Source organism: Kaistella rhinocerotis, from assembly GCF_030243905.1.
Taxonomy (GTDB): Bacteria; Bacteroidota; Bacteroidia; order Flavobacteriales; family Weeksellaceae; genus Kaistella; species Kaistella rhinocerotis.
Map to the genome: position 1 here is coordinate 346,029 of NZ_JASSYY010000001.1, position 57,671 is coordinate 403,699.

Annotated in this window: 52 protein-coding genes (2 of these 52 cut by a window edge); 29 read left to right on the forward strand and 23 right to left on the reverse strand. The window is 42.6% G+C overall.

Annotated features, from left to right (window positions below):
• From QEP06_RS01590 to QEP06_RS01600, 3 genes are all read right to left on the reverse strand, one after another.
• On the reverse strand, positions 1 to 641 hold the 5' portion of the coding sequence (locus QEP06_RS01590) for a tetratricopeptide repeat-containing sensor histidine kinase (protein WP_285268779.1). It extends 1,114 nt beyond the left edge of the window; the window shows 641 of its 1,755 coding nt (coding positions 1-641); the start codon lies at positions 639 to 641; its stop codon lies off the left edge, out of view.
• Positions 642 to 760: 119 nt separating this feature from the next.
• Positions 761 to 2,287, reverse strand: coding sequence for a 2,3-bisphosphoglycerate-independent phosphoglycerate mutase (gene gpmI / locus QEP06_RS01595; RefSeq protein ID WP_285268780.1), 1,527 nt, complete (start codon positions 2,285 to 2,287; stop codon positions 761 to 763).
• A 70-nt stretch (positions 2,288 to 2,357) separates the two neighbouring features.
• The gene (locus tag QEP06_RS01600; protein ID WP_285268781.1) at positions 2,358 to 2,882 is read right to left on the reverse strand and encodes a GNAT family N-acetyltransferase; all 525 of its coding nucleotides are present in this window, start codon (positions 2,880 to 2,882) and stop codon (positions 2,358 to 2,360) included.
• Positions 2,883 to 2,996: 114 nt separating this feature from the next.
• Between QEP06_RS01600 and QEP06_RS01605 the strand changes: the two genes are divergently transcribed.
• The gene (locus QEP06_RS01605) at positions 2,997 to 3,707 is read left to right on the forward strand and encodes an SIR2 family NAD-dependent protein deacylase (RefSeq protein WP_285268782.1); all 711 of its coding nucleotides are present in this window, start codon (positions 2,997 to 2,999) and stop codon (positions 3,705 to 3,707) included.
• Between the two features lie 124 nt (positions 3,708 to 3,831).
• Here QEP06_RS01605 and QEP06_RS01610 read toward each other — a convergent pair whose 3' ends face one another.
• From QEP06_RS01610 to QEP06_RS01620, 3 genes are read right to left on the reverse strand one after another with little or no spacing between them, the layout of a single operon-like run.
• The gene (locus QEP06_RS01610) at positions 3,832 to 4,479 is read right to left on the reverse strand and encodes a response regulator transcription factor (RefSeq protein WP_251833395.1); all 648 of its coding nucleotides are present in this window, start codon (positions 4,477 to 4,479) and stop codon (positions 3,832 to 3,834) included.
• Positions 4,476 to 5,252 carry a sensor histidine kinase gene (locus QEP06_RS01615; RefSeq protein WP_285268783.1) on the reverse strand — a complete coding sequence of 259 codons (777 nt, stop codon included), beginning with the start codon at positions 5,250 to 5,252 and terminating at the stop codon, positions 4,476 to 4,478. Before QEP06_RS01615 ends, QEP06_RS01610 begins: the two co-directional genes overlap by 4 nt.
• Positions 5,253 to 5,255: 3 nt before the next feature.
• On the reverse strand, positions 5,256 to 5,903 hold the full coding sequence (locus QEP06_RS01620; protein WP_285268784.1) for a hypothetical protein: 648 nt from the start codon (positions 5,901 to 5,903) through the stop codon (positions 5,256 to 5,258).
• Positions 5,904 to 6,112: 209 nt separating this feature from the next.
• On the opposite strand from QEP06_RS01620, the gene QEP06_RS01625 reads away from it, so the two are divergent.
• The 3 genes from QEP06_RS01625 to QEP06_RS01635 all read left to right on the forward strand — a co-directional run bounded on the left by QEP06_RS01625 (position 6,113) and on the right by QEP06_RS01635 (position 9,475).
• On the forward strand, positions 6,113 to 6,784 hold the full coding sequence (locus tag QEP06_RS01625; protein WP_285268785.1) for a YggS family pyridoxal phosphate-dependent enzyme: 672 nt from the start codon (positions 6,113 to 6,115) through the stop codon (positions 6,782 to 6,784).
• Positions 6,785 to 6,861: 77 nt separating this feature from the next.
• Positions 6,862 to 8,046, forward strand: a complete 1,185-nt coding sequence (locus QEP06_RS01630; protein WP_251833391.1) for a sigma-54-dependent transcriptional regulator — start codon at positions 6,862 to 6,864, stop codon at positions 8,044 to 8,046.
• Between the two features lie 61 nt (positions 8,047 to 8,107).
• The gene (locus QEP06_RS01635) at positions 8,108 to 9,475 is read left to right on the forward strand and encodes an MATE family efflux transporter (RefSeq protein WP_285268786.1); all 1,368 of its coding nucleotides are present in this window, start codon (positions 8,108 to 8,110) and stop codon (positions 9,473 to 9,475) included.
• A 94-nt stretch (positions 9,476 to 9,569) separates the two neighbouring features.
• On the opposite strand, the gene QEP06_RS01640 is transcribed toward QEP06_RS01635, so the two are convergent.
• Genes QEP06_RS01640 through QEP06_RS01655 form a run of 4 tightly spaced genes read right to left on the reverse strand, consistent with a single transcriptional unit; the run spans position 9,570 to position 15,746 of the window.
• Positions 9,570 to 12,725, reverse strand: a complete 3,156-nt coding sequence (locus QEP06_RS01640) for an efflux RND transporter permease subunit (protein ID WP_285268787.1) — start codon at positions 12,723 to 12,725, stop codon at positions 9,570 to 9,572.
• An 18-nt stretch (positions 12,726 to 12,743) separates the two neighbouring features.
• Positions 12,744 to 13,799, reverse strand: a complete 1,056-nt coding sequence (locus QEP06_RS01645; protein ID WP_285268788.1) for an efflux RND transporter periplasmic adaptor subunit — start codon at positions 13,797 to 13,799, stop codon at positions 12,744 to 12,746.
• Positions 13,800 to 13,803: 4 nt separating this feature from the next.
• Positions 13,804 to 15,144, reverse strand: a complete 1,341-nt coding sequence (locus QEP06_RS01650) for a TolC family protein (protein WP_285268789.1) — start codon at positions 15,142 to 15,144, stop codon at positions 13,804 to 13,806.
• A complete protein-coding gene (locus QEP06_RS01655; RefSeq protein WP_285268790.1) occupies positions 15,141 to 15,746 on the reverse strand; it encodes a TetR/AcrR family transcriptional regulator in 606 nt (201 codons plus the stop codon). Before QEP06_RS01655 ends, QEP06_RS01650 begins: the two co-directional genes overlap by 4 nt.
• A gap of 222 nt (positions 15,747 to 15,968) precedes the next feature.
• Here QEP06_RS01655 and QEP06_RS01660 point away from each other — a divergent pair, with 222 nt between their 5' ends.
• From QEP06_RS01660 to QEP06_RS01685, 6 genes are all read left to right on the forward strand, one after another.
• Complete coding sequence (locus tag QEP06_RS01660) at positions 15,969 to 16,787, forward strand: hypothetical protein (protein WP_285268791.1); 819 nt, start codon at positions 15,969 to 15,971, stop codon at positions 16,785 to 16,787.
• Between the two features lie 66 nt (positions 16,788 to 16,853).
• Positions 16,854 to 17,243 carry a hypothetical protein gene (locus QEP06_RS01665; protein WP_285268792.1) on the forward strand — a complete coding sequence of 130 codons (390 nt, stop codon included), beginning with the start codon at positions 16,854 to 16,856 and terminating at the stop codon, positions 17,241 to 17,243.
• 20 nt (positions 17,244 to 17,263) lie between these two features.
• Complete coding sequence (gene csgH / locus QEP06_RS01670) at positions 17,264 to 17,980, forward strand: curli-like amyloid fiber formation chaperone CsgH (RefSeq protein ID WP_285268793.1); 717 nt, start codon at positions 17,264 to 17,266, stop codon at positions 17,978 to 17,980.
• A gap of 4 nt (positions 17,981 to 17,984) precedes the next feature.
• Positions 17,985 to 18,392: a curli production assembly/transport component CsgF gene (locus QEP06_RS01675; protein ID WP_251833382.1), complete on the forward strand. Its 408-nt coding sequence runs from the start codon at positions 17,985 to 17,987 to the stop codon at positions 18,390 to 18,392.
• 28 nt (positions 18,393 to 18,420) lie between these two features.
• Positions 18,421 to 19,791, forward strand: coding sequence for a CsgG/HfaB family protein (locus tag QEP06_RS01680; RefSeq protein ID WP_285268794.1), 1,371 nt, complete (start codon positions 18,421 to 18,423; stop codon positions 19,789 to 19,791).
• 4 nt (positions 19,792 to 19,795) lie between these two features.
• The gene (locus QEP06_RS01685; protein ID WP_285268795.1) at positions 19,796 to 21,289 is read left to right on the forward strand and encodes a carboxypeptidase-like regulatory domain-containing protein; all 1,494 of its coding nucleotides are present in this window, start codon (positions 19,796 to 19,798) and stop codon (positions 21,287 to 21,289) included.
• A gap of 92 nt (positions 21,290 to 21,381) precedes the next feature.
• Here the strand turns inward: QEP06_RS01685 and QEP06_RS01690 are convergent, their stop codons facing one another.
• Positions 21,382 to 22,500, reverse strand: a complete 1,119-nt coding sequence (locus QEP06_RS01690) for a DNA polymerase III subunit (protein WP_285268796.1) — start codon at positions 22,498 to 22,500, stop codon at positions 21,382 to 21,384.
• A gap of 221 nt (positions 22,501 to 22,721) precedes the next feature.
• On the opposite strand from QEP06_RS01690, the gene bamG reads away from it, so the two are divergent.
• The 4 genes from bamG to QEP06_RS01710 are packed head-to-tail and all read left to right on the forward strand — an operon-like array spanning position 22,722 to position 27,205.
• Positions 22,722 to 23,993, forward strand: coding sequence for a BamG family beta-barrel-assembly machinery protein (bamG, locus tag QEP06_RS01695; RefSeq protein ID WP_285268797.1), 1,272 nt, complete (start codon positions 22,722 to 22,724; stop codon positions 23,991 to 23,993).
• Positions 23,994 to 23,996: 3 nt separating this feature from the next.
• A complete protein-coding gene (gene lptC / locus QEP06_RS01700; protein ID WP_251833377.1) occupies positions 23,997 to 24,587 on the forward strand; it encodes an LPS export ABC transporter periplasmic protein LptC in 591 nt (196 codons plus the stop codon).
• 35 nt (positions 24,588 to 24,622) lie between these two features.
• Complete coding sequence (locus tag QEP06_RS01705) at positions 24,623 to 25,669, forward strand: anhydro-N-acetylmuramic acid kinase (RefSeq protein ID WP_285268798.1); 1,047 nt, start codon at positions 24,623 to 24,625, stop codon at positions 25,667 to 25,669.
• An 18-nt stretch (positions 25,670 to 25,687) separates the two neighbouring features.
• Entirely contained in the window at positions 25,688 to 27,205 is a 1,518-nt protein-coding gene (locus tag QEP06_RS01710; RefSeq protein WP_285268799.1) for a carbon-nitrogen hydrolase family protein, read from the forward strand.
• Positions 27,206 to 27,282: 77 nt separating this feature from the next.
• Here QEP06_RS01710 and QEP06_RS01715 read toward each other — a convergent pair whose 3' ends face one another.
• The 4 genes from QEP06_RS01715 to QEP06_RS01730 are packed head-to-tail and all read right to left on the reverse strand — an operon-like array spanning position 27,283 to position 34,617.
• Positions 27,283 to 29,712, reverse strand: coding sequence for a TonB-dependent receptor plug domain-containing protein (locus QEP06_RS01715; RefSeq protein WP_285268800.1), 2,430 nt, complete (start codon positions 29,710 to 29,712; stop codon positions 27,283 to 27,285).
• A gap of 34 nt (positions 29,713 to 29,746) precedes the next feature.
• Positions 29,747 to 30,556, reverse strand: a complete 810-nt coding sequence (gene kdsA / locus QEP06_RS01720; protein ID WP_285268801.1) for a 3-deoxy-8-phosphooctulonate synthase — start codon at positions 30,554 to 30,556, stop codon at positions 29,747 to 29,749.
• Positions 30,557 to 30,596: 40 nt separating this feature from the next.
• On the reverse strand, positions 30,597 to 31,124 hold the full coding sequence (locus tag QEP06_RS01725) for a DUF1697 domain-containing protein (protein ID WP_285268802.1): 528 nt from the start codon (positions 31,122 to 31,124) through the stop codon (positions 30,597 to 30,599).
• 7 nt (positions 31,125 to 31,131) lie between these two features.
• Complete coding sequence (locus tag QEP06_RS01730) at positions 31,132 to 34,617, reverse strand: glycosyltransferase family 117 protein (protein ID WP_285268803.1); 3,486 nt, start codon at positions 34,615 to 34,617, stop codon at positions 31,132 to 31,134.
• Between the two features lie 217 nt (positions 34,618 to 34,834).
• Between QEP06_RS01730 and QEP06_RS01735 the strand changes: the two genes are divergently transcribed.
• The 6 genes from QEP06_RS01735 (at position 34,835) to QEP06_RS01760 (ending at position 42,262) form a co-directional block, all read left to right on the forward strand.
• Complete coding sequence (locus QEP06_RS01735; protein WP_285268804.1) at positions 34,835 to 35,872, forward strand: PLP-dependent cysteine synthase family protein; 1,038 nt, start codon at positions 34,835 to 34,837, stop codon at positions 35,870 to 35,872.
• Positions 35,873 to 35,983: 111 nt separating this feature from the next.
• Positions 35,984 to 37,258: an aminotransferase class I/II-fold pyridoxal phosphate-dependent enzyme gene (locus tag QEP06_RS01740; RefSeq protein ID WP_285268805.1), complete on the forward strand. Its 1,275-nt coding sequence runs from the start codon at positions 35,984 to 35,986 to the stop codon at positions 37,256 to 37,258.
• A 109-nt stretch (positions 37,259 to 37,367) separates the two neighbouring features.
• Positions 37,368 to 37,778 (forward strand): nucleoside diphosphate kinase regulator, encoded by a 411-nt coding sequence (gene rnk / locus QEP06_RS01745; protein WP_251833368.1) that lies wholly within the window; start codon positions 37,368 to 37,370, stop codon positions 37,776 to 37,778.
• Between the two features lie 194 nt (positions 37,779 to 37,972).
• Complete coding sequence (locus QEP06_RS01750; protein WP_285268806.1) at positions 37,973 to 39,154, forward strand: hypothetical protein; 1,182 nt, start codon at positions 37,973 to 37,975, stop codon at positions 39,152 to 39,154.
• Positions 39,154 to 40,020: a DMT family transporter gene (locus QEP06_RS01755; RefSeq protein WP_285268807.1), complete on the forward strand. Its 867-nt coding sequence runs from the start codon at positions 39,154 to 39,156 to the stop codon at positions 40,018 to 40,020. The genes QEP06_RS01750 and QEP06_RS01755 overlap by 1 nt, the downstream gene beginning before the upstream one ends.
• A 55-nt stretch (positions 40,021 to 40,075) precedes the next feature.
• Positions 40,076 to 42,262 carry a B12-binding domain-containing radical SAM protein gene (locus tag QEP06_RS01760; protein ID WP_285268808.1) on the forward strand — a complete coding sequence of 729 codons (2,187 nt, stop codon included), beginning with the start codon at positions 40,076 to 40,078 and terminating at the stop codon, positions 42,260 to 42,262.
• 90 nt (positions 42,263 to 42,352) lie between these two features.
• On the opposite strand, the gene QEP06_RS01765 is transcribed toward QEP06_RS01760, so the two are convergent.
• Both QEP06_RS01765 and atpD read right to left on the reverse strand, forming a co-directional pair.
• Positions 42,353 to 42,634 (reverse strand): FoF1 ATP synthase subunit delta/epsilon, encoded by a 282-nt coding sequence (locus QEP06_RS01765; RefSeq protein WP_285268809.1) that lies wholly within the window; start codon positions 42,632 to 42,634, stop codon positions 42,353 to 42,355.
• An 86-nt stretch (positions 42,635 to 42,720) separates the two neighbouring features.
• Positions 42,721 to 44,232: a F0F1 ATP synthase subunit beta gene (gene atpD / locus QEP06_RS01770; RefSeq protein ID WP_251833363.1), complete on the reverse strand. Its 1,512-nt coding sequence runs from the start codon at positions 44,230 to 44,232 to the stop codon at positions 42,721 to 42,723.
• Between the two features lie 102 nt (positions 44,233 to 44,334).
• On the opposite strand from atpD, the gene QEP06_RS01775 reads away from it, so the two are divergent.
• A complete protein-coding gene (locus QEP06_RS01775; protein WP_285269364.1) occupies positions 44,335 to 45,255 on the forward strand; it encodes a bifunctional riboflavin kinase/FAD synthetase in 921 nt (306 codons plus the stop codon).
• On the opposite strand, the gene QEP06_RS01780 is transcribed toward QEP06_RS01775, so the two are convergent.
• Complete coding sequence (locus QEP06_RS01780) at positions 45,252 to 45,608, reverse strand: MmcQ/YjbR family DNA-binding protein (protein ID WP_285268810.1); 357 nt, start codon at positions 45,606 to 45,608, stop codon at positions 45,252 to 45,254. The genes QEP06_RS01775 and QEP06_RS01780 overlap by 4 nt on opposite strands.
• A gap of 103 nt (positions 45,609 to 45,711) precedes the next feature.
• On the opposite strand from QEP06_RS01780, the gene QEP06_RS01785 reads away from it, so the two are divergent.
• Positions 45,712 to 46,359, forward strand: coding sequence for an NAD(P)H-binding protein (locus QEP06_RS01785; RefSeq protein WP_285268811.1), 648 nt, complete (start codon positions 45,712 to 45,714; stop codon positions 46,357 to 46,359).
• A gap of 35 nt (positions 46,360 to 46,394) precedes the next feature.
• Here the strand turns inward: QEP06_RS01785 and frr are convergent, their stop codons facing one another.
• Entirely contained in the window at positions 46,395 to 46,949 is a 555-nt protein-coding gene (frr, locus tag QEP06_RS01790; RefSeq protein ID WP_251833360.1) for a ribosome recycling factor, read from the reverse strand.
• 45 nt (positions 46,950 to 46,994) lie between these two features.
• On the reverse strand, positions 46,995 to 47,702 hold the full coding sequence (pyrH, locus tag QEP06_RS01795) for a UMP kinase (protein ID WP_285268812.1): 708 nt from the start codon (positions 47,700 to 47,702) through the stop codon (positions 46,995 to 46,997).
• A gap of 138 nt (positions 47,703 to 47,840) precedes the next feature.
• Here pyrH and porQ point away from each other — a divergent pair, with 138 nt between their 5' ends.
• From porQ to QEP06_RS01820, 5 genes are all read left to right on the forward strand, one after another.
• On the forward strand, positions 47,841 to 48,839 hold the full coding sequence (porQ, locus tag QEP06_RS01800; protein WP_285268813.1) for a type IX secretion system protein PorQ: 999 nt from the start codon (positions 47,841 to 47,843) through the stop codon (positions 48,837 to 48,839).
• A 72-nt stretch (positions 48,840 to 48,911) separates the two neighbouring features.
• Positions 48,912 to 49,586 (forward strand): (d)CMP kinase, encoded by a 675-nt coding sequence (gene cmk / locus QEP06_RS01805; RefSeq protein ID WP_285268814.1) that lies wholly within the window; start codon positions 48,912 to 48,914, stop codon positions 49,584 to 49,586.
• Positions 49,587 to 49,684: 98 nt separating this feature from the next.
• Positions 49,685 to 50,068, forward strand: a complete 384-nt coding sequence (locus QEP06_RS01810) for a YtxH domain-containing protein (RefSeq protein ID WP_251833356.1) — start codon at positions 49,685 to 49,687, stop codon at positions 50,066 to 50,068.
• Positions 50,069 to 50,145: 77 nt separating this feature from the next.
• Positions 50,146 to 50,454 (forward strand): phage holin family protein, encoded by a 309-nt coding sequence (locus tag QEP06_RS01815; RefSeq protein WP_285268815.1) that lies wholly within the window; start codon positions 50,146 to 50,148, stop codon positions 50,452 to 50,454.
• A gap of 4 nt (positions 50,455 to 50,458) precedes the next feature.
• Entirely contained in the window at positions 50,459 to 50,956 is a 498-nt protein-coding gene (locus QEP06_RS01820; protein ID WP_251833354.1) for a phosphoribosyl-ATP pyrophosphatase, read from the forward strand.
• Positions 50,957 to 50,979: 23 nt separating this feature from the next.
• On the opposite strand, the gene QEP06_RS01825 is transcribed toward QEP06_RS01820, so the two are convergent.
• Positions 50,980 to 51,705, reverse strand: coding sequence for an RNA methyltransferase (locus QEP06_RS01825; protein WP_285268816.1), 726 nt, complete (start codon positions 51,703 to 51,705; stop codon positions 50,980 to 50,982).
• Between QEP06_RS01825 and tamL the strand changes: the two genes are divergently transcribed.
• Complete coding sequence (tamL, locus tag QEP06_RS01830) at positions 51,691 to 54,252, forward strand: translocation and assembly module lipoprotein TamL (RefSeq protein ID WP_285268817.1); 2,562 nt, start codon at positions 51,691 to 51,693, stop codon at positions 54,250 to 54,252. The two genes, QEP06_RS01825 and tamL, sit on opposite strands and share 15 nt — an antisense overlap.
• A 121-nt stretch (positions 54,253 to 54,373) precedes the next feature.
• The gene (locus QEP06_RS01835; RefSeq protein WP_285268818.1) at positions 54,374 to 54,649 is read left to right on the forward strand and encodes a PDZ domain-containing protein; all 276 of its coding nucleotides are present in this window, start codon (positions 54,374 to 54,376) and stop codon (positions 54,647 to 54,649) included.
• Between the two features lie 35 nt (positions 54,650 to 54,684).
• Here the strand turns inward: QEP06_RS01835 and QEP06_RS01840 are convergent, their stop codons facing one another.
• Together QEP06_RS01840 and QEP06_RS01845 are read right to left on the reverse strand one after the other, a co-directional pair.
• Positions 54,685 to 57,288, reverse strand: coding sequence for a DNA gyrase/topoisomerase IV subunit A (locus tag QEP06_RS01840; RefSeq protein ID WP_285268819.1), 2,604 nt, complete (start codon positions 57,286 to 57,288; stop codon positions 54,685 to 54,687).
• A gap of 55 nt (positions 57,289 to 57,343) precedes the next feature.
• Positions 57,344 to 57,671, reverse strand: partial view of a DNA topoisomerase IV subunit B gene (locus tag QEP06_RS01845; RefSeq protein ID WP_285268820.1) — the final stretch only. Its footprint extends 1,556 nt past the window's final position; 328 of the gene's 1,884 nt are visible here — the last part of the coding sequence; its start codon lies off the right edge, out of view; it ends in the stop codon at positions 57,344 to 57,346.

Consider the following 57,671-nt stretch of genomic DNA (forward strand, 5'->3'; position numbering starts at 1 on the left):
AGCAAAAATTTTTCCGCCAATTCGAATTTCTTCTGCAAAATATAATTGCCGCCGATAAATTCTAAAGAATATCCCTGACCCACAAGATCACTGCGTTTCCTTTGTATCTCCAGTGATTTCTGGTAACGGTTTATGGCTTCATGATGTTGCTCTAAATATTCGTACACCACGCCACTTTCATTATAAACTGTGGCAATCCCTTCTAAATCATTAAGTTGTGTATAAATATGGAGTGCTTCATCATAGTTTTTCAGCGCCCGCTGATAGTCGCTGGTTTTGCGGTAAAAACGCCCGAGATTATTGTAAAGTTCGGCGAGCTTACGCCGGTCTTTTTGAGTTTTGAGGATGTTTAGCGCACTGAAATAATAACCTCCTGCGCTGTCTAATTTGCCCGAAAAATAGTAAGCGTTGCCCAGATGTCGCAGGAATTCGGCCTCCAGCGTTTGGTTATTGGTTTTTTTGGCAAGTTTACGGCCCTCGATCGACAGTTTTATACTGCGGTCAAAGTCTTTAGTTTCAAAAAATTCCGCATATTTTTTATACAGCGAAAGTTTTTCGGAATTACTTTTAGATCTTTTTAAATTTTCGGCGATGGTGTCCCGGGGGTTTTCCGCCGCAAATGCAGATGCGACCAGAATCATCAAGAAAATATAAATTTTTGATCTCAAGTTGTATTATTTGTACCTAAATTATAATTTTAAGCACAAACAGCCAACATTAGTATAAAGAAAATTACCTAATTGCCCTAAATATCATGCGATTAGCTTACCAAAACTTCGCCGGTCATCTGTTCGGGAATTTCAAGATTCATGACGGTAAGAATGGACGGCGCGATGTCGCCGAGTTTACCAGGCTTAAGATTCCACGTTTTTTCTTTATCCATCACGATCAGTGGAACCAAATTGGTTGAATGCTGTGTGTTCGGGCTGCCATCCGCGTTTTTCATGACATCTGAATTGCCATGATCCGCCAGAATGAAAACCGTATACCCATGTTCATAGGCGGCAGAAGCCACCTGGCTGATACAATGGTCTACAACCTCTGCAGCCTGCACGGCAGCGGAAAAAACGCCGGTATGTCCTACCATATCGGTATTTGCGAAATTCAGGCAGATAAAATCAGCCGTCTCATTTTCAATCTCAGGAAGGATCTTCGCCGTGATGTCGTAGGCTGACATTTCTGGCTTGAAATCGTAGGTCGGGACATCTTTCGGGCTGGGACAAAGAAGTCGGCGTTCGCCCATGAATTCGGCTTCACGTCCGCCGGAAAAAAAGAATGTCACGTGAGGGTATTTTTCGGTTTCGGCCACGCGGATCTGCGTCTTGCCGTTACGTTCCAGTACTTCGCCTAAAGTATTCTGTAGCACATCCTCGTCAAAGACAACCTTTACATTTTTAAAATCTTTATCATAGTTTGTCATCGTGACGTAATAAAGATTCAGCGGACTCATACCGAATTCGGGCAGTTCATTCTGCGATAACACCTCTGTGATTTCGCGGCCGCGGTCTGTACGGAAATTGAAACAAAACACCACATCTTCATTCTGGATGCGTGCCACGGGCAGGTTACCGTCTTTCATGCACAGGATGGGGCGTAAGAATTCGTCTGTAATTCCATCTGCGTAGCAATTATTTAATGTGCCGATCACATCACGCGTCCGCTCTCCAATTCCGCGAACCATTAGGTCATAGGCGAGTTTTACGCGGTCCCAACGGCGGTCACGGTCCATTGCGTAGTAACGTCCGATAACACTGGCGAGCTTTCCGGTTGTTTGCGCCATGTGCTCTAAAAGATTTTCAATAAAACCTTTGCCGGAATGCGGATCACAATCCCGCCCGTCTGTGAAAGCATGTACAAAGACATTTTCAAGACCATACTCATGTGCGGCAGTAAGTAAACCTTTAAGATGATTGATGTGGGAATGTACACCGCCATCGGAAACCAAGCCGATGAAATGGACGTTTTTTTTATTTAATGCAGCGTATTCAAAAGCCTTGGTGATCTCATTCTGTTTGCCTAAAGTTGCATTTTCAACCGCCATATTAAGCTTTACCAAATTTTGATAAACGACGCGGCCAGCACCTAAATTCATATGCCCAACTTCGGAATTACCCATCTGCCCGAATGGCAGACCCACAGCAGTGCCGCTGGCTTCAAGCGTAGTATTGGGGAAGTTCTGGTAACAAGAATCGATAAATGGTGTATTAGCCTGCGCGATGGCGGAAACCTCAGGAACCGTTCCGAGTCCCCAGCCGTCAAGAATGGCTAAGATGGCTTTTTTAGACATATCAGATTAGATTTTTGAAGTACAAATTTAGCTAAAATGTGCCGGAATTGGCTCGTTTCCGACCCATGATTTATTCCATGAGCGTTTTTTCAAATGCTTTCCGGGCACTGCCACGGAAATATACTTCGCCTCGGTATTGATATCCTAAACTCTTTAAAATAGAGAGCATAGCGACATTGTCGAAGTTTGTATCAACTTTTATGGTCTTAATACCGCTTTGTAACACCGTTTTCTCCGCTTCCCTGAAGATAGCCTTCGCCAGCCCCTGCCCTGCAAAAGCGTCTGACACAGCCATTCGGTGAAGAACCGCATAAGGACCATCAGAATGCCATTTGCCCTCGATCTTTTCGTACGCCGGCTCCATATCAAATATCAGGGCGCAATATGCTGCAATTTCGCTGCCGATTTCAATTACATAACCCCAGCCGTCTGCAATGTCATTTTGAATGGAAGTTGGGTTTGGATAACCGTCCTGCCACTGCGTACTGCCGTCACGGCGCCGTCTTTCGATTGCCTGAGCAATGATTTCCCAAACCTTTGCAGCGTCCGCCATTTCCGCTTTTCTAAAGGAATAATTTGTATTATTTGTTTCCATATATTCTTAAAAGATGTAAAAATAGTTATTATGTGTGGGGTTGATTCCGTTACAGCCTGTAAAGAGTTCATTTAAACAATTCTTCTTTAAATCTTTTTAATAATTTAGTCTTGGATGAGCAACAATTTAAAAAATTCACAAAAAAAGAAGTTAGTCGTATTGTCAGGTGCGGGAATTTCGGCCGAAAGTGGTATTTCTACATTCCGCGATTCCAATGGTTTGTGGGAAAATTACCGCATTGAGGATGTTGCAAGTCCGGAAGGTTTCGCGCGCGATCCTGAATTGGTTTTAAATTTTTATAACGCACGGCGCCGTCAACTCCGGGAAGTGAAACCTAATGCCGCACATCTCATCCTGGCTGAACTCCAGCAGGATCTTGATGTACATATAATCACCCAAAACGTTGATGATCTACATGAACGCGCCGGCTCCAAAAATGTGATCCATCTCCACGGTGAGTTGAAAAAGGTTCGGCCTGTAGATTCTGAAAACGATATAGTGAAATGGGAAAATGATTTAAATGTTGGCGACACTGATAATCGCGGAATACAGTTGCGCCCGCATATTGTATGGTTTGGCGAGGTGGTTTCAGAGCTGGAACACGCCGTAAAAGTTGTTTCGGAAGCCGATTATTTCCTGATTATCGGTACTTCGATGCAGGTTTATCCTGCTGCAGGGCTTGTGGAATATGTGCCAAGTAGTGGCATAGTGTTTGTTGTTGATCCTCAACTTGAAAACAAATTTACAAACAGGGAAAATTTCTTTAAGACTTCGGCTACCGAAGGGATGAGGATGCTGAAACAAATATTAAGAACGAAACTTTAAGCTATAAAAACAAAAAAACCGATTCCTAACAAACCGGTTCTTTTTTTCATCATTTGTGTCTTGTGTTTGACGCCTCAAAAATACTACTAAACAAATAACAGAGATAGCGTGAAAACACCCTATTTCAAAAAAGATTGTGTTTTATTGCAAAAAGAACGATCCCTACACGTGATTTTACATTGAGTTTTACAAAAACCGAATCGCGGTAACCATCTATCGTTCTAGGACTTACAAACATTTTATCTGCGATCTCACGGTAGGTAAGCTCTGAGCAAGCCAACTTTATGAATTCCAGTTCACGGTCTTTCAAAGTTTCATTGAGACTGTCCATGAATTTTTCTTCCGTTTTAATTTTCAGAAGACTTTGTGTTACGAGATCGGTGTAGAAAATACCTTTTTTGTGTACAATATCGATCGCATCAAAAAGAATATCCGGTGACATATCTTTAAGCAAATAGCCCTTGGCACCGGCTTTCAGCATTTTTATGATCGTTCCTTCATGATCCTCCATTGTAAGCGCGATTACTTTCAGCTGGGGGAATTCACGCGTGAGGTCTGCGGTAGTTTCTATCCCGTTCTTTATCGGCATGTTGATATCCATGAGTACCACATCCGGAAAGTCCTGCGTTGCGCGGAGTTTTTCTATAAAATCCTGCCCGTTCGGACTGTTCATAATCACATCAAAGTTCGGATTATAGGAAATCATGTTTTCAAGTGCTTTCGAGACCAGTTTGTGATCGTCTACAATCGCAATTTTTATAGGTTCCATCATAGTTTTTTATAAATTATTGTCACTGCCGTACCCTGGTTTTCTTCAGAGCTGATTTTAAATTCAGCGTTGATGATCTTAGCGCGGTTAATCATGTTCTTCAAACCGATTCCTTCGAAATTCCGCGCGGTCTTAAACCCAATCCCTTTGTCGCTTATCACAAATTTAGTTTGCTTTGGTCTGTCTTCCACTATAATCTGGATACTTTTCGAGCGTGAATGCTTGATCACATTGGTAATACACTCCTGGATGATCCGAAACAAAATAAGACCATGGTCCGCATTGATAGGCAGATGATGCCTGTTGATCCGGTAATCTACTTCTAAAAGGGACAATCTCTTGATGCGGAAAACCTCTTTCTCAAGCGATTCCACAAAGTCCCCCACATCCGCCGCCGGCGTAATAAATGATTTCGAAATATTCCGGATATCCTGCAAGCTTTCGCCAAGTATGAGATTGATTTCCTCTACAATCCTTAGGTCTGCTGGATCGGCATGTTTCAGTTTGCTTGTCATAAGGCGTGCTACCGAAAGTTTCTGGCCCAAATCATCATGCAGTTCCTGTCCGATATATTTTAAAGTCTGGTTCTGCAGTTCAACCTGCGAGCGCGCCAGTTCCTGCTCAAAGATAGCTTCTTTCTGTTGGTGGATAAGCAAAAGTTCGGATTTTTTCTTGATGAAAACGCCGTAAATTACAATAAGAATCAGCAATACAATAAGAATAATGATGCTGCAAAGTATCACAATTATATCAGTGGAAGAAAGTTGCAGTTGCATACGTTATTCGTCGGTTTTAGCTTTGAAAATGCCGATAATGGTTGCTATCTGACCCAAAACATGCACCAAAAAAAGCGTTGTATAGAAAAGATTGGCGCTAAGTCCAGCGTAATACCGAGCAAATATCAAAGGTAATGCACCTATAAAGATAATTAAAGTACTGATACAAGCCCAAAAAGGAAAATAATTTTGAAGTGCAAATATCTTTTTTGAGTTAAATGTTTCTGACAGAACCAGAACAATGCTGACCGCCAGGCAAAATACACCCATAAAATAAGTGATGAAAGGGACTTGCTGGAAAAAATCGTCAATCAGTATGGCTCCGAGGATATATTGAGTAAAAAAAAGCACAAATATCCCTGTGCTTATTTGGCGACAAAGCCGGACTGCAAGCAACTTATGAAAGTACAGAAGCAGCAGTGCAAAAACAATAAGATCCAAACCAATAATGTACACGGGCGAGGAATTATGATCGGGATCAATGCTGCGCTGAAAAGTATTATAAGCCTCCACGACGGTCAGGACAAATACAGCGGAGATGTAGTACCATTTCGCGCGACCTGCATTTCTATGTTTGTAAAGCAGCGTTAAAAGTGTTATGACAAGTACGCCCACTCCTATTGCACCTGATATATCTCTCGCTGTATGCATCTTATAAATATGTTAGGATCGAGCATTACATTTAAATTAAGCGAGATTCTTTGTGGAAGAAAAAACACTTATGCTACAAATATATAGTTTAAAATTACCAGACCTTACGTGAAATCACCCGAAACAACATCCTATGATTACATTTGCTCTGAAGATATTTTATCATTATATTTCACTCTTAAAGTAATAATCAGGCATTGATCTACAAAATGGAGCCCAATAATCACATATTAGAAAATTTTAAGCAAATCGTCCGTGAGCTGCCGCCTCACGTGCAGTTGGTAGCGGTAACCAAAACCTACCCGGCTGAATCGGTGCATATATTATACGGCGCCGGCCACCGCACTTTTGGCGAAAACAGAGTGCAGGAACTGCTCGAAAAGCACGCGCAGCTGCCTAAAGACATTAAGTGGCATCTTATCGGAAACCTGCAGACTAACAAGGTCAAGCAAATCGCTGCGTTTATTGACACCATTGAAAGCATTGACTCAGAAAAAATCCTCACTGAAGTCAACCGCCAGGCCGGCCGTGTTGGGCGCAAGATTAATGTCTTGCTACAAGTGAAAATTGCGCGGGAAGATACAAAATTCGGACTTACGCCGGACGAAGCGCGCGAGTTATTTGAAAATTATGTGGATTCGCAGTATGAAAATGTAATCATCGATGGACTCATGGGGATGGCTACCTTTACGGAGGATGAAGAACAAATCAAAAGTGAATTTAAAATCTTAAAAGCTCTGTTTGATGAATTCTCGGCCAAGAAAAAACTGAATACACTTTCAATGGGAATGAGTGGTGATTACGGCCTGGCTATTGAGTGCGGAGCTACGTCGGTACGCATTGGGTCCGGTATTTTCGGCCCACGACAATATGTCCGCTAAGTGCTTTTGGGTACGATTGTTGATGAATTTTCAGCAAATTTTAATACCATAATTTAAAGAATCCTTAAATATATATAATGCAGAAAATCTTAATTGTAGAAGATGATAAAGCGATCTCCAGTGTTTTGCAGAGCATCCTTTCCGACGAGTTGCCAGATTACGAATTCGTCAGTGCGGAAGATGGCTTGGATGGCTTGAAACAAGTGGAGAAAGATGATTTTGCCCTGGTGATTTCTGATATCAAAATGCCGAAAGTTTCCGGGACAGAATTTCTGAAGCAGGCTCTACAGGTTAAACCAGATCTTACCTTCGTCATGATTTCCGGCCATGGAGATATAGACACCGCGGTGGCGTGCCTGAAAGATGGTGCTTATGATTTTATTTCGAAGCCAATTGATATTAACAGATTGATAACCAGCGTTCGAAATGCACTGGACAAGCGGAATCTTGTAAAGCACAATCAGGTGCTCAATGTAGAGAACAGCACATTAAAGAAAAAAGTAAATAAGAAATATCAGATGATTGGCTCGTCTCCTGCGCTTAAAAAAATTCAGGAGATGATCGAAAAAGTAGCTACGAGCGATGCCCGTGTACTTATTACGGGACCCAACGGAGCCGGAAAAGAGTTGGTTGCGCATGCAATTCACGCGCAGAGTGACCGCAGCAAAGGTCCGATGATTGAGGTGAATTGTGCGGCTATTCCTTCAGAACTTATTGAATCTGAATTGTTTGGGCACGTAAAAGGCAGTTTTACGGGTGCTATCAAAGATAAGCAGGGTAAATTTGAACTTGCGACAAACGGTACCATCTTCCTTGATGAAATTGGGGATATGTCATTAGTGGCACAGGCTAAAGTGCTCCGCGCGCTGCAGGAAAGCAAGGTTTCACCTGTTGGCAGTGATAAGGAAGTGAAAGTAGATGTACGAGTGATTGCTGCCACGAACAAAAACATGCAGAAAGAGATCGAAGCAGGGAAATTCCGTGAGGATTTGTATCACAGACTTTCAGTTATTGAAATTTATGTACCGCCATTGGATGAGCGCAAAGAAGACATTAAACTTTTGGTTGAACATTTTTCAAAGGTTATTTCTGATGAACACGGCACTGCGCTGAAGACTTTTGATGAGAATGCGATCAAGGCACTTGAAGGTTTTAGCTGGACAGGAAACATCCGTGAGTTAAGAAACGTGGTAGAGCGTCTGATAATTTTAGGGTCGAACCCGATAAGTGAAACAGACGTGGCAAGTTTCGTAAGAAAATAAAAGAGAGGTCAATTTGATCAGAACGATAAAGTTTGCAGTATTTTTGCTGCAAATTTTTTTTATGGCATTTCTTAACAGAGACTACACGCGGGCCAGCCTCGCGCTCGCATTGCCCGTGATGATCACACAGGTCGGCCAGGTTTCAGTAAATCTTTTTGATAACATCATTGTTGGAAAGCTGCTTGGTGCGCAGGCGTTGGCATCGGTTTCACTCGGAAATGCGGTATTCTTCTCCATTTTTGTCTTTGCATTGGGATTTTCCTTCGCCATTCCGCCGCTGGTTTCGGAAGCGCATTCTCAGCGAAAGCATAAAATAATTGACTCTGTTTTCCGGCATGGTTTCGTAATCAATATGGGAATCGGTATTATATTGATGTTGCTGCTTTTTCTTGCTATGCCACTACTCTACCATATGGATCAGCCAAAGGAAATCATCCCGGATACGGTGGCATTTTTGAGCATCATGACGGTCAGCATTCTGCCTTTTATGGCATTTCAAACGCTCCGCGAAGTCTCGGAAGGACTTTCCTATACAATCGGTGTAACTAAAGCGACCATCATTGCGAATGTTATCAATGTAGCCTTAAACTATGTTTTCATTAAAGGAATGTTTGGTTTGCCGGCAATGGGTGTGCAGGGATCAGCGCTGGCGACGCTGATTGCGCGAATTTTTATGGTGGTCTTTCTCTATTATGTATTGGTAAAAGAAGAAAAAACACGCCGCTACATCAAGGATTTTTCGCTTAAAGTTGCCGAATTTTCAAAGGAAATGTTCCGCAAAATGCTGAAAATCGGTTTCCCGACGGCTTTGCAAATGTTTTTCGAAGTGACCGCGTTTGCGGGTGCGGCATTTATTTGTGGACTTGTTTCTGCCAGAGACATTGCGTCGCATCAGATTGCCCTTTCCATGGCTTCATTTACTTTTAATCTTTGCATCGGTTTTAGTGTGGCTTCCACAGTTCTTATCGGCCGGAAATTAGGTGAACGTGATTTTGTAGGACTTCAGCGGATCGGAATCAATAATATAAAGATCGTTTTCTTATTTATGCTTTTTTGTGGGTTGGTATTCATCTTTGGCCGACACATTTTGCCGACGTTTTTCACGCGCGCAGAAGATGTTGACGTGATTCAGCTCGCAGCCAAACTATTGATCATCGCGGCCTTGTTCCAGCTTTCAGACGGCATTCAGGTAGTGGCGCTGGGCAGTCTTCGTGGTATTCAGGACGTGAAAATCCCTTCCATCATTACTTTTGTTGCGTATTGGCTGATAGCGATTCCACTTGGTTATTTCCTATGTGTTCCTTTCAAGATGGGTGCATTCGGGATGTGGATTGGTTTAGGTCTGGGCCTCACTGTTTCGGCATTGTTGCTGGTAAGAAGGTTTATGAAACTTACGCAGCGAAAAATTAATTCCGCGCAGCCGATTTAATAATATTAAATATTTATCTAAATAAACTTAGAAACATTAAATAAAATAGCCGCCTCAATAAATTGGGGCGGCTATTAGTTTTAATAATTAAATATTAAAAGTCAAGTTCATGTTCAGGATCGATGTGCTCGTAATCAGCTTTCATCTCCTGTGCATAATCCGTTTTTTCATGATTTGAGAAACGGTTTTCCAGTTTTACCACGATGTAATATACAACCGGAACAATGATCAGCGTAAGGAACAGCGAAGAAAGCAAACCACCGATAATTACAATCGCCAGTCCGTTGTTCATTTCCGCCGCAGCACCCGATGCAAGCGCAATCGGCAACATACCGAATACCATCGCGATCGTGGTCATCAAAATCGGACGTAATCTGGCGTGGTTCGCCTGGATAAGTGCATTTTCAATCGTTTCACCTTTATCCATCCTGTGGTTGGTAAAGTCAACCAGTAGAATCGCGTTTTTCGCAACCAAACCAATCAACATGATCACCCCAAGAATTGTAAAAATGTTCAAACTCTGGTTTGTTAATGCCAATGCCCAAAGCGCCCCAATAAATGATAACGGAATTGAGAAAAGTACGATAAAAGGTTTCACAAAGTCGTTGTAAAGCACAACCATAATCATGTAAACCAGCATAATCGCTGCAAGTAGCGCAACTCCCAAAGTTCCGAAACCTTCGCTCTGGTTTTCCATATTTCCACCCCAGATCCAGCTCACGCCTGCGGGTTTCTGTACCTTCTCCATTTTAGTTTCCCATTCCGCAGCGATAGTTCCGGTAGTTTTACCAACCACCTGAGACTGTACGGTAACTGAAGGTGAGCGGTCATATCGTTCAAGTAGCGCCGGCCCCGATGAGTTCGAAATCGTTGCAAACTGCGATAGCTGGATGGTCATTCCATCATTATTCTTGAACGTGATGTTTTTCACGTCATCGATGCTTTTTCGGTAACCTTCATCAAGAATGATGTTGATGTCATATTCATTGTTTCCGGTTCTGAATTTATTGCTGTCATTACCGCTAAATGCCGTACGAAGTGTTTGTCCCACCTGTGCAACACTCAATCCGAGTGACGACATCTTGTCACGGTCTACCGTAACAGCGATTTCTGGATTTCCGGCTTCTACCGAAAGCTTCACTTCAGAAGCACCATCGATAGTTTTCAGTTGCGCTTCAGCCTGTTTTGCATAAGCCATCACATCCTCAAGCGTAGGTCCCACTACTGTCATCTGAAGCGGTGCCTGTTCTGCACCCATGAAACCGATAGGAACGGTAGTAATCTTAGCACCTACCAGTTCTTTTTCAAGCTCGCGTTTCATTTTTGCGGCGTAAACTTTTGAACTTTCGCCACGCTCAGACTTGGGAATGAGTTTTACACTTATCTCCGACTGATAGCTGGTTGCCTGCGCACCACCCATACCGGTACTCGCCTGGCCAACCGTGGTGATCATTCTTTCGATTTCCGGTCTTTTATTTAGGAAAGCTTCAGCTTTTTGGGTGGTAAAGTTGGTTTGCTCGATGGAAACATCTTTCGGCATTTCGATCTGAACTAAGAATTCACCTTTATCAGTTCCCGGAAAGAAATCTGAACCAATATACCCGAATGCTACCATTAAAATCGCTGAAACAAAGAGTGCAAAAGTGATTGCGAATGTCTTGATTTTGTGGTGAAGACTCCATTTAAGGATATTTGTAATAAATACGGTGAAACGCGAAAGTCCGTCCTCAAATTTATAGATCACTTTACCAAATAGTGAATCTTTACTGATCAGATCGAGTTTCCCGTAACGTGAATACAACCACGGAACCACGGTAAATGATACCAGAAGCGATAGCATGGTCGCAATAATCACAGTAACACAGAACTGACGGATAATATCTGATACCAAACCGCTGCTGATCGCAATTGGGAGGAATACCACCACAATTACCAGCGTGATCGCGGTAACGGTAAATCCAATCTCTGATGCTCCGTCGTACGCCGCGCGCACCTTGTTCTTACCCATTTCCATGTGACGGTGAATGTTTTCGATTACTACAATCGCGTCATCCACCAGAATACCTACGACCAGGGAAAGTCCGAGTAAACTCATTAAGTTCAATGAATAATCAAGCAAACTTAAACCAATAAATGTGGCTACAAGCGATGTTGGAATCGCTACCATCACAATAAGTGCATTACGGAAACTGTGCAGGAAGAACAACATCACAAATGCCACAAGACCTACGGCAATGAATAAATCCTTGATCACCGAGTTCGCAGCTTCAAGGGTAAAGAGTGATGTGTCATTAGCAACATCAATCACCAGTCCTTGGCTTTTGTATTGCGTCTGCATCTGCTCGATCTTTTTCTGTACAAGCTCACTCACTTCCACCGCGTTCGCATCAGTTTGCTTCTGAACTTGTAGCAAAATTGTGCTTTGCTGGTTAACACGTGCAATCTTGTCTGTTTCCTTTTGGGTATCCTGTACTTCTGCAACGTCTGAAAGCCGGATATTCTGTCCGTTTGCGGATGAGATGGTAAGATTTCTTAGTTCATCCACAGTCTGGATCTTACCCGAAAGACGGATAAGCGTACTGTTTTCGCGGGTTTTCAAACTTCCTGTGGGGAAGTCAAGGTTTGAAGTGGAGATAATCTGTTGAACTTGCGGAATCGTAAGTCCGTAACCTTCCAGTTTATTTAAATCTAAGTTTACACGGATTTCACGCTCTTGTCCACCTACAATGTTCACTTGAGCGACGCCCTGAAGTCTCGAAAATTCAGGCTGAATCTTCTGGTCCATAAGGTCGTAAAGTTCGCTTTGCGTCAAATTCGCGGTCACGCCCATACTCACAATCGGTAAATCTGAAAGTGAGAACTGTGAGAGCGAAGGTTCTTCGATGTCTTCCGGAAGTTCTGACCGTACAGCGTTGATTTTCCGCTGAGCTTCATTTAAGGCAAAATCTACATCAGCGTCATTATTAAACTGAATGATCACTACCGACAGGCTTTCGTATGATTTCGACTGGATTTTCTTAATTCCTTCGAGCGAGGAAATTGCATCCTCAATTTTTCTTGAAACTGTACTTTCTACCTCTGATGGCGATGCACCCGGATAGATGGTAGAAACGGTTACTACTTTAACCTCGAATTTTGGGATCAGCTCATAATTGAGCTGGGTATAACTGAAGAGCCCGCCAATGATCAGTAATGCAAGCATCACGATCACCACACTGGGTCTTTTTATCGATATTTCTGCTAATTTCATGTTATTCTTTTAATCGGCTTACTTTAAGATTTGGACTTTCGTTTTGTCTGCCAGGTTTATCTGACCGCTGGTCACTACCAAGTCTCCTTCTTTTAAGCCGCCCGTGATTTCTACTTTCTCGCCATAGTTCATTCCGGTTTGTACCTGCGTGAGATAGGCTACATTATTCCTTACTACGAAAACTTTGTTGTCACTTACACTTCCTACAAATGCGTCCCGCGGTACCGTAAGTACGTTGGCTGCGCCTGACTGGTTGAATGTTGCAGTACCGTACATCCCGGCCTTAAGTTTATTGAAGCTGTTCGGAACGGTGATTTCAACCGGAAATTTAAGCGCTCCGGAAGCAGACGGCGCGATGAAAGTTATCCTTCCGTCGATATCACCTTCGATAACGTCTGGTTTTACTTTTACAGTGTTACCAACAGAAAGTTGGCTCACGAGCGCCTGGTCAACATCTACTTTTAACTTAACCGAAGAGATATCTACTATTTCCACGATTGGTGTACCAGGTCCTACTACAGCACCGACTTCTACCATTTTTTGGTTTACGATGCCACTTATTTTCGAGATTACGTTTGTGTCACCCGATTGCAATCTGGCAGACTGCACCTGAGCACGCGCATTCTGTACCTGAAGTCTCGCCTGATCCAGCTGCAGTGCAGTTACACCTCCGGTTTTGTAAGCAGCTTCATAACGGCTTAATGCGGACTGAGCCTGTGCTAAATTTGCCTGGGAGTTGCTCACATTTACATTGAGTTTTTCACCGCCCAGACGTCCGATGCTTTGGCCGGCGCGCACATAGCTACCTTCTTTTACATAAAGTGCAACAAGCTGTCCACCGATTTCTGCAGATATCTGGCTCTGTCTGTTTGGCAAAAATGTACCGTTCACTGCAAACTCGCCACTTATTTCCTCTCTTGTCACTGGCGCCGTACGTACCGCAACGTTCGTGTTTTTCTCAGCAACGATAGCCACCTGTTCCTCATTTTTCTTCTTATTATTCTGGAGGATGAGGAAAAACCCCACTGCCACGGCAATGATGGCCAATATTGTTATTAAAGTTCTTTTTTTCATTTTTTTAATTTATTTCTTTTAATGTTTTTAGTTTTCCCTGAGATTTTAAGAGGTCTATTTCAGCCAGTTTGTAATCGAGCTGTGCGCGTGTAAGATTATTTTTAGCATCGGTAACAGCGCGTTCTGCATCCAGAATTTCATTTAAGGTTGCAAGTCCGTACTGGTAATTGGACCTTGTGTTTGCCAAAACTTCTTCCGCTAGCTTAACATTTGAAAGTTGCATATTGATGGTCGTCATATTATTCTCGAGAAGTGTAACCGCATTTTTGTGTTCCATCTCGAGACCTAATTTTGCTTCGCGAAGATCAGCCTGTGCTTTTTCAATTTCAATTTGGTTGAGTTCAATTCTAGATTTTGTAGCAAAACCATTGAATATTGGGACGCTGATATTAAGTCCAATTGATGCGACATCAGACCAAAAAACACCGTTTTTCTCGCCGTTCCACCAGGGGAACTTATTTCCCTGACCTAGGAAGCCGTAATTGGCCGATAACGCTACAGTGGGGTAATATTCGGCTTCGCTGGCTTTTTTCTGCCATTCAAGCAACTCGATTTGCTTATTGGCAAGGCGAAGTTCGGTTCTTTCATCGAAACTTCCGGGATCGCTGTCTGGTAAAATGGAGGGGTCAAAGGTCTGTGCAGGCAGATCAATTTCCTGCTGCATCGGCATCCCTATCATAAACTTCAACGCATTTTCGCTGATTTCAACGGCATTCTCAAGCTGTTGTTTTGATGAAGTGATGTTGTTTTTAGCTACTTCTGTACGGTCGAAATCGATTTTTCTCGCGAGTCCAGCGTCAAAAAGACCTTTAATGATTTTCCCCGTTTCATTGGTGATTTTCAGATTGTTTTCGGCATTTGCAAGCATTTGCTCGCTCTGATAAACCTGAAAATAAGCATTTGCCACACGTTCAATAATCTGCTCTTCGGTAAGTTCAGCATTGATAATGTAGAATTCCCGTGTAGTTTTCGCAGCCTTTAAACCTGTAAAAACCGACTGGTTGAACAGCACCTGTGTTAGCTGTAACATGTTGCTTGAGGTATATTTTTGGCCAAAAGCAACTTTGACCTGCTGGCCCGGTGCTCCGAAAATTTCTCCCGGCAACACGCTTTCCTGCAGAAGCGGGTTGAAAGTGGTATTGCTTCCGAAAGAGATGTTAGGATATGCGCTGGATTTTACCTCAGCGATTTGAGCGTCACCTCTTCTGATGTCCAGGCGCGCCTTTTCGGCATCTGCTTTATTTTGCAGCGCATAGGAAATAGCTTCGGGTAAAGTAAGCATCTTCGCTTCCTGCCCGAAAATTAAGCCGCCAATAAACAGCAGACTAAATGCGAACTTTTTCATTTATTATTTTTTATTTTTTTAATTGTTTCTTTTCCTTTTTCAGTAGTGATAGCGTGCATATACATCATCATCAGCTCGTCCTTATAATGTTCGCGATCCAGTGTGCTGGTATCGATATAAGGTGAATTGTCATAAGACATCACAAGCTGAAAGAAAATTTTAGAATATACTACTGCATCGAAATCATCCCGGTAAAAGCCCTGTCTTCGGCCTTTCTCAATATTTTGAACCAACACTTCCGAAAACTTTTCCGAAAAATTGAGCATATGCTTATTAAATATTGCCGGATAATATTTCATCAGTTGCTTTATGAGGATTGTTTTGTTTGAATGTGAAATGCGTTCAATCTCTTCATCCCTGCAGACCATTCGCTCTATAGCATTGTCTACGCTCAGGTCCAGCTGTTTCAACCTTGAAATAACAAGGTCCAGATGGTATCGAAGAATTTCTTCGAGCAATTCTTCTTTATTGCGAAACATCTGATAAAGCGTTTTTTTGGAGATTCCAAATGCATTGGCCACATCATCCATCGTCACAGTTTTGGCGCCGTTTTCAATAAACAGGTCTGCCGCTTTGACTAAAAAATTTTGTTTGTCATCCATAATTGGGCGCAAAGATACGATAGAAAACTTAAAAACAAATAAAGTTTCCAAGTTTTTTTATTTTACAGTATCAGTTACTGTGAAATTGAAAATAAGTGAGGGTGTTTAAATCACCCTTCTAATAGTTTCTAATGATTTTCAAAATTTCCCTGCTTGCTGGGAGGCGCTATATGTCCTAATGATGCTACTTTTGGAACACAAACTAACCAAAATTTTTTAACCATGAAAAAATTATTTACAAGTGCACTCGCACTAACTGCAGTAAGTTTAACTTACGCTCAATCGAATTATGACTGGACTTGGCAACAAGGAAACGGCAACACAGCTACCGTAAACCAGTCGGGGTTACAGAACAACAACAACCTTTATCAGGTGGGTGACACTAACACTGCAACCATTGACCAAACTGGGCAAATCAACGTTAATCAGGCCCGTAGTGAAGGTGACATGAATGCTATTGATGTTGACCAAGTAGGTGAATCTAACAGTAACGCTACTAATCAGTACGGAAATAACAACATTGGTACGGCAAATCAGAATGGTTTCGACAATACATTAATCCAGCGTCAGGAGGGTAACAGTAACGTAGTTGTGGGTATTCAGGCTGGTGACTATAACTATGCGTGGCAGGATCAGCTGGGAGATGGAAACAGATTTTCCATTACTCAGCTAGGTGACGCTAACCAATCGTTCCAAAAACAAGTTGGTGATTCCAATGAGGGTATAGCTATGCAGAACGGTGACAGCAACTATATCCACCAGGATCAAGGTGGAGATGATAACTATGCAACGAATACGCAAAATGGTAACGGTAACTGGGGAGATTCTCATCAGTGGGGCAATGATAACATCAGCAGAGCTTTGCAAAATGGAAATGGTAACTTCTTGGAACAGTTCCAAATTGGTAATGGCAACCTAGCTGACGACTGGCAAATCGGTAATGATAACACTGGTCAAATAAATCAAACTGGAAATGGCCACATACATTGGGGTACTGTTTTCGGAAATAATAACACTATGACAGTGAATCAGTCAAACTAGTCATCTCACTATTCTACAAATACAGGAGGAATTTCGGTTTCTCCTGTATTTTTCTAAAAACCAGTTATGAGAAATCTGATTACGCTTGCCGCAGTACTGCTCTGCGTTATTTCAAATGCTCAAGTAATTACAAGCAATAATGTATTGGATTATTATGAAAGAACACAGGCTTCTTTATTGGCAGCGGATCCCGCTTCAGCCACTGTGATGCTTCAGGTCGGAAATAATAATCTTATGGAAGTTACAGACCTCGCATCAAGCTATATAGCACTTAGCCAGACCGGAGATAATAATACTACATATCTCTATAATACCAACAATCATCGCGGCAATGCGGAGATTAATATTATTGGCTCTGGAAATTATGTCGAGATTCTGGGAAGTAACAGTATATCTGATGGAATGAAAATCAATATCAATGCTAACGATACCAATATTTTTATGAAGAATTATTAAAATAACCCCACCCCTTGAAAATGAAAACTCTCGCCACGATTCTGGGATTATTTTTTGTGGTCGCCAAAAGTTCTGCTCAGTCGCAGCACGGCGTTACCGCAAAAATCATAACCGAACAAAAAGAAGGCTCTTTACAAATAAGAGCAGCAGCTATAAGTACCTCAGATACTTATCACAGCTTAAATTACATCATGGTTTCTGTGAAAAAAGGACAATCAGGAAGTTCCAGCAATAAACAAAGCGGTAAATTCTCAATTAATCCGAACGAAACCAAAACCCTTGCAGAAACTAATTTTAATCTCCGCAAGAACGACGGACTTAAGATTTATCTCTTTGTAAAAGATGAAGAGACGGATGCCTTGTTGTCTAAAGACAGTCTGGAGATCAATGGTGCACAGTTCGCTAAAGAAATAAGTTTCATACCTGAAAACAAGCTTGAACTTTCCGGATTAATGATCGATGAAACGAAAACCCGAATAGGACAACAGTTTTATGATGCCTTTTTTATGAAGTATAATCAACTGCCGAAAAAATTCCAGGGTACAGTAACGGTAGCCGAATTGCCGGGATTTGGCCGCAGTACGCGTGTTACCGTGATGTATGACGATCAGCTGGTTTACGTATTTGTGCCGCGGGCCGATGATGAGGCAATAGCTGAAGAAGTCACACGTACACTCGCTATCCTGGAGGATTACAATGCCAAAAGCAGCGTACGTAATAATCAGTTTAAATATTAAGTTCATGAAAAAATATATTTTAATAGCACTTCTCTGTGCGCCATTTTACATTTTTGCTCAGCAACTGGTTTACAAGCCAATCAACCCCGCTTTTGGAGGTGATACTTTTAATTATCAATGGTTGCTAAGTTCTGCTACCGCGCAAAATCAGTTTGATAATAGTTCGCGCTCTACGCTCGGCAGAACTAGCTCTCTTGACAGTTTTACGGAAAACTTAAACCGTCAGATTTTATCGGAATTATCCCGAAAGCTGTTCGGCGATCAGTTCGGTGACGGAGAACTGCAGCCCGGAACGTACGTATTTGGCTCCATATTTCTGGAGGTCACCCAAACCGGTCAGGGTCTGCTCATTACTATTCTGAACACGGACACCGGCGAACAGTCTGAAATCGTCATACCGGGCGGCGGCTAAAATTATTCAACCCCTTGAAAATATCCCCATGAAAACAAACAAGCTAACCAAAATTGCACTTTTAACACCATTAATTTTTCTTACCAGTTGCACCCTCTTTAATTTACCTGCTACCGGCGAGAAATCAACACTCGGTGAAGTAACACCTTACACGCCCGAAATTAAAAATCTTCCTGCACCAAAGGAAAAAATCGTGGTTGGTGTATACAAATTCCGCGATCAAACCGGGCAATACAAAGCCTCGGAAACTGGCGCGAGCTGGAGCACGGCCATTCCCCAGGGAACGACGCCTATTTTACTCAAAGCACTAGAAGACAGCCGCTGGTTTACGCCAATCGAGCGCGAAAACATAGGTAATCTCCTCAATGAAAGGCAAATCATCCGCAGTACCCGAAAGGAATATGCAGGGAATGACGCCAATGAGGCAGCCCTATTGCCACCACTTCTATTTGCGGGTATTATACTCGAAGGCGGTGTGATCTCGTATGACACCAATGTGATGACCGGCGGGATCGGGGCGCGTTATTTTGGACTCGGAGCCGGTGCCCAATACAGGCAGGACAGGATTACGGTTTACTTACGGGCGGTGTCAACCTCGTCCGGCGAAATTTTGAAGACCGTTTATACGTCTAAAACCATCCTGTCGACAAGCATTAACGGAAATTTTTTCCGGTTTGTAGATACGGAAAGACTTTTGGAATCGGATATAGGTATTACCCAAAATGAGCCCGTACATCTTGCAGTGACTGAGGCAATAGAAAAGGCTGTTCATTCCCTTATTGTCGAAGGTGTGCGTGATAATTTATGGGCTAATAAGCTCGCTAATCCGACCGATTTCGATAAAATAGTTGCCAATTACCGCACGGAGGAAAAAGTGAACGACCAAAGGATTGTTGGAAACAAGTTTCTACAGAGTAATCGCGGAAAGTGGGCGGCTTTTGGGAATCTTGAGGCTTTCACAATCAAAGGTGATTATGTAGATGCTAAAATGAATATTGGCGGAAAAGTCGGACTGAAGTATTTTCTTTCCGAGTTCATCAACGCTGAAATTAACGTCAGCAATGTAACGATTGAAAATACGGACATCATAAAGAGAAATGTTTTCGTTTCTGAACTGAATTTGGAGTATCTAATGGTTCCAAAAGTTAAGCTGAGTCCTTTTGTTTACGCTGGTGCCGGAACTTTTTTTCTTCCAGACAAGCCTCGTTACAAAGCCCAGGTGGGCGGCGGACTTGAATATTTGCTTAATCAAAATCTCGCGCTGCGTCTTTCGAGTCAGTATGATTTCGGTTTTACCGATGACTGGGATGGATTCGTGAACGGCTCACAAAAAGACCAGGGTGTACGGATTGGCATCGGTGTGAATTATTATTTCGGTTCTAAAAAAGCTAATAATTAAAAACATGAAAAATCTACTCAATATATTCACTGCCTTCGTTATTTTATTTTCGCTCACCTCCTGCAGTGAGGAGCTCGTGAGCAAAGTGCAGACAGGAACTGTAAAAGGAACCGTAATCAAAAAAGGAACTAATCAACCTTTGAAAAATGTAAAAATCTATACCGCACCATCTACGCAAACTGTTTTTACCAAAGATGACGGTAGTTTTGAAATCGCAGAAATACCTGTTGGCGAATACTCTTTAAGAGCGGAACTATCAGGCTATGTAACGACTTTGCAGGGAATCAGTATTAAAAATGGAGGGCAAAATGTGTCTGTTGTTTTGGAAATGAGTGATGACGATTCATTGAACTCTCCACCATCAGCACCGGTTTTGCTTAGCCCGACTGACAATGCGGTGGACCAACCGTTGTCAGTCGACCTGTCGTGGAGCGCTACAGATCCGGACTCGCTGGATGTATTAAAATATACGTTGACGGTAAAGAATGATTTCGACCAGAATGTCATTGAAATCAAAGATTTAACGGAGAAACATTATTTCCTTGAAAATCTGAAGTTTGGAGTAACCTATTATTGGCAGGTCAGCGTAAGCGATGGCGTAAATCCCGCCGTAAACAGTCCGGTATTTCGGTTTAAGACCAATTCGGTTCCCAATAACAGATTTCACTATGTAAAAAAGTCTAATGGAAATTATTACATCGTCTCAAGCAACGAAGCCGGCAGCAACTTTAATTTCACGGCACTTCCTGCAAACAGTTGGCGTCCACGTTTAAGCCAGAATGCACAGCAGCTCGCATTTCTGAGAACTACCGGCGGTAGCACACATATTTTTACTGCCAAACCAGACGGTTCACAAGCATTCCAGGTCACAACGATTCCTGTTGGAGGTTTCAATAATGCTGAGCTCGACTTCTCCTGGAGTACCAATGGCAAGGAACTTCTATACCCGAGTTTTACTAAACTTTACAGAATTAACAAAGACGGCAGCGGCCTTGAACTTGTGTACACGACGCCTGACGGAAGTTTTATTTCTGAATGTGACTGGAGCTATGATGGTAGTATGATTGCACTGAAAACAAACGATCCAAACGGATACAATGCCAAAATAATCGTGATTGATATGCTTGGAAACGTGATAAAAACGGTGCTTGAAAACGTAAACGGCGCCGCCGGAGGTCTTAACTTTTCGGTTGATGGTAATCTCTTGCTCTATACGTACGATATCAGCGGGCATCAGGACAATAATTACCGTCAGCTCAATACGCATATTTTCATTTACAATATGCAGACAGGAGATGTCACCGACGTGTCGGTCGCGAGCGAAAAGCCGGACGGTACAAATGACCTGGATCCCAGATTTTCACCCAACAATGCCGAGGTGATCTTTACCAACACTTCCAATGACGGCATTTCAGTGAAGAATATTATGAAAGTAACCTTGCAAGATATTACACGAACAGCTTTATTCCCCGATGCAGAAATGCCGGATTGGGAGTAATGTTTTCAAGGGGAGTTGAGGAATTTATTCCTCAACTTTTTTATTTATTTAAAGCCGGAATTTTTCCGGCTTTAATTTTATTTAGTCCTGCCCTACGCACTTTTGTGTATATAGCGCGAGAGCTTTATGCCAAGATCCGTCCACACGATTTTTGGATTTGCGTTTCTTTCCAAGTGATAATCGGCCTCGGAAATTTCGTTTAAAATTACTTCAATATTAGCTCCGTGAATGTAACGTGCGAAACCATCCCATTTAAAGCCATCCGTTACTATTTTCCGGTATACTAAGTCTGCATTTCCGTAATTCTGTAGCAACGCAAGCCGGAAACTATCGGCGCAGTACTCCAGGAAATTTTTCTGTTTTTCCCGGTTCCAGCTGGCAATATTACGTGCCCAAATAACAATGTTCTTGAGGTATTGCGGTTTTTTCTTGACCTGAAATGCTTCGCGTACCCACAATACGAAGAGATTCTGGAATTCAGAGTTTACATCTTCAGCCGAGACGAGTTTTTGCGCGACATTCCAATCTCCCTGCGCTTGAAAAACAATTTCCCGACGCTTTTCTTCGGAGATATCAAAATGTTTTTGGAGTGCTGCGTCGATTTCTGCATCATCAATCCGCGGGATTTCTACCAGTTGCGTACGGGACAGGATCGTCGGCAGAACATTATCGATGCTTTCAGCTGTGAGGATGATGACGGTATCTTTCGGCGGTTCCTCCAGAAATTTCAGAAACTTATTGGCCGCCCAAATATTCATTTTGTCGGCCTGCCATATTATCAGCACCTTGCTGCCGCCTTCGTAGCTTTTTAATGAAAATCTTTGATTTTGGGCATCGATTTCTTCAGCATAAATGGTCAGCTGTTTGTTTTCCGACTGTAGAATATTGCTCCAGTCGGCATTGTCAGCGTATGGATTTTCGAGCACAAGTTCCCGGAATTCGTCTGCGAAATGCGAGGACAAACCACTCGATTTCTCTTTGAACACCGGAAATGAGAAATGCAGGTCAAGGTGGTTGAGATGCTCCACTTTAGGCGCTGACCCTTCATTTTCGCGGGCGAAAATCTGTCTGGCAAAAGCCAGTGCGAGTGCTAATGTACCATATCCATATGCGCCGACAAAAAACTGCGCATGGCTGACACGGTTGTCCGAAATGCTTTTAGCAAGCATGGTTTTGAGCGTTTGCTGGCCAACGATCTGATCCCAATTCATCTGCCAAAGATATTAATTTTGGTATCAAGATAATCTGTCCTTATTAGGACGAAATTATATTTAAATTAAATTTTTAGCGAATTAAGCAGTATTCAACGGGAGAATAATCATTAAAACTAAGCATGAAAACGGCTTCTGTACTTAACAAACTTTAACCTCTGTAAAATTTCTTCAATTCAGTAATAATTAAGATATTTGCGCATTATTTTTAAAAATAACGAATGAAAAAATTTTTTGTGTTGCCAATGGTCGCCGCGGTTTTTTTTGCCAGCGCGCAAACAATTGGTAATTCACCGTACGCCGCCTTCGGAATTGGAGATGTGAAGTATGACAATACGACGGATGTGAATGCGATGGGCGGTATTTCTACAGCTTATATTTGGGATTTTAATAATAATTTCAATTTCAGCAACCCGGCAGCCAGCAAAAATCTTGAGCTGACGACAATCAAAGTAGAAGCTACCAACGAAAACAATTTTTTCAAGTCGAATTACGATAACATGAGTGTGAATAAGCACTCTACTTACTTATCAAATCTTTCAATTGCATTCCCGCTTTCACCGAAAGTGAAATTTGGAGTCGGTTATCAGCCGTACAGTTCAAAAAAATACTCCGTTTTGGTTCAAAATGAGCAAGATGGGGTTACAGAAGCAAACCTTTTCCGTGGTGAAGGTACTTTGAGCACCGTTCAAGCTGCACTCGCCTACCAAATCACACCCGAATTTGCATTAGGCGCACGAACCAATTTCTATTTTGGTAATCTATATGATATCAATGAACTGACGTACAGCAATGCGGAACTCATTAACGGATACGAAACCCGAAACAAGGTGAAGACGTTCAACTTTACTCTGGGTACAGCTTATCAGAAAAAATACGGTCTAGACCGCAAGTTGACGCTTGGTGCCACCTACACTTTCGGGAATACCGGGCAGATGGAGACCAGCTACATGAACAGTACCTACTTCTACAACAATAATTCCGACAAAACCAACATAAGCATTATCGATGAGCAGTACAGCTCCGATAAGAATTTGATCCCAACGGAATTTTCGGTGGGTGCGGGCTATGGTCGTGATGCAAAATGGTTTTTAGGAACTCAGTTCGATTATAAAAAAGGTGAGACAATCCAGTTCTTGGGTCAGCCCTTTGTAAACCAGAATTCTTACAGAATTGCCGCGGGAGGTTGGTATTTGCCAAACTTTAATAATTTCAGAAGTTATTTTTCACGAGTGACCTACCGTTATGGTGCTTATTACGAGAAAGGTAATCTTTCATTTAACGGAACTGATATCAACCAGTTTGCGATCACCGGCGGACTTACGCTGCCATTTGAGAACCGAAGCGCAAACCGCCTGAGTGGCATCGATGTAGGTTTAGAAATTGGAAAACGGGGCACGCTGGAGAACAATATGATCCGTCAAAATTTTGTGAACTTCCGAATTGGTTTGAATTTCGCTGATAAGTGGTTCCAAAAACGTCTTTATGATTAAGAAATGATTCGTCAGAACAAAATATTTCCTTCAAGTATAGCAGGCCTTCTGGGTTGTGCTATATTTTTTGCGCTTATTTCTTGCGAAGAAGATCTTACAAAAGTCAATCAGAACAACAATACCAACTTCCCTTCACAAATTATCAACCGCGCGAACATTGTACAGCGTGATTCAGGTATGGTAAAGCTGCGTGCTACGGCGCCCCTCATAGAGAAGTACGAATATATCGACTCGCCGTATATCGTGGCAAGGAAAGGAATCAACATACTTTTCTACGATAAGAAAAAACCGAATGTTCCGGGCAAAATCGTGGCAAAATATGCCAAATTCAACGAAAAGAAGAAATTTTATGAGGCGAAAGGCAACGTGCGCATTACAACAAATGAAAATCAGATGTTCGCGATGCAGTCGGTATTCTGGGACCAGAACAAACGTCTGATTTATACTTCAGACACCGTGTACGTTACCGACAAAGATGGTTCGACGCTCGTCGGTGCCAATGGTATGAAGGCAAAAGATGATTTCAGCGAGTACACATTTTTTAATAATTCCGGCAACATCAGCGCACAGAAAATCCCCGAACAAGGCCAATAATATTTCGTAAATTCGCGTCAAACGGTTTTTATTTGATGGAATTTCACGCGATTGGATTAATGTCCGGCACCAGCCTTGACGGGCTGGATATCTGCTTTGTTCGGTTTCAGTTCGATGGTGGTGATTGGAATTTCAAAATTCTCCATGCCGAAACTGTCGGCTACAGTGAAGAATGGGAATTCAAGCTTCGCAATTCAACACAACTTAGCTCCGCAAAACTTTTAGCCTTGAATTCTGAATATGGATTTTATCTCGGTGGGCAGGTTCAAAAATTTATCCGAGAGAATCAACTAAGCAACGTAGATCTGGTTGCTTCCCACGGCCACACGGTTTTTCATCAACCTCAGAATAAGTTTACTCTGCAAATTGGTGACGGACGTGCGATTAATACGATAGTAAAAATTCCGGTAGTATATGATTTCCGAAGTCAGGATGTGCTGATGGGTGGCAACGGTGCGCCCTTAGTCCCCATTGGTGATGAATTACTTTTCGCCGGATACGATGCCTGTGTGAACCTGGGCGGATTCTCGAACATTTCTTTTAAAGCGGATAAAAGACGGGTTGCGTTTGATATTTGTCCGGTAAATATCGTGCTGAACCGTTTTGCAAAGGTTTTAAATTTAAATTATGACAAAAATGGCGCGATCGCGCGCAGCGGAAAAATTATTCCGGAACTTTTAAATTCTTTGAACGCGCTTCCCTACTACAAGTACGCTCCTCCAAAATCATTAGGTATTGAATGGGTTGAAGAAAACATCGATCCGTTAATACAGGATCAGATGGCTGAAGATCTACTCGCGACGTTCACGGAACATGCAGCTCTTCAAATAGCTGAAACGCTGGGAAAATTTGATTTGAAGAAAGTCTTTTTTACCGGCGGCGGAACTTACAATTCGTTTTTAATTGAAAGGATAAAAACAAAGTGCAGAGCAGAAATCATCATCCCCGAAAAGGAAATCATTGATTACAAAGAAGCCCTGATTTTTGCATTTATGGGCGTTTTGAAACTTAATAATAAAATCAACGTACTGTCTTCAGCCACGGGAAGTACGGAAGATCATTCTTCAGGATTAGTGGTTTAAAAATTTAAAGACAATATTATGCAGATTGATATAAGAAAACTTGCAGTAGAAGACTACGAAGAACTGCGGGAAACAATGATGAAAGCGTACCCGACAATGTCTCAGAGCATTTGGTCGAAAAAAAGTATCCAGAAACTCATCCGGATCTTTCGTGACGGCCAGATTTGCATCACCGTCGACGGCAAAATAGCCGCGGTGGCGCTTTCGCTTATCGTGCAGTATGAGTTGTATGGGGACGATCACACCTACAAGGAAATTACAGGAAATTATACGTTCAATACCCATTCTGAAACCGGAAATGTGCTCTATGGCATTGAAGTTTTTGTAGATCCGGAGTACCGAAAACTTCGTCTCGCCCGAAGACTTTATGACGTGCGGAAGGAACTTTGCGAAACGCTGAACTTAAAATCCATCATGGTTGGCGGCAGAATTCCTAATTATCATCTGCACAGCGATAAACTTTCGCCGCGTGCCTATATCCAGAAAGTGCGGAACAAGGAGCTGTACGATCCGGTACTGAGTTTTCAGCTCGCAAACAATTTTTTACCGGTAAGGATTCTTAAAAACTACCTTCCGGAAGATTTACATTCCGAGGAAAATGCGGTTTTGCTGCAATGGAACAACATCTATTACAGCAAAAAACCGAATACGATGCAGGATTCGGTGATCCGCCTCGGACTTGTTCAGTGGCAAATGCGTCACTTCAAGACCATCGATGCGTTTTATGAACAGGTAGAATTTTTCGTAAATGTGATGGCTGATTATAAATCGGATTTCATCATGTTCCCGGAATTCTTCAATACGCCTCTACTTGCGCCTTTCAACCATCTTTCGGAGCGCGAAAGTATGTTTAAACTGGCCGAACTTACAGATCAGATTAAGAATAAAATCTCTGAGCTGGCGATTGGTTACAACATCAATATCATCGCCGGCAGTATGCCGCTGGTAGAAAACGGTGATCTTTATAACGTGAGTTATTTGCTGCACCGTGACGGAAAGATCGATGAGCACCGTAAAATTCACATCACACCCAACGAAAGAAAATTCTACGGCATGAAAGGTGGCAGCGAAATAAAAGTGATTGATACAGATTGCGGAAAAGTAGGCCTTGTGATTTGCTATGATGTAGAATTCCCCGAACTGCCGCGCATCTTAGCCGATCAGGGAATGAAAATCCTGTTCGTACCTTACCTTACTGATACGCAAAACGCCTATGTTCGGGTCCGACACTGCGCTGCGGCCAGGGCGATCGAAAACGAATGTTATGTTGCCATTGCGGGTTGTGTCGGGAATCTTCCGGGTGTAAACAATATGGATATCCAGTACGGTCAGGCCGCGGTTTTCACGCCATCTGATTTTGCATTTCCATCCAATGCCGTGAAAGGCGAAGCTACACCGAATACGGAAACTACTTTAATCGTTGATGTAGATTTAAATTTACTCAAAGAACTGCATCATTATGGCGCGGTACGTACGATGAGCGACCGCCGTTCCGATCTATACACCACATTGGACCTGAATGCGGAAAAAGATTAGTTTTAAATTATTTATGCTAAAAAAGAAATCCTGAAACTTTACATTTCAGGATTTTTTATTTTCGGGATAAACTTTTTTTAAAGTTTAAATTCAAGCTTTACATTGAAGAAACGGCCGGTCATCCGAACCGGAACCGGATAGTTGTAGCCCGATGAAACATCGTTCACCCACTGGTTGGCAACTGTATTTTGAATGTTGAACGCGTTGAATATCTGTACGCCGAGGGTGAGTTCATTGAAATTACTCCAGAAACCGCTGTTTACTTTGTTGTCTTTCTGGTCGATGAACACTTTAGACAAACCAATGTCTACTCGTTTGTACGACGGCAAAGTACGCTGGTACAGATACGGCGCCGTGTAATCCGGTTGGCCGTTTTCATCCAGTGTGATCGGTGTTCCGGAAGGAAGTCCGTTGGCGTATGTCAACGTTAAATTTACACGCATAGACGGAAATTTCGGCATATAATCCTGGTAAAACATTGAAAATCTGAAGCGCGGATCAGTTGGTCTGGAAATATCTCCGTGACCATCAATATTTTCAAATACACGCGCATAACTGGCGGAAATCCACGAATCGATTCCGGGAACAAATTCACCGAAAAGACGCGTGTCAACGCCGTAAGCATAACCTTCCGAATTGTTTTTGCCCGAATACCTTATCCTCACATTATCTAGATAATAAGGAATCAGGTTATCCATTTTCTTATAATACGCTTCTGTTGTGAGTTTAAACGGACGTTCAAGCATGCGGAACTCGTAATCATTGGACAGAATTACCTGCATTGACCGCTGAGATTTGATGTTTGGATTGAAATTACCGTCTAAATCTTTGATTTCCTTGTAAAATGGCGCCTGATAATAGATTCCGCCGGAAAGTTTAAACAGCATGTCCATTTCCCAGTCTGGCTTTATGGCAAACTGCGCACGTGGCGAAATTATGGTTTCATCATTGAAATCCCAGTGTGAAGCACGGACGCCCGCGTTCACAAATACACGGTTTGTTCCCCAAAAAAGTTTTTTCGAAAACTGCGCATATCCCGAAAGACGCGTAGGCTGAATGTGATTCTGGCCTGCAATATGAAAACGCAGTCTCAGATCAGACGGATCCAATGTTCCTGGATCTGTATAATCGCGCGGCGTGCTGTAACCAAGCGAATCGACAAGCTGCCATTCATTGGTGAAATCTTTGAGGTTTTCTTTTTCGAACTTTAACCCTACTTCAAAATCTGTGTTCACATCGGGTGAAAAACGGGTTTTAAGCTGGCTGCCGTATGTTTTCACCAATAAGTCGTTCCGTGCATGATCAATCTGTCCACCCACATCGTAAGAGGTAATTGGGTCGCCAGTGATCGGATCAAAAGTTTGCAATAAATAAGCAGAAGCAATGGAATAATACTCGCGTTCACGGTTTTGATAAGCAAAATTATCTAATGTGAAAGTCCATTTTTTGTTTGGCTTAAAGTTGATCGAGGCCGTACCCATCATGTTTTTATAGGCATCATCTTCCTGGCCGTTATAGAAAACGCTGAGTCTGAGTGGCGTTTGTAATGATCCAAAATCTACTTCCTTCACTTTCGGAATCATCTCATAATCATTCTTACTGTAGTAACCGATGAAGGAAAAATCCCATTTACTGTTCAGTCTGTAAGTAATATAAGATTGAAAATCAAGATACTGTGGATTAAAATCTGTGTCTTCATTCAAAGTATTAAGGACCAGATTTGTATTTCGGTAACGTCCGGAGAAAAGCGCAGAAAGTTTTCGGTCTTTCGTAGCAAAGCCTGTGGAAAGTCTTGCTCCGATCAGGCTTGCTTCTCCTGAAACTTCAAATTTGGTAGGCTGTCTGTAATAAATATTCAGCGCCGAAGACATTTTGTCGCCGTATTTTGCTTCAAAACCACCCGCTGAAAAGTTGATGGCCTGCACCATATCCGGATTGATGATGCTCATGCCCTCCTGCAGCGAATTGCGGATCAGGAAAGGTCTGTAAATCTCGATATCATTGATGTATATAAGGTTTTCATCGTAATTACCGCCACGCACCATATACTGTGAGGAAAGTTCGGTATTTGAGTTAACCGACGGAAGGGTCTTCAGCAATCCTTCAACGCCACCGGAAAGCGACGCGACCTGCTGAGCCTCTTTTGCTGTGATTTCTACAGAGGTGAGATCGGTAACTTTTGGTTTGCTTTTTTTCTGAAAAACAACTTCCTGAATCTGGGTTTCGCGCCCGGAATCTTTGAAAAGTACGTTCACATTCTGTACTTTCGGCGTCGGTTTAATGTTTTTGCTGAAGCTGAAAAAATTCTCTTTTGAAACCTGAAGTTGCTGCTCCGTAGCAGCTACCGGAATTTTTACCATTCCATTCTCGTCTGTAGTAAAGCTTCCGTTGTTATAATAAACATTGGCCGCGCTTACCGGCGCTCCGTTTTCGTCTAATACTTTCAGGGTGATTTGCGCGGACAGAACTGCCGGAACAAAGGCAAACAGTAGAAATATCTTTTTCAATGGTTTGAAGTTTAGTTTTTAAAGATAGCAAATTTTAAAGCACAGCTTCGCGCACGCGGGTCAATTTCTGCAGCAGATCCTCGAGTTTGTCAAGTTGCAGCATGTTCGCGCCGTCTGATAAAGCACAGCTGGGGTCGGGATGTGTTTCAATGAAAAGTCCGTCTGCACCCACAGCGATTCCGGCTTTGGCAATGGTTTCGATAAGTTCAGGTCTTCCGCCAGTCACACCGGAGTTTTGGTTGGGTTGCTGAAGTGAATGCGTTACATCCAGAATCACTGGCGCATAATGTCTCATCGTTGGGATTCCGCGGAAATCTACGACTAAATCTGTATATCCAAATGAGTTCCCGCGTTCGATGATAGCGGTTTTTTGGTTGCCCGAATCTGTCACTTTTTCAACCGCAAATTTCATAGCTTCCGGTGAAAGAAACTGTCCTTTTTTCAGCGTTACGCACTTCCCTGTTTTGGCTGCAGCTACCAACAGATCGGTTTGTCGAACCAGAAATGCCGGGATTTGCAGTACGTCTACATAATTTGCAGCAAGTGCTGCGTGGTCGTTCTCGTGAATATCCGTGGTAGTAGGAATATTAAAAGTTTCGCCTACTTTTTTTAGTATCTCAAGCGATTTTTCTTCGCCAATCGTGGTGAATGAATCTACACGGCTGCGGTTGGCTTTTTTGAAACTGCCTTTGAAGATATAAGGAATCTCATATTTGTTGGTGATCTCTATCACCTTTTCCGCGATTCGTAAAGCCATGTCCTCACCTTCGATGATGCAGGGTCCGGCAATCAGGAAAAAGTTTTTTGATTTTTTGTGCTGAATATTATCAAGGTATTGAATCATTATATTTAAAAATTTAAATTGAAAAAAGTAGAATGTGAATTTACAGCTTCTGCAAAATCTTTTCAATAGTATTAATATTACGTGAAGTTACGAGATGTTTGTAACGTTTGTTCCCGAGTATTTTTCCGAAATCTGACTTAACGGTGTTGCCTTTTGAATTTTGCCAGTAAAAATGATGGTTTACTACTTTTGCTTTTTCGGTTTCTGATGCTTCTAGTTTACTGAATTCATCATCCAACATCTTATCAACGCCATCTTCACCGATGAAAGCGTAGATGTGAGATGAGGAATCGTTTTGAAACGGTACATCCTGCAAAATCTGCTTCACTTCATCATTGGTTTTAATGAACATAAAAGCGTCATATTTAAAATGATCGCTCATTGCTCTTTCAAGTGAAATTTTAAGCTCGTTTACCGACTTTTCGGACGAAAAAAGAATGTTTCCCGATGCCAAAACAGATGAAACTTCACTCAATCCCGCACTTTCAAAAACATCACAAACGTCGGCCATCTTCATTGAAGTGCCATTCACATTTACACCGCGAAGGAATGCACAGAACCTCATCATTGCGGAATTATTGCGTGGCTCGGATCACCGCATTAGTGATCTGCGTTTCTTTCTCCTGGCTGTAGGTAGAATCGTACGGATTCATTATATCAAACAGATACGTGTAAAATGGCGTTATCTTCTGTACTTTCTCAGACTCTTTGTACGCCTTCTCCTTCCCCATAATCTCAAGATTTTTCACAAAACCGTTGAAACGTTTGTCAATAGGTTCAATAGATTTTACGACGTAGTTATAACCCTTATCCCTTTTTCCAAGTCTGTCATAAGCGTCACTCACTGCGCCCACCACAAGTGAATATTCCATCGGTTTTGTACGCATTTGCCGCGAAACAAACATTTGTTCGCTTGCAGAAAGCCTGCTGTAATAATCATATTCTTCGAAAATTCCTTTCTTGAGTTCTTCAGCAAGCTTTAAACCTTTTTGTTCCTGGCCCGCTACGATGTATCCGTAAACCATCGAACTCAGCGAACGCGGATCATTGTATTTCGCCACCGGAATTTCGCGGGAAGCCAGATCCAGGACTTCCAGCGCCTTTGCTCGCTGTCCCGAAAGCGCAAGTGCTTCTGCTGCGCGGCTGGCGGAACTTCTGTAGCTTACGATATTCTGCATACAGGTTTCATCAAAATGCACATTCAGGTCTTTAAAATTGCCCCAACGGTAGTTTTTTACGATATTATAAAGTGAGTTTGCGTCTACGCGTCCCATTTCACCGTCTTCACGCTCTTCTGTCTTAATCGGTACAAGTCGGTAACTGAAACCGTCAAACTGAAGATAATCACCCAGATAGAAAATGTTCTCCGGATCATAAATTCCGCCTGTTGAAAAATTGATAGGCCTCTTCCAGTCGTTATTCGCAAGCATATCCAAAAGCAGGAGATTGTTTTTAAACATACTCGATCTTCTGTAATCAATCGTAATTTGGTCTACAACCTGATTAAGATCCTTGGCCTCAATGGTACCCGATTTGAGTGCGTTTTCTTTATTCACCGGAAGTATGAATCTGCTTACAGGCAGGAAATTGAACTTTTCAAATTTCTCCTCACCAAAAAGCATTTTCAGGATCTCATCTTTGTCATCAGATTTTGTTCTGACGAAATTCAAGGCTTCCTTTAATGTCATCGAATCCTGTGTAAGGTATTTTCTGAATCCTGCGAATGCACTTTCAGGCGCGCCCTGGTCTTTAAGGTTCGCAAAAACATTTTGCCAGTCTTCAGGACTCATCAGGAATATCTGGTCATTGGTCCCGTCGCGGTAATCTTCATGCGTGAGAATCGACGGTATCGGCATTGAGTTATAAGTCCGGCGTTTTACCTGATCGATATTCCACGGTGTGGAAAGAAGCGTAAAGTTCACTACTTTCACATCATCACGCAAACCGGATGTTTCCTGCATTCCCCAAATCGGATACGTATCATTATCCCCATAAACGAACAAAATATCGTTTTTCGGTAACGATTTTAATGTGGAATAGGCATAATCATAAGCAGCTGAACGGCCACTTCGGTCATGCGGTGTATAATTCTGGAAGCCCATCATCAGCGGAATACCTAAAAGGATAACGCCAACCGCTACGTTTGCTGCATCTGATTTTATCTTTTTCTGAACAGCCCAAAGAAGTGCCGCCGCGCCAAGCCCTATCCACACGGCAAATGCGAAAAAGGACCCCACCATTGCATAATCACGTTCGCGCACTTCAAAAGGTTTGACGCCGGTATAGAAAATAATTCCGACGCTTGTGATGATGAACAGTGAAAGTATGGCGTAGAAGCGTCCGAAATCACGGTTCAGCTGAAAGAAAAAACCTAGAATTCCCAATAGCAGCGGAAGAAAAAAGAAGGCTACGGTGCTTTCGTTTTTGAATTTTGCGGGCATTTGGCTTTGGTCACCCCACATTGCATTATCAATAACAGGAATGCCTGAAATCCAGTTGCCGCGGTTGTTTTCCATGTTACCTTCGAGGTCATTCTGGCGGCCGACGAAGTTCCACATCAGATAACGTACGAAGTAATACCCGTTTTGAAAAGTGAAAAAATAATCAAGGTTTTGAGCGAGGGACGGCTTTTGGATGTTAATCAGATTATAAGGCTTCACTTTAAGATAGTCATCAGCCCGTATCGTACCTGCGTCAAACTTGCCGCGCAATTCCTCAAATATTTGTTTAGCTTCCGGGCTTTCAGCAACGTCCGGATTATCATAATTAAATGAAAAATCAGGCGCGCCATACATTGAAATGTAATTTGACATTACATCTTTATCCTCACTGAACATTCTCGGCATAAAACCAACGTGCGCTTCACTGAACACGTAATTGAAACGGTCGCCCACTTTCAGATACGTACCTGTTTTTTCGTCTTTTTCGTAAACATCACCCGTTTTTTTGGTTTTATAGCTGCCGTCTTCGTTTTTCTGGATTCCATTGGCGTCAAGATAAGCCGTGTAGTTCTGACCATAGGAGGTTGGCCAGTCGCCATATTGCTCACGGTTGTAATAATCGAGCATCCCGATCGCGTTATCCGGATTGTTCAGGTTCATGGGTGGATTTGCATTCGCACGGATCGGAATTACCATCCAGCATGAAAAACCGATGATCATATATACTACAGACAATGCGATGGTCTGCCAAATACTTTTCCCGGAATTTTTAGCATATTTAATGGCGAAGTAGCACAAGCTGATCAGAATAATGAACGCGATTACAGTTCCTGAGTGAAACGGCAGACCAATGCCGTTTACGGCAAAGATTTCCATTCGTCCGAACAGGGTCATTATCAGCGGAAAAATGCCTTTGAAGACAATTCCTAATATCACAAGCGTAATTGCATTTGCCCATAGAAAGCTTTTCCAGGTAAAATCGTAATTCCTTGCATAATAAATAAAACAAACGGCCGGAATTGCCAACATACACATCATGTGAACACCGATTGAAAGACCTGTAACAAAGAAAATCAGTATGATCCACCTTTCATTGTCTGAGTCGTGATATTCATTCTCCCATTTCGTAATAAGCCAAACCAAAAGCGCGATAAAAAGCGAAGCCATCGAATAAACTTCACCTTCCACAGCAGAGAACCAAAATGTATCTGAAAAAGTAAAACAAAGTGCGCCAATCGCACCTGCAAACAGGATCGAAATCTCCTCGTGCCGCGTGATCTGCTCAAAATCTTTGTTCAGTAATCTGCGAACCAAATGCGTGATGATCCAGAAAAGGAACAATACCGTAAGGGCGCTGAAAAGCGCGGACATTGCATTGATGACAATTGAGTAGTTTTCCACATCCCCAAATGCCAGCATCGCTGCCACGGCACCTACGAGCTGGAAAAGTGCTGCACCCGGTGCATGTGTCACTTCAAGCTTTACTGCAGAGGCGATGTATTCACCAGTATCCCAAAAGCTCAGGTAGCGCTCAATAGTCGATAGATAAGTCAAAAAAGCGATAACAAATACTACCCATCCGAGGACGGTATTCCACTGTTTGAAACTCCAGTTTTTCATAGATAAAATTCAGATATGCGAAAATAAGGTTTTTCAGCTGTAACGAACTAACTCACCATGAAATTTAGCGCTTCAATGATATGAAAAGAGCAGATTTTAAAGATTAAATTAGACCACAAACCATAGCATCTGCCGTATTGAAATTGTGTATAAATTTCTCAATAATTAATTTTTTAGTATTTTTGCCACGCTTTTTAGGAGAAAAAAATGACGACTAATGACTAATGTTTACAATAACATTCTGGATTTGATAGGCAATACGCCGATGGTAAGGCTAAACGAGGTAACCAAAGAAATACCCGCAACCGTCTATGCCAAGATAGAATCTTATAATCCGGGCCACTCCACTAAAGACAGAATAGCGATCCACATCATCAATGCTGCTGAGAAAAAAGGCTTGCTGACACCCGGATCTACTGTGGTGGAAACTACTTCGGGCAACACCGGTTTCTCCGTGGCGATGGTTTGTATAATTAAAGGTTACAAATGCATTCTCGCAGTAAGCGATAAAACCAAACAGGAAAAGATTGCCTACCTAAAAGCTTTAGGTGCTACCGTTTACGTATGCCCGGCGAACGTTCCGGCAGATGATCCTCGTTCGTACTATGAAGTTGCGCGCAGGATCGCAGAAGAAACTCCGAATTCTATCTATATCAACCAGTATTTCAATGAGCTCAATATCGATGCGCATTACCAGACCACCGGTCCTGAGATTTGGGAACAGACAGAAGGTAAGATTACGCATCTCATCGCGTGCACCGGAACCGGCGGTACGCTTTCAGGCTCAGCTAAATTTCTAAAGGAAAAGAATCCAAATATTAAAATAATCGGTGTGGATGCCGCGGGATCTATCCTGAAAAGTTTCCACGAAACCGGAAAAATCAACAAAGAAGATATTCATCCTTATCAGATTGAAGGAATGGGAAAAAACCTTATTCCTTCGGCACTTTTATTTGATAAAGTAGATGAATTTGTACGCGTAAATGACGAGATGGCGGCTTACCGTACACGTGAGATCGCTTTGAAAGAAGCTATCATGGGCGGATATACTACCGGCGCGGCGATCCAGGGATTGTTGCAGTATGGTACAGCAAACCCATTTAAAGAAGATGATGTGGTAGTTGCGATATTTCCGGATCATGGCTCACGCTATATCACAAAAGTGTACAGCGATGAGTGGATGAATGAGCAGGGATTTGTGAATAACGGCGTACACAGTTACGACTCACTTTATAAAACGGAACACGTGAAATAGAATAAGTGATAAAACTCATTTACAAAGCTTTTTGCGTGGTGCAAAAAGCTTTTTTTATGTTTGAAATCATTAACTTTGCCGCTACCTATATTTAATACATTTAATTACGTAATGACAGATATTTTTGAACGGTTAAGACAGAACCCCGGACCGCTGGGGCAGTTTGCAGATTATGCCGAAGGTTATTTTGTATTCCCAAAACTCGAGGGACCTATCGGGCCGCGGATGCAGTTTCAGGGCCGCGAGGTGGTTTTCTGGAGCGCGAATGATTACCTGGGTCTCTGCAACCATCCGGAAGTTTTGGAAGCTGATGCAAAAGCAGCTGCTGAATTCGGGATGTTCTACCCTATGGGCGCCCGCGCAATGTCAGGAGAAACGGCGCAGCACCAGCAACTCGAAAGAGAACTGGCAGAATTTGTAAATAAAGAAGCTGCATATCTGTTAAATTTTGGCTATCAGGGCATGGTTTCTACCATTGATGCTTTGGTTTCACGCCATGACGTGATTGTTTATGATGCAGATTCGCATGCGTGTATCGTAGACGGTGTGCGTCTTCATATGGGCAAAAGTTTTACTTTCAAACATAATGATATCGCAAGTTTAGAAAAGAATCTGGCCCGTGCGACAAAAGTAGCTGAAGAAAACGGAGGCGGTATCCTGGTGATTACCGAAGGTGTTTTCGGGATGCGCGGAATGCAGGGAAAGATCAAAGAAATCTGCGATCTTAAATCCAAATTCGATTTCCGACTTTTAGTAGATGATGCACATGGTTTCGGAACTTTGGGTAAAACTGGTGCAGGCGCTGGTGAAGAACAGGGTTGCCAGGATCAGATTGATATCTATTTCTCAACATTTGCCAAGTCAATGGCTGGTTTCGGTGCATTCATCGCAGGTGACCAGGAAATCATCAGAATCCTGAAATACAACCTGCGTTCACAGGTTTTTGCAAAATCGCTGACGATGCCTATGGTAATTGGCGGTCTGAAAAGACTTGAATTACTTCGGTCACGTCCGGAAATAAAAGGCAAACTTTGGGAGAACGTAAACAAGCTTCAGAATGGTCTTATAGAACGCGGTTTCAACATCGGTGGTACCAACACGTGTGTTACGCCTGTAATGATGCAGGGTTCTACGGTAGAAGCAACGCTTCTAGTGCAGGATCTGCGCGAAAATTATGGTATCTTCACCTCGGTAGTGATTTATCCGGTAATACCAAAAGGCATGATACTTCTGAGGCTGATCCCTACCGCATCGCACACCGATTCGGAGATTAATGAAACGCTGGATGCTTTCGATGCAATTCATGATAAACTTACCTCAGGTTTCTACAAGGAGCAGGAGCAGAAACTTTTAGAAGAAAAAAACCTCCAGTTCAAGAATTCATAGAATTTTCAAACAGTTATTAATAATATAAACCGCTTGAAATTCAGGCGGTTTTTTGTAGGTTTAAAGTGACCATTTCAAAAATTTAAAGAAAAGCAAAAAATTATAACACATGAAAGAAATTATCATCACCAAGCAAGATTCGAACAGGATCCATAAATCAATTATGGATGCCAAAAAAAACAATAGTATAAAGAAAGAAGATGCAGAAAGGCTTTTGCGTGAACTGCATGCAGCAAAGATCGTGGAGTCTGCCGAGATACCGGCTGATGTAGTGACGATGAACTCGGTGGTGAAAATCCATTTCCAGAATAATAAGACTGAAACCGAATTTAAAATAGTCTATCCGGAGCAGGCAAATATTAAAGAAAAGAAAATTTCGATCTTTTCACCGGTTGCAGCCGCGCTTATCGGCTATCGCGTAAAAGATGAGATCGACTGGATCGTGCCGTCAGGAATGACAAAGATTATCATTGACGAAATAATTTATCAGCCCGAGGCAGCCGGAGATTTTGAGCTGTAATGCCAAGTACTCCCAGGTTCACAACAAAAAATCCGCCCTGGCCTAGCCGGTGGCGGATTTTTCTCGTTATATATGGATGTGTTTTTCTCGTTACTGAATCTTCAGCAAAAATACAAGTATCACGGCTTTTATTTTTGCCCAAGTTTGCCCATTTTCTGAAATGCATTATCTTTAGCAAAAATTAGTATTTACATATGGTTCAAAAGCTCAGACGCGAGTTTGAAGAGATATATTTCAGCACGATTTCTACCACCAAAGGTTTGGAAGCATTAGCCGTAAACATCGGCATCTCAAAGAATTCTATGCGCCGTTTTCTCGGCAAGATTCAGGATAATACAAAGCTTCGCGACTCCACACTAAGCCTTGTCGCGCAAAGACTTGGCTACAAAGATTACCGCGATTATTGCAACAGTGTGGGCCGGGAAAAGTACACGCTTGATTTTGAATTACTCGACATTTATTACGGAATCGTCAAAGGTCAAGGCACGTCGCTCAACGAAACGCGTTTCCAGCTGGCGAACTATTATTTTGCCGAAAAAATCATCTCCGATCCTCAAAATCTGAAAGAATTCGTCAAACGTTTTGCACAGAATGAGGAGGCGCTCGAATATGTTTTGGCATGGCATCCATCGTATGAGAACGTGGCGTACAAACACTATCAGGACGCATTGCTGAATCTGGCTAAATTCAGTTCAAAAGCCCACATCAAAGTTTTCGCATTGGCATTCGTATATTTCGGCAAGTTCATGTCCGAAAGTTTGCAGGTGGAAGAATCAGGCAAACTATTGGTTCAAATTGAAAAAAATGTGGTAAAAATGCGCCGGGAAAGTGAAAAGTTCGATGCATTCCCGGAAGCACGGTACATGATTGCAAGGTGCATCCATGATTATCTTAGCAATGGTGACGGTAATAAGTATCATCTTCCCGAACACCTGCAGCGCGAAATCACGCTTTCTCATGTGCCGAATCTCACCTTCACAGAACGTTTTATCTATCGTACCTACGTCACCAATATCCTCAATGTCCTCGAAGATTATGAGAGTGCGGATATATGCTTTGGTGAGGATGTTTCTGAGAAGACAATCAAGCAATTCGAAGTTGATAATCACGCTTATCGTGCGCATGTTTTCCTTTACAGACTGGAGCGCGCTATCACGCTATACCATCTGGGGCAAAAAGATGCCGCGATGGATATCTTTGAGTTGCTGCCCAGCGATATCAATAACGTGAAAACATTTTCGTTTGACAGCAAAATGTATTTCGAATTGAAATACCTCTTTTTTGCGCAAAAACTATATCCGAAACGTAAAGATATCCGAGGCAGGTTCGAGCTTTTGGCAAACAGGATGAAATTCACATACCTACAAAAAATATAATGTTCCCCATATTTTTCACTATTCTGGGGCACATCGCGTATGGAACCACCAATGTACTTTGGAAGAATCCACGGAACGAGGTCGGTACCTTGCCGCTGATTATTATTCGCAGTTTAGGGTGTCTCGTTATTTTCTCAGTTTCATTTTTCGTTCTCCAGGCAGTCGGAATTATCAGTATTCCACAGGTTTCGGCAAGTGATATATTACAGACTATGGGTATATGCGCCATAAATTATTTTGGTCTCTTCTTTTATTTAAAAGCGATGAAACATGCGCCCGTTGCGCATACCATCGGCTTTGGAAAAATCGGGTTGATCATCGGTATTGCCGTAGGATATTTCGTGTATGATGAAGAAATTTCCCTGCTTAAAATATTCTTGGCTGCACTGGTACTCATTGGCGTTTCGATGATTGAATTCTCATCCGGAAAACGTACAACTTTATTGTCAAAAGGTTTACTGTATTCAGTTTTATGCAAGGTTTTTTGGAGCACCGCGTTCCTTTATGTTCCGTTCATTACTAAATTAGGACCGATTCTGTTCTGCGTAGTGCTCGAGTTCACAGTCTGTACAATGAGCCTTCTTCTTTTTCTGTGGAAACCTACAAAAATATCACACCTTACGGTCAGTAAAAGAACTAAATATGAAATCGGCCTACTCATCATTTTGGGTACGCTCGGGACGTTTTGTTTAAATTTTGCGCTGGCCAATATCAGTATTATAATGTTCGCTGTAATAGGCTTGATAGAACCTGTAATAGGGCTTAGCATCTCCAAACTTTACCATAAAGAAAAACTTTCGCGTATACAGCAGTGGGGTATTGCTGCGGGCGTAGTAGCAGCATTTATTCTGTCCGCTACTAAGTAAAATCTGGAGATTATAATTAGTCCCGGGAATACGGTAAATTTGCAAAAAATTGCTTTTGAACGATATCCTCCTTATCACGCCTCCATTTACTCAGCTTAATACTCCTTATCCGGCCACGGCTTATATTAAAGGATTTCTTAATACAAAAAATATCCGAAGCTTCCAGATGGATTTGGGAATTGAAGTGATTTTGGAGTTGTTTTCTAAAAAAGGAATGACCGATGTCTTTGCACAACCGATCGATCTGCAGACTACCTCCTTAAATTCCCAAAGAATTTTCTCGCTCAGAAGTGAGTATATCAGGACTATTGATCAGGTAATTCTATTCCTTCAGAACAAAAATGCGACGTTGGCCCGACAAATCTGTACGATGAATTTTCTGCCTGAAGCCTCACGTTTTGCACAACTCGACGAGCTCGATTACGCTTTCGGGACTATGGGCTTGCAGGACAAAGCAAAACATCTGGCTACACTTTATCTCGAAGATCTTTCAGATTATATCGTTGAAAATATTGATCCTGATTTCGGTTTCAGCCGCTATGCAGAACGGATCGGCCATAGCGCAAACTCATTCGACGAATTATATCACAAGATTGTAGGACCTCAGACGTACATTGACGGCCTGACTTTGAAAATTCTCGCTCAGCACCTTACACGCGAAAATCCACGGTTAATCTGTTTTTCAGTTCCGTTTCCGGGCAATCTATACTCTGCTTTCCGTGCCGCTAAGTATATTAAGGAAAACTACGCTCACATTAAAACAGCAATGGGTGGCGGATTTCCAAATACAGAACTCCGTCAATTAAGCGATAAGCGAGTTTTTGAATTTTTTGATTTTATCACGCTGGATGACGGTGAACTTCCGATTGAATTACTGATCAAAAACCTTGATGAAGACGGTCCGAAATCTTATAAAAGAACTTTTCTGTTAGAGGACGATCAGGTTGTTTACGTAAATAATTCCTCTTTGGCGGATTATCGCCAAGCCGAAGTAGGTACGCCGGATTACGGTGATTTGCTGACAGACAGATATATTTCGGTGATTGAAATCGCAAACCCTATGCATAGCCTCTGGAGCGACGGGCGCTGGAATAAGCTGACGATGGCGCACGGCTGCTATTGGGGCAAATGTACTTTCTGTGATATTTCACTTGATTATATCCGGATTTACGAACCGGTCGCCGCTAAAATTCTGGTTAACAGAATGGAAGAACTGATCGCATCGACAGCTGAATCTGGCTTTCATTTCGTGGATGAAGCCGCACCGCCGGCCCTGATGCGCGAAGTTGCACTTGAAATTATACGCAGAAAACTGGTGGTAACCTGGTGGACAAATATCAGATTTGAAAAGAGCTTCAGCCGTGATCTGTGTGTGTTGCTTAAACTTTCAGGGTGCGTCGCGGTTTCCGGCGGACTGGAAGTCGCCGGTGACCGGCTCCTGAAGCTTATAGATAAAGGAGTGTCGGTAGCACAGGTGGCGCGGGTTACCAGAAATTTCACCGAAGCCGGGATTATGGTTCATGCTTATCTGATGTACGGATTCCCGACGCAGACAACTCAGGAGACGGTAGATTCTCTCGAAATGGTAAGACAGATGTTCGAGATGGGCGTTTTGCAAAGCGGTTTCTGGCATCAGTTTGCGCTGACGGCACACTCTCCCATCGGTATAAATCCACAGGAGTTTGGCATAACACCGGTGAAACGTGAGATTTCGTTTGCCAATAATGACATCGATTTCACAGACAGCACCGGAATAGATCATAGCAAGTTCAGTTTCGGCCTCAAAAAGTCTCTCTTCAACTTTATGCACGGAATTAATTTTGACGTTCCACTGCAGGAATGGTTTGATTTTAATATTCCGCGTCCAACCGTCGATCCGGACTACATCCACGATTCTCTAGTTGAAGATGAAGTTTTTAAATTCAAGCCTAATTCAAAGATTATATTTATGCATCCGGAGCCGATTACGGATGATTTCATTAAGTCAAAGAGGGGAGATTCGTGGGAAATTACTTCACTTACTTTTCATCTGAATACGAATATTCTTAAAATTGAATTAAAACAAAACCTCGCTGCTTGGCTTACAGAGAGCATGCTGAGACATTCAATAAAAAACGGGAGTCAAATTACTCTTCATCAGCTTAAAAATGATTTCGAACTGCACTTTGAAAACTTCGAAATGTTCTGGTTTTCCAAACCTGTTCAGCAATTAAAAGAAAACGGAATTATTTTAAGTCTCTAAAAATTATTACAGGTTCTTAAAGTGTAAACTTTCTATAAAAAAAATCCCGGAAACTAATTCCGGGATTCTGTTTTTGTATGTGAATTGAAATTATTCTGCAAGAATAATCCCTTTATTACCGCTGAATTCCACTACTCCGCTTTTCACCTCGATTGAATATACGCTGTCAGACGTATTTTCTTTCGTAAAGTGGTTGGCGTAATTTTCAGGAATTTCGTTGGTATAAACCTTTACTTTACCGCCTGTAAGCGATGCTACGATGGCCGCGTGATCTTTCTTGATGTGGAAATCTCCGTTTTTGCCGGGAAGCAGTACTGAACTTACTTCGCCTTCGAAAGCTACAAACTCTGGGGTTAATATTTTAATGTTCATTTTCTTTAGATTTTTAGATTAAGAGATTTGAGATGGGAGACTGACCAAAGTCTATTGTCTCATATCTAAACTTCTCAAGTCTAACTTTACGCGTTTTCTGCCAACATTTTCTGTCCGGCTTCGATTGCTTCTTCAATGGTTCCTTTAAGGTTGAAAGCAGCTTCCGGCAGGTGATCCAGTTCTCCGTCGATGATCATGTTGAATCCTTTGATGGTGTCCTTAATATCTACTAATGCACCTTTAAGACCTGTAAACTGCTCTGCAACGTGGAAAGGCTGAGAAAGGAAACGCTGTACTTTACGAGCGCGGTAAACTGAAAGTTTATCTTCTTCTGAAAGTTCTTCCATACCAAGAATCGCGATAATATCCTGTAAAGCTTTGTATTTCTGAAGGATTTCTTTTACTCGCTGTGCACAGTCATAGTGCTCATCACCTAAAATCTCAGGCGTTAGGATTCTTGAAGTTGACGCCAATGGATCAACCGCGGGATAAATACCTAATGAAGCAATCTTTCTGTCCAATACCGTTGTTGCATCAAGGTGAGCAAATGTAGTTGCAGGCGCCGGGTCAGTCAAGTCATCCGCAGGTACGTAGATCGCCTGTACTGAAGTAATTGAACCGTTTTTAGTGGAAGTAATTCTTTCCTGCATCGCACCCATTTCAGACGCCAGTGTTGGCTGGTAACCTACCGCTGATGGCATACGGCCCAGAAGTGCCGAAACCTCAGAACCTGCCTGTGTGAAACGGAAGATGTTATCAACGAAGAAAAGTACGTCTCTACCTTGACCTTGTCCGTCACCATCACGGAAGTATTCAGCAATTGTAAGACCCGAAAGTGCTACTCGCGCTCTTGCTCCAGGTGGCTCGTTCATCTGTCCGAAAACGAAAGTGCATTTAGAGTCTTTCATTTCTTCCATATCTACTTTAGATAAGTCCCAACCGCCATTTTCCATGGAGTGCATAAACTCATCACCGTATTTAATAATGCCGGATTCCAGCATCTCTCTCAAAAGGTCATTTCCTTCTCTCGTTCTTTCACCTACACCGGCAAAAACCGAAAGACCACCGTGCCCCTTTGCAATATTGTTAATCAATTCCTGAATAAGTACTGTCTTACCTACACCAGCTCCACCGAACAAACCAATTTTACCACCTTTTGCATAAGGCTCTACAAGGTCGATTACTTTAATACCAGTGAAAAGAACTTCTGCAGATGTTGAAAGCTGATCGAATTTTGGGGCCTCTCTGTGGATTGGCAAGCCGCCGGTTTCTTTTGAAACTTCCTGGATACCATCAATAGCGTCACCTACCACGTTGAACAGACGTCCATATACACCTTCGCCGGTTGGCATGGTGATTTGGCGGCCCTGGGAAATAACTTCCTGACCTCTCTGAAGACCATCTGTAGCATCCATTGCGATACATCTTACAGAATCTTCACCGATATGTTGTTCTACCTCAAGAATTACTTTGTTACCGTCTGTTTTCAAGATTTCCAGTGCGTCATAGATCTTTGGAAGCTCTGCTGCATCCGAGAAAACTACGTCGATTACCGGACCGATAATTTGAGAAATTTTTCCTTTAATTTGGTTTGCCATTGCTGATTTTTTTCGTGTGTGCAAATATAATGAAACTTCCCAAATTGGCAATTGCTTTTAAAAGAAGATTTTTATCATATTTGCAGCATCAAATCAGCACTTTTGAACATCATCAAAAACCTTCACGGATACACAGCCCAAAAGCCACTCGCGCTTTCAATCGGCATGTTCGATGGAGTTCACCTCGGACATCAGCAAATCATTAAAAAACTGAATGCTGGCGCTGCGCAGAATAATCTGGATTCCGCGCTGCTGACCTTTTGGCCGCATCCGAGGAAAGTTTTTAACCCAAATGATGATTTAAAATTACTGAATACCATTGACGAAAAAACTTACCTTCTGCAGAAGAACGGTATCCAGCATCTGTTTTTGAATGAATTCGACGAAAGTTTCCGCAATTTGACCGGTGGAGAGTTTGTAACGCAGATTTTAATTGAAAAACTCAATGTAAAATACCTGATCATCGGTTACGATCACACATTCGGCAAAAACAAAAGCGGAGATTTCGCGTTGCTGGAAAAGATGGCACCCGAATGTGGTTTTGAACTCGAGCAAGTACAGGCCGTGGATTTTGGTAAAGCGCCAATAAGTTCTACCCAAATCCGAAATGCGTTGGCAGAAGGAAATGTGGTTGCCGCAAACGAAATGTTGGGCTACGTCTATTCAGTCAACGGCGTGGTTGTTGGCGGTAAGCAAATTGGCCGTACAATTGGTTATCCTACAGCAAACATAAAGGTAGATTCAATGAAACTTCTTCCAAAAAAAGGCGCGTACATCGTGGAAGTTTTTGTTGAAGGTGAGCGTTACAAAGGAATGTTGAGCGTAGGCACTAATCCTACCGTGGGTGGCAGCACGCTTTCTGTGGAAGTTTACATCTTAGATTTTGATGCAGATATCTACGGTAAAGAAATCTCGGTCAATTTCCGCGAGTTTTTGCATGATGAGATTAAGTTTGAGAGCCTTGAAAAGCTGATTGAAAGGCTTGATGAAGACAAACGCCTCACTGCGGAATTCGGTTTTTAGACTGAATCTTTTATCTCCTGCTGTTTCTTTTTGGTGAGCGACTTGAAAATCAGTTCATAAGAATGATCAATGAGCTTTTTTATCAGTTCCTTCTTTAAACCTTCACAAACTACCGAATTCCAGTGCGTTTTGTTCATGTGATACGCGCCCGAAATCTGCGGATGGTCTGCGCGAAGTTCTTCGCTCCACTCTGGATCGGTTTTCACGGCTATATGAAGCGGATGTTTATCGAGCGACATCAGCAGGAACATTTTGCCACCAACTTTCAGCACCAGCGTTTCGTTATCGAAAGGAAAGGTTTCTTCGACGCCCTTCTTTTCGTTGCAGTAATCAAGAATTTCCGAAGCGTCCATTCAGTTTTAAATTTGTAATGCCTAATGAGCCGTGGCGATTTAAGGACAAAATTATTAAATTTCGGCAAGAAATTGGCATCGGGACCCTAACCAAATTTTTTATATGAAAGCTTTAATAATCGGCGCCACGGGCGCTACTGGAAAAGATTTAGTCAAACTTTTACTTAATGATCCCGATTACAGCGAAGTGTCGGTATTTGTCCGAAAGCCTTTAGACATAAAAAATTCAAAACTTACCGTACATATGGTGGATTTTGATGCTCCTGAAAAGTGGCAAAATTTAGTACAGGGTGATGTTGCGTTCTCCTGTTTGGGGACCACATTGAAAGCAGCCGGCAGCAAAGATGCCCAATGGAAAGTTGATTTTGATTATCAGTATAATTTCGCAAAGGCAGCGCGTGAAAACGGTGTTGAAGATTTTGTGCTGGTTTCCGCATATGGTGCGAATCCGCGGTCAAAAATATTCTATTCAAGGATGAAAGGTGAACTGGAGGATAAAATTAAAGCACTCGAATTTCCAAAGCTCACGTTTTTTCAGCCCGGAATGCTCGAGCGCAAGGATTCTGACCGTACCGGAGAAGTTTTGGGTGCAAAAGTGCTGAAGTTTGCAAACAGTCTTGGATTATTTAAAAGTCAAAAACCTTTGCCTACCCATGTTTTAGCTCAGGCGATGATTAATGCCGCCAAAATTAAATCTAAAAGTTTCTCGGAGATCAAACTGGGCAATATCTTCAGTTTCGCCGCGAAATAGCACAAAAAAGTTCTGATTTCTCAGAACTTTTTGTTTTAAACTTTCATGATGTCTGCTTCCTTTGTTTTCAGATGTTCATCGCAAATCTTTACGTACTTGTCGGTTAGCTCCTGAATTTCAGCTTCAGCACCTTTGATAAGGTCTTCCGAAACGCCGTCAAGCTTTTTCAGTTCCTTCATGCCGTCCTGACGCGCGTTGCGTACCGTAACTTTGGTTGCTTCGCTTTCCGCTTTTGCCTGCTTGGCTAGCTCGCGGCGGCGCTCTTCTGTAAGTGGCGGAACGTTGAGAATGATATTATCCCCATTGTTCATCGGCGCGAAACCAAGATTTGAATTGACAATCGCTTTTTCGATCGCACCTATCGCGCTGCGGTCCCAAGGCTGAATAGAGATGGTCATCGCATCAGGAACCATCACATTTGCCACCTGGTTAAGTGGGGTCGGCGCACCATAATACTCCACCATCACATCCTGCACCATCGAGGTAGATGCTCTACCTGCGCGGATTTTCTGAAAAGCGTGATCTAAGTGTTTCAGCGCAGCATCCATCTCCTGCTTTACCATGTCGATGATTAGATTTATTTCTTCCATAATTTTCTGTTCTTTTTAAAATTATAAATAAATGTATGCGGTAAATTAAAGTCCTACCAGTGTCCCCACCTTTTCGCCTTCTACCACGCGCTTTAAGTTTCCTTCGCGGTTCATATCAAATACAATAATCGGTAGTTTATTTTCATGACTTAATGTAAAGGCCGTCATATCCATCACTTTCAGGTCCTTAGCGTAAACTTCATCAAAAGTCAGTGAATTAAATTTCACTGCCTCTGCATTTTTCTCCGGATCAGAATCATAGATTCCGTCAACGCGTGTGCCTTTTAAGATCACATCAGCACCAATTTCGATTGCTCTTAAAGTTGCCGCCGTATCGGTTGTGAAATACGGATTCCCGGTTCCGGCACCGAATATCACCACACGGCCTTTCTCAAGATGGCGTGTTGCTTTTCTTTTAATGAATGGTTCAGCCACCTTATCCATTTCAATTGCAGACTGAAGTCTTGTGTGAATTCCCGCATCTTCCAGAGCGCCCTGCAGTGCCATGCCGTTGATCACGGTTGCCAGCATCCCCATATAATCTCCCTGCACACGGTCCATCCCTTTAGCAGCGCCGGCAAGCCCGCGGAAAATATTACCGCCACCGATCACGATCGCCACTTCGCAACCCATATCGACCACTTTTTTTATTTCAGCAGCATATTCCTTCAGGCGGTCATTATCAATACCATACTGACGGTTTCCCATGAGGGCTTCACCACTTAATTTCAGGAGAATTCTCTTATATTTCATTTATTAGTTTTTAAAACTGCATTTTTGCCCTGCAAATATAAGGAAACGCGAATAATTCCGTTAATACATTTAAATTTAGACTAAAAATTTCATCCGAATTTTTCTAAAAAAATTACTTTTGCAAACACAGATCATCATTTGAAAAAACTCTTTGCATATTCCGCTCTGCTGTGTTCTACACTTTTTTTCGCTCAGGAAGGGACGCGGGTGTATCCGTTTCTCAACCTCCCGTTTTCGGCTCGTCAGGCAGCGCTGGGTGGTGACGCTGTTTCAATACGTGATTATGATGTGAGTTTTGCAGGTGTAAATCCGGCCGTAATGAATATCGAGCAGGATGAAATGCTAGCCATAAACTATGCATCTTACCTTGCCGATTCTAAATACGGAACCTTCACCTACGCCCGTGATCTGCATGAAGCACATCTGATTTCCCTGAGCGCCCGCTATATGGATTATGGCCGCATGCCGCGAACTGATGAAAGTGCAAATATCGACGGTGAATTCGGAGCGATGGATGCGTCTGTGGGTGTTGGCTACGCCTATCAGTTTGATGAAGACTGGACGATCGGCGGAAGTGCGAATTTCGTGACCTCAAAAATCGATACTTACGCGTCAATGGCCGTTGTAGGAAATGCAGGCGTAACTTACCATAACCGCAAAAGTAACGAAACTGTGGCCCTTGTTTTCCGGAATTTTGGCTATCAGTTCAAGACTTTCAATGGTTTGCGCGAAAAAGTAGCATTCAGGGTAGACCTTGGTTATACAAGGATTTTAGACGAGTTCCCGCTCGCATTTACCATTACCGCGCACGACCTTCAGCAGTTTAATATTTCACAGGATTATAACAATAACGGTCAGCCGATCAGCTGGCAGCGCAAATTTGCCGACCATTTTTCCCTTGGTGCCGAACTTTTCCCACAACAGGCCTTTAATATCAGACTTGGATATAATATACGCCGGGGCAACGAGTTGGCAGTTTTGGACCAGCGGAGTTTCGCAGGCTTAAGCGCGGGTTTCGGAATTAAGATATCTTCTTTCAGGTTCGATTATGCACATGTACGCTATCACAATGCCTCTAACACGAATATGTTTGGGCTTACGCTGGACCTCATAGAAGTTTCCGGAAACAGACGCTGATAATTTTCAGATTTAAGGAAAGACAGCCGCTTCCCTGGCTTAAAATTCAAAAAAAAAGATGAAATTTGCGCTATGAGAAAACCTGTCATAGCAATAGATGGCTACTCCTCCACCGGCAAAAGTTCAATTTCAAAAATATTGGCAGAGCGACTCGGACTTATTCATATGGACACCGGCGCGCTGTACCGCGGTATCACCTACTATTCCTTACAGTGTTGTGCTGATGCGCAAGGAAATATCAACTTCGAAAAAGTATTTGACAATCTTAAAAACATAAGTCTGGAATTCAGAAAGACAGGTGACGTGTTGACATTATTCCTGGACGGTGAAGATATTTCGCAGCAAATCCGTACAAAAGAAGTTTCGGACCATGTAAGCCAGATTGCTTGCCAAAAAGAGGTTCGTGCGTTCCTTCTGGATACGCAGCGAGCTATTGCGGCACAGGGCGGCGTAATTTTAGACGGTCGTGATATCGGCACGGTGGTCTTGCCCAATGCCGATTATAAGTTTTTCCTTACCGCCAGCATTGAAGAAAGAACCAAAAGACGCTTTCTCGAACTCCAGAAAATGGGTGTGGAAATATCAGCTGAGGAGGTGAGCCACAATTTAGCGACGCGCGACAAGATTGACAGTGAACGTGAGATTGCGCCACTTCGGCAAGCCCAAGATGCCATTTTGATCGATAATTCAAATATGACTAAAGAGGAAACAATCGCTGCAATAGTAAGCCATATTGCCGAGTTTTAACATTTATTTAAGAAAGCCCCTTTTCAATTGGTATATAAATTGTAATCCTTTGTTGAAATAAATCAAACATTAATTATTAACTATTAAAAATTATTAAAATGTCTAAAAAAGGTAATAATTCAGCAGGTGTTTTAGCCGGTTTACTTGCAGGTGCAGCAGCAGGTATTGTTCTTGGAATGCTTTACGCTCCGGAAGAAGGCAAAGAAACCAGAAGAAAGGTAAAGGAGAAAGCAAATGAGCTGAAGGATGTAGCCGTAGACCAATATGGCAGAGTTTCTGAGAAAGCTAAAGAGCAGTTCCAGGATGTATCAGGCAAAGTGCGTGACCAGTATGGCAACATCACTACGCAGGTAAAAGAAACAGCAGATAAAGTAGTATCATCTGTAAAAGAAGGCTACGACCGCTATAAAGATCAGGCAATCGCTACTACCACAGAGGTTGTAAAAGATGTAGAGAATGAATTAGACGGCATGAAATCTTAGGAAGATGCGGTAATTCAAAACCAACAGGAACTTTAAATTTTTGAAGTTCCTTTTTTGTAACTTTAAACATAAACATTATGCTTGACCTCGTAAAAGAATACACCTCGAAGAGGCTCACGCTTCTTAAGATGGAGGCAACCGAAAAGTCTTCGGTTACGGCAGGTACGGTTACCTATCTTACGCTGGCCGCGGTGGCTGCGCTCTTTTTTATCATTCTGCTGAATATTGGCCTGGGCTTCCTGATCGGCACGTGGGTAGATAACTATGGTTACGGCTTCCTCATTCTTGCCGGTTTTTACATGCTGCTGATCCTGATTGTTTTCGCTGCGCGAAATGCCATCAAAGCCGCTGTCGCAAATAAAATCATCAAATCACTAAACAGCTAAAATTATGGATACTAAATACAGTAATTTAGAAGAACTGAAGCGAAAGAAAGAACTTCTTAAGAAAGATGTTTCAGGCCTTGAGGATTTATTGACTTTTGACAATACGAAGGAAAGTTTGAGTGCTTTTACCAATGGTTTTACCGACAGATTTCTGAAGGAGGAACCAAAAGCGGGCGGTGGCACAGAACTTAAATTTGACGGAAGCGGAATTGTAAAAGAATTCGCGGAGAATCTTAAAGATTCTATTCTCCACAAAAATACTGTTCGTAATTTCGCCGCAAATCCAGGAACGGTCGCGATGGCCGAAAATGCTTTAAAACTTGGCGCGGTAAGCTATATCGGTAATTATGCACGCAAAAATTTAAGCAACACGAGTTGGAAAAAGAAAGCCATCGGACTTGCACTGATCTATGTAGCACCTGTGGTACTGAAAATGGTGCGAGAGAGGCTTGAAGACTATCAGCGAAGCCGCACTACATCGAGCATGCAGCAACTTATATAATCTAAACCGCCTGGGCGGTTTTTTTATTTGGAAAATATCTGTCCTAAAATGATACCAGCAGCCATCGAAACGTTCAGGCTTTCGGTTGCCCGTGATTTTCCCATCCGTGGAATTGTGATCTTGTCGGTCAAAATTGCTTCAGTTTCAGGACGGATTCCGTTTCCTTCATTTCCTAAGACTAAATCAAATTCCGTTGGAAACTGGAAACTGTAAATGCTTTCGCCCTCCATATCCGTTCCGATAACCGCACGCTCCGAAGATTTGAAATAGTTCTGAAGATCTGTATACACGATGTTTACGCGAAGAAATGAACCCATACTTGACTGTATTACTTTCGGATTGTAATAATCGGCCGTGTCCTCACTGCAAATTATTTGTTCGATACCAAACCAATCGGCAAGACGGATGATGGTACCAAGATTCCCCGGATCCTGGATGCCGTCCAGAACCAATTGAACAGGAACATTACTTTTCATTTGCGGTTTGATGATCTCACAAACCGCCACTGAGTCTTTAGGATTTTGCAAGAAACTGATGCGTCTGAGCTCCTTTTCAGAAATCGCAGTGACCTTTGTGTCAGCGATCTTAAGTTCAGACGGATCCACCGAATACAGTTGCTGGATTCTGTAGCGTGAGCCCGGGATTTCTTTGATGGTTTTGTTGCCCTCAACCAAAAACAAATTGTATTTTTGTCTGAATTTTTTCCTGTCCAAAGACTGTAAAACCTTTAATGTATGAGCGGTAAGCATCTGTTAAAATATTATCAAAAGTATCATATATTTTTCGCTTTCGCAATTGCAGTCTCGCTTCTGTACGCCTGCAGCACCACCCGCAAAGTCCCCGATGGTGAATATTTGCTCACAAAAAATAATTTCCGCTATGAAGACGGAAAGCTTTTTGCAGACCAGGTTCCCGATTATGTAAGTCAAAAGCCCAACAAAAAACAGCTGTTTCTGTTTCCTGTAGGTTTGTGGATGTACAATGCCACAAATCCTAAATACGACTCGATACTGAATGAGTACCTTACCTACCCGTCTGAAATCCGGGATCAAAAGTTGCGCGACTCGCTTTTCATTAAGTACAACCATCCCGAATATGTGGGCAAAAGCCTATTTTATGAGAGATTCATGCACAACATCGGCCAGCCGCCGGTAATTTTGGATCAGGGTAAAACCGAAACCAGCGCCAACTCTATACGAAAATACTTCGTGTATCGCGGCTATTGGGATGCCGATGTAAAATTCAGTCATGACCTTGATTCAGCGGCCAAAAAAGCGCAGGCAAACTATCTTATCACCCATCGCGAACCTACAATCATCAGCGATTATTATTACAATATTCCGGATCCCGCGATACGCTCTGTTTACGAAGAAGATCTCAGCAAAAGTCTTGTGCAGGGAAAGGATATTTTGGACCAGAGCGTGCTCGAAAAAGAAGTAAAACGTATCAACGACCTTATGAAAGAGCGCGGATATTACCGTTTCAATAACTCAAATGAAGAAATTTATTTCACTGCTGACACGCTGCAAAGCCGCAAACAGGTCCCGCTGACGATGGATATCCACCGTGACTCCCTGGATACCCCATACCGGAAGACTACAATCGGCGATATTAAAGTTCATTATCTTGAGAAACTTGCCGACACCGTTGATACGGTAAAAGATTCACTGCTCGGAATCAATTTCTACAAACTCGATGATCAGTATAAAACGATCGCGCTTTGGCGACCGCTAATCTTAAAGAAGGGTGACCTTTACCAGCAGCGCAATCTGGATCTTACCAAGCGGAACATCGCGTCCACAAACAATTTCAGCGTGCTGAAGTATGATGAAATCCTGCGTAAAGACAATGACAGTATATTGGATGTGAGTTATTATCTCGCGCCACTTCCGAAATATGACCTGCGGATCGCTACTGACCTTAATTATTCTCAAATCCTGAATTTCGGCATATCGCCGTCTGTGGATCTCACTACTCGAAATGTCTTTGGTGGCGCAGAAAACCTTGTTACGAGTGTATCAGGTATTTTTGGTTCAATCGAAAATACCAAGGATCCGGATAAGCGTGTATTGGCTTACGAAGTTTCCGCACAGGGATCGCTCAATTTTCCGCGTCTGCTGATGCCTTTCACTACCTGGAAATTGATCCCAAAACGCTTTTCACCGGCCAGTTCCATCGTTTTGGGCACATCTGTCCAGAATAATATTGGCTTGGGAAGAATTGGGTTTAATGCGGGCTTAAATTATTTCGCGAATGTAAATGACATCGTCACGCACCGTTTGTCACTGTTCAACACGCAACTTAGTTTGACGCGTAACAAAGACCGTTATTATGATTTTTTTCCGGTAGATGAAGGGGTAAGAAATGCTGTTTTTGATGATTATTCACCGGCGCTTGTGAATGATTTTAATAACGGGACGATCACATCTGATGAGTTCGCGACCATAATCTTAAATGATGAGCAGTATCAAAATTCGCTTTCGGGGGACCGGCTTTCGCTGTTCAATACGTTCCGCCAGTCACTCATCAACAAAGACAGACAGACGCAGGACGTACTCATTTCCTCAATGATTTACAGTTTTATCTACAATGAGATTGGTAAAAAAGACAGACCGAATCCGGTTTATCTTAATGCAAAGGTAGAACTTGCAGGCAATGGGTTTGGTCTTTTTAATAACAGGACAGAAAATGACGGGGTTGTTTCCGGAGCTTCCAAGACCATTTTTAATATTCCGTACTCTCAGTTCGTGAAATTTGATGTAGATGTTCGGAAATATTACACATTCTTTAACGGAAAACATACGTTGGCACTCCGACAGTTCATCGGCGTGGGCATTCCTTACGGTAATTCATCCACGATGCCGTTTGTAAGGTCTTATTTTAACGGCGGGTCCAATGACATTCGAGCATGGCGTGTTTTCGGCGGTTTGGGACCGGCAGATTCGCAACTCGACGAGAAAATCCGAAGCTACGCAATGGATAATTTAAAACTTACCACAAATGTAGAATACAGAGTTCCGTTCACCCCAATGTTTGAGGGAGCGGCATTCGTTGATGCGGGTAACATTTGGGGCTTAAAAGATACCGGCTTTGGCGATGAATTTAAGTTCAGCAAATTCATCTCGCAGATGGGTGTCGGAACTGGCCTAGGTGTAAGAATAAATGTGGCTTACATCACGCTGCGGCTCGATGCCGCCTACAAGGTGTACGACCCTAACCGGCCGCTGGGCGAGCGTTTTGTTTTGGGCGAGACCTGGAAACCGGTACTCAACTTTGCTTTCGGTTATCCGTTTTAAAATGCAACCGCAGTTCCTTACTGCGGTTTTTTTTACTTAAATGAATCAAAAAGGCACAAACTTAGCTACAGGTCCGGCGGTTGGAAATAACCTGTAAACATTAAACATTTAAACAAAAAAAATGAATAACGAACTACCACAGTTTAAAGTTACGCTTGGCATAATGCCAAACTACGCCGACACGAAGGACGGAATGCTAATCGACGGCGTTTCCGAAAACCGCCCTGCAGCGCTTGCGGGCATCAAGGCAGGTGATGTTTTGAAACGGATAGGAACATGTGAGGTAAGCGAAATCTATTCGTATATGGATTGTCTTTCGCGTGTAAATCCCGGCGATCAACTGCCTGTCATCGTAGCACGCGATGGCGAGGAAATCACCCTGAATGTTCAGTTTTAAATAAAAAAAGACGCCGTGTAAGCGTCTTTAGTAATTTATTCATCGAACAGACTGCCGATTGTACCTTCGTCCGGGAAATCTTCTTCTTTCACATCTTCATCGATGAAGCTGATGTGGCCGTCTGTACTTTCCACCACGTCAAAACCGGGATTGATTTCCTCTTCGGGCTCCGGAATATTAACGCTGATGGTTTTCACCCTGTTGCGCGTGAGTTGGTTTCCGATCGCTTTTATTCCTTTCACTGCAATGAATTCGTCAACATTGATAGTTTCAGGTTCGCGCTGTTTGTCTTTTTCTTTCGCGAAAACGATTTCTGCGGTGGCACCATTGGCAACAATTACCTGCTCGATAAAGGATTTTGGATGTTCTGTAGGCAAAAAGTGCTGGATATTCGTGGTGTTTTCGAGCAGAAAACGTTTGATGAAGTACATCTGTTTCTCGCCATCGTAGTAAATCGCAGTCACCGGCTGCTCCGGTTTCCATTTTTCGAGAACCAAATACTCATCCTCAAACCGGTTCATCAGGTCAAATGACATCAGCCGCGCATCACCATTCGAATTTATCGTAAGGATCCTGTCATCACCTTTGAAAGTTCCGAGCAAAGTTCCGCGTGCATCCGCATTCAGGCGGCGTACCGTGTCATCAAACCAGATCTTTCTGGGCGCAAGCGTGGAGTGACCCTCTTCTTTCAGATCTACTTTTTTCACCGCGTATTTAGTAACGAGATTTCCTTTTGAATCACGGCCTTTGATACCTATTTCGGCAAAATCAATCTCAATCTTGTTCTTTCGGATCCTTGCATTAGGCTTCAAAAGTACCGTCACTACTTCGGCTTCGCCATTAGGGTTCGCCGAAAAATAAAGCATTTCCGAACCTTTGGTGTCGGAGGCGAGTTTATAGTCAGTGTTCCGCGTAACGCCGGTTACGGAGAAACGTTTCATGTAGTATGGGCCTTCTTTACCTTCGCGGTAAATCATGTTGTAAACCGTGCGTTTATCGTTCTTTTTCCAAACCGCAACGTGCTGGATGTTTTTACCGATGAACGTCTTTGGTTCCACTTTCACCACTTTCATCGTGCCGTCTTTCTGGAAAGTGATGATGTCATCGATATCCGAGCAGTCAAAAAGATACTGGTCTTTTTTAAGTGATGTCCCGATGAAGCCTTCCTCAAAATTCGCATAAAATTTTTCGTTTGCCACGGCCACTTTCGTCGCATCGATGGTATCAAAAACACGAAGTTCGGTGCGTCTCTCCTTCCCTTTTCCATATTTTTTCTGGATGCCGAGGAAATAATCGATCGCGTACGGAACCAAGTTTTCGAGATGATACTTCACCTGTTCTATTTTAGCCTCCAAATTTTGGAGATTCTCGATCGCTTTATCCTGGTCATAACGGGAAATTCGCATGAACGGAAGTTCGGTAAGCCTGATGATGTCTTCAGTTGTCACCGCACGCAGAAGATTTCCTGTAAACGGTTTCAAACCTTTGTCCACCGCTTCATAAACTTCCTCTTTCGAAGATTTACCTTTGATTTCCTGATAGATTTCGTTCTCGATGAAAATCTTTTCAAGACTTGCAAAATGCCATTTTTCCTGCAGTTCGTGAAGTTCAATTTCGAGTTCAGTTTTTAAAAGCTGTACTGTGTGGTCTGTGTTACGTCTTAAGATCTCAGATACAGTGAGAAATTCGGGTTTATCGCCGACAATCACACAGGCATTGGGCGAAATAGGAATTTCACAATCCGTAAAAGCATAAAGCGCATCAATGGTTTTGTCCGGAGAAACATCATTATTCAGCAGAATATTGATTTCCACCTGATCAGACGTGTTATCTTCAATTTTTTTGATCTTAATTTTTCCTTTATCATTGGCTTTGATAATGGAATCTATCAGGTCACCTGTATTTTTACCGTACGGTAGCTCGGTGATGCAGAGTACGTTCTTTTCTTTTTGAATGATTCGCGCGCGTGTCCGGATTCGTCCGCCACGTTCGCCGTCATTATAGTTCGTTACATCCAGCATTCCACCGGTGAGAAAATCCGGGTAAAGCTCGAACTTTTTATTTTTTAAATGTGCTATTGATGCATTGATCAGCTCATTAAAGTTGTGAGGCATTATCTTGGTCGAAAGTCCGACGCCAATACCTTCTACACCGGATGCCAGCAGCAGCGGAAATTTCACCGGAAGGTCGATGGGCTCATTGTTCCGGCCATCATAAGATTTTACCCAATGTGTTGTTTTAGGATTAAAGACTACTTCTAGTGCGAAAGGCGTCAGCCTTGCTTCAATATACCGCGCCGCAGCAGCAGAATCTCCGGTAAAAATATTTCCCCAGTTTCCCTGCGTGTCAATCAACAGTTCTTTTTGCCCGATCTGCACCATAGCATCGGTGATGGAGGCGTCGCCATGCGGGTGATACTTCATCGTATTCCCGACGAGGTTCGCCACTTTATTATAGCGCCCGTCTTCCAGCTCGCGCATAGAGTGCATGATTCGGCGCTGCACAGGCTTGAAACCGTCGAAAATAGAAGGTATGGCACGGTCCAGAATTACGTATGAAGCGTAATCGAGGAACCAGTCTTTATACAGTCCGGAAACTTTTTTCAGTGATTCTTCGTGGTGATTTTCTTGTTCTTCCATCAATCCAGCTCTCGCGTATATTTGGTTTTCTTAATGATTTTTATGTGGTGTACATTTAGGCCTCAGCATTGGCAAGCTCTACTTTCTTGTCGATTTCCGGATCTTCTACGACCAGATTTTCGAGGATGAAAAGCTGCCTGTCCGGTGTGTTTTTACCCATATAGAACTCGAGCAACTGATCGATCGTCTGGTCTTTCCCTAAGACCACCGGTTCAAGCCTGATATCTTTGCCGATGAAATGCTTGAATTCATCAGGAGAGATTTCACCTAAACCTTTAAATCGGGTTATTTCCGGGTTTTTGCCTAATTCTTCAAGAGCTTTTATCCGTTCCGGCTCGCTGTAGCAATACCTTGTCTCTTTTTTGTTCCGCACGCGGAAAAGC

Bases quoted from the DNA above. Each gene is read 5' to 3' on its own strand.
- QEP06_RS01735 (WP_285268804.1), top strand. From the start codon at position 34,835: ATGACTAATGTTTACAATAACATTCTGGATTTGATAGGCAATACGCCG.
- frr (WP_251833360.1), bottom strand. From the start codon at position 46,949: ATGGAAGAAATAAATCTAATCATCGACATGGTAAAGCAGGAGATGGAT.
- QEP06_RS01780 (WP_285268810.1), bottom strand. From the start codon at position 45,608: ATGGACGCTTCGGAAATTCTTGATTACTGCAACGAAAAGAAGGGCGTC.
- csgH (WP_285268793.1), top strand. From the start codon at position 17,264: ATGAAAACTCTCGCCACGATTCTGGGATTATTTTTTGTGGTCGCCAAA.
- QEP06_RS01630 (WP_251833391.1), top strand. From the start codon at position 6,862: ATGCAGAAAATCTTAATTGTAGAAGATGATAAAGCGATCTCCAGTGTT.
- cmk (WP_285268814.1), top strand. From the start codon at position 48,912: ATGAGAAAACCTGTCATAGCAATAGATGGCTACTCCTCCACCGGCAAA.
- QEP06_RS01690 (WP_285268796.1), bottom strand. From the start codon at position 22,500: ATGAATTGGGATCAGATCGTTGGCCAGCAAACGCTCAAAACCATGCTT.
- QEP06_RS01680 (WP_285268794.1), top strand. From the start codon at position 18,421: ATGAAAACAAACAAGCTAACCAAAATTGCACTTTTAACACCATTAATT.
- atpD (WP_251833363.1), bottom strand. From the start codon at position 44,232: ATGGCAAACCAAATTAAAGGAAAAATTTCTCAAATTATCGGTCCGGTA.
- QEP06_RS01635 (WP_285268786.1), top strand. From the start codon at position 8,108: ATGGCATTTCTTAACAGAGACTACACGCGGGCCAGCCTCGCGCTCGCA.
- QEP06_RS01675 (WP_251833382.1), top strand. From the start codon at position 17,985: ATGAAAAAATATATTTTAATAGCACTTCTCTGTGCGCCATTTTACATT.
- QEP06_RS01730 (WP_285268803.1), bottom strand. From the start codon at position 34,617: ATGAAAAACTGGAGTTTCAAACAGTGGAATACCGTCCTCGGATGGGTA.
- QEP06_RS01610 (WP_251833395.1), bottom strand. From the start codon at position 4,479: ATGATGGAACCTATAAAAATTGCGATTGTAGACGATCACAAACTGGTC.
- QEP06_RS01650 (WP_285268789.1), bottom strand. From the start codon at position 15,144: ATGAAAAAGTTCGCATTTAGTCTGCTGTTTATTGGCGGCTTAATTTTC.
- QEP06_RS01835 (WP_285268818.1), top strand. From the start codon at position 54,374: ATGAATAACGAACTACCACAGTTTAAAGTTACGCTTGGCATAATGCCA.
- QEP06_RS01645 (WP_285268788.1), bottom strand. From the start codon at position 13,799: ATGAAAAAAAGAACTTTAATAACAATATTGGCCATCATTGCCGTGGCA.
- lptC (WP_251833377.1), top strand. From the start codon at position 23,997: ATGATTCGTCAGAACAAAATATTTCCTTCAAGTATAGCAGGCCTTCTG.
- QEP06_RS01605 (WP_285268782.1), top strand. From the start codon at position 2,997: ATGAGCAACAATTTAAAAAATTCACAAAAAAAGAAGTTAGTCGTATTG.
- rnk (WP_251833368.1), top strand. From the start codon at position 37,368: ATGAAAGAAATTATCATCACCAAGCAAGATTCGAACAGGATCCATAAA.
- QEP06_RS01705 (WP_285268798.1), top strand. From the start codon at position 24,623: ATGGAATTTCACGCGATTGGATTAATGTCCGGCACCAGCCTTGACGGG.
- QEP06_RS01660 (WP_285268791.1), top strand. From the start codon at position 15,969: ATGAAAAAATTATTTACAAGTGCACTCGCACTAACTGCAGTAAGTTTA.
- QEP06_RS01710 (WP_285268799.1), top strand. From the start codon at position 25,688: ATGCAGATTGATATAAGAAAACTTGCAGTAGAAGACTACGAAGAACTG.
- kdsA (WP_285268801.1), bottom strand. From the start codon at position 30,556: ATGATTCAATACCTTGATAATATTCAGCACAAAAAATCAAAAAACTTT.
- QEP06_RS01725 (WP_285268802.1), bottom strand. From the start codon at position 31,124: ATGATGAGGTTCTGTGCATTCCTTCGCGGTGTAAATGTGAATGGCACT.
- tamL (WP_285268817.1), top strand. From the start codon at position 51,691: ATGAGCGGTAAGCATCTGTTAAAATATTATCAAAAGTATCATATATTT.
- QEP06_RS01840 (WP_285268819.1), bottom strand. From the start codon at position 57,288: ATGGAAGAACAAGAAAATCACCACGAAGAATCACTGAAAAAAGTTTCC.
- QEP06_RS01815 (WP_285268815.1), top strand. From the start codon at position 50,146: ATGCTTGACCTCGTAAAAGAATACACCTCGAAGAGGCTCACGCTTCTT.
- gpmI (WP_285268780.1), bottom strand. From the start codon at position 2,287: ATGTCTAAAAAAGCCATCTTAGCCATTCTTGACGGCTGGGGACTCGGA.
- QEP06_RS01785 (WP_285268811.1), top strand. From the start codon at position 45,712: ATGAAAGCTTTAATAATCGGCGCCACGGGCGCTACTGGAAAAGATTTA.
- QEP06_RS01750 (WP_285268806.1), top strand. From the start codon at position 37,973: ATGGTTCAAAAGCTCAGACGCGAGTTTGAAGAGATATATTTCAGCACG.
- bamG (WP_285268797.1), top strand. From the start codon at position 22,722: ATGAAAAAATTTTTTGTGTTGCCAATGGTCGCCGCGGTTTTTTTTGCC.
- QEP06_RS01665 (WP_285268792.1), top strand. From the start codon at position 16,854: ATGAGAAATCTGATTACGCTTGCCGCAGTACTGCTCTGCGTTATTTCA.
- QEP06_RS01625 (WP_285268785.1), top strand. From the start codon at position 6,113: ATGGAGCCCAATAATCACATATTAGAAAATTTTAAGCAAATCGTCCGT.
- QEP06_RS01765 (WP_285268809.1), bottom strand. From the start codon at position 42,634: ATGAACATTAAAATATTAACCCCAGAGTTTGTAGCTTTCGAAGGCGAA.
- pyrH (WP_285268812.1), bottom strand. From the start codon at position 47,702: ATGAAATATAAGAGAATTCTCCTGAAATTAAGTGGTGAAGCCCTCATG.
- QEP06_RS01740 (WP_285268805.1), top strand. From the start codon at position 35,984: ATGACAGATATTTTTGAACGGTTAAGACAGAACCCCGGACCGCTGGGG.
- QEP06_RS01820 (WP_251833354.1), top strand. From the start codon at position 50,459: ATGGATACTAAATACAGTAATTTAGAAGAACTGAAGCGAAAGAAAGAA.
- QEP06_RS01685 (WP_285268795.1), top strand. From the start codon at position 19,796: ATGAAAAATCTACTCAATATATTCACTGCCTTCGTTATTTTATTTTCG.
- QEP06_RS01615 (WP_285268783.1), bottom strand. From the start codon at position 5,252: ATGCAACTGCAACTTTCTTCCACTGATATAATTGTGATACTTTGCAGC.
- QEP06_RS01810 (WP_251833356.1), top strand. From the start codon at position 49,685: ATGTCTAAAAAAGGTAATAATTCAGCAGGTGTTTTAGCCGGTTTACTT.
- QEP06_RS01655 (WP_285268790.1), bottom strand. From the start codon at position 15,746: ATGGATGACAAACAAAATTTTTTAGTCAAAGCGGCAGACCTGTTTATT.
- QEP06_RS01620 (WP_285268784.1), bottom strand. From the start codon at position 5,903: ATGCATACAGCGAGAGATATATCAGGTGCAATAGGAGTGGGCGTACTT.
- QEP06_RS01640 (WP_285268787.1), bottom strand. From the start codon at position 12,725: ATGAAATTAGCAGAAATATCGATAAAAAGACCCAGTGTGGTGATCGTG.
- QEP06_RS01825 (WP_285268816.1), bottom strand. From the start codon at position 51,705: ATGCTTACCGCTCATACATTAAAGGTTTTACAGTCTTTGGACAGGAAA.
- QEP06_RS01600 (WP_285268781.1), bottom strand. From the start codon at position 2,882: ATGGAAACAAATAATACAAATTATTCCTTTAGAAAAGCGGAAATGGCG.
- QEP06_RS01755 (WP_285268807.1), top strand. From the start codon at position 39,154: ATGTTCCCCATATTTTTCACTATTCTGGGGCACATCGCGTATGGAACC.